At 54.4% G+C, this 57,671-nt stretch carries 38 protein-coding genes (1 of these 38 running past the window's edge); 31 read left to right on the forward strand and 7 right to left on the reverse strand.

Features of this window, described 5'->3' with window-relative positions; translation table 11 throughout:
- Window positions 1-272: 272 nt before the first annotated feature.
- The 14 genes from VH413_03930 (at window position 273) to VH413_03995 (ending at window position 18,476) form a co-directional block, all read left to right on the forward strand.
- A complete protein-coding gene (locus tag VH413_03930) occupies window positions 273-1,319 on the forward strand; it encodes a glycosyltransferase (protein ID HEX3797827.1) in 1,047 nt (348 codons plus the stop codon).
- Between the two features lie 1,463 nt (window positions 1,320-2,782).
- On the forward strand, window positions 2,783-3,877 hold the full coding sequence (locus VH413_03935) for a glycosyltransferase family 4 protein (protein ID HEX3797828.1): 1,095 nt from the start codon (window positions 2,783-2,785) through the stop codon (window positions 3,875-3,877).
- Between the two features lie 4 nt (window positions 3,878-3,881).
- Complete coding sequence (locus VH413_03940; GenBank protein HEX3797829.1) at window positions 3,882-4,790, forward strand: glycosyltransferase; 909 nt, start codon at window positions 3,882-3,884, stop codon at window positions 4,788-4,790.
- Window positions 4,791-4,800: 10 nt separating this feature from the next.
- Complete coding sequence (locus VH413_03945; GenBank protein ID HEX3797830.1) at window positions 4,801-5,475, forward strand: DUF1919 domain-containing protein; 675 nt, start codon at window positions 4,801-4,803, stop codon at window positions 5,473-5,475.
- Between the two features lie 194 nt (window positions 5,476-5,669).
- Entirely contained in the window at window positions 5,670-6,245 is a 576-nt protein-coding gene (locus tag VH413_03950; GenBank protein ID HEX3797831.1) for an SIS domain-containing protein, read from the forward strand.
- 159 nt (window positions 6,246-6,404) lie between these two features.
- On the forward strand, window positions 6,405-7,691 hold the full coding sequence (locus VH413_03955; protein HEX3797832.1) for a nucleotide sugar dehydrogenase: 1,287 nt from the start codon (window positions 6,405-6,407) through the stop codon (window positions 7,689-7,691).
- A gap of 44 nt (window positions 7,692-7,735) precedes the next feature.
- Window positions 7,736-9,046, forward strand: coding sequence for an outer membrane beta-barrel protein (locus VH413_03960; GenBank protein HEX3797833.1), 1,311 nt, complete (start codon window positions 7,736-7,738; stop codon window positions 9,044-9,046).
- Between the two features lie 52 nt (window positions 9,047-9,098).
- Window positions 9,099-10,055, forward strand: coding sequence for an exosortase/archaeosortase family protein (locus VH413_03965; protein HEX3797834.1), 957 nt, complete (start codon window positions 9,099-9,101; stop codon window positions 10,053-10,055).
- Window positions 10,056-10,066: 11 nt separating this feature from the next.
- Window positions 10,067-13,300, forward strand: a complete 3,234-nt coding sequence (locus tag VH413_03970) for a tetratricopeptide repeat protein (protein HEX3797835.1) — start codon at window positions 10,067-10,069, stop codon at window positions 13,298-13,300.
- A 76-nt stretch (window positions 13,301-13,376) separates the two neighbouring features.
- Window positions 13,377-14,486 (forward strand): DegT/DnrJ/EryC1/StrS family aminotransferase, encoded by a 1,110-nt coding sequence (locus VH413_03975; GenBank protein HEX3797836.1) that lies wholly within the window; start codon window positions 13,377-13,379, stop codon window positions 14,484-14,486.
- Window positions 14,487-14,499: 13 nt separating this feature from the next.
- Window positions 14,500-14,793 carry a hypothetical protein gene (locus VH413_03980; GenBank protein ID HEX3797837.1) on the forward strand — a complete coding sequence of 98 codons (294 nt, stop codon included), beginning with the start codon at window positions 14,500-14,502 and terminating at the stop codon, window positions 14,791-14,793.
- A 120-nt stretch (window positions 14,794-14,913) separates the two neighbouring features.
- On the forward strand, window positions 14,914-15,531 hold the full coding sequence (locus VH413_03985) for a hypothetical protein (GenBank protein ID HEX3797838.1): 618 nt from the start codon (window positions 14,914-14,916) through the stop codon (window positions 15,529-15,531).
- Window positions 15,532-16,470: 939 nt separating this feature from the next.
- Window positions 16,471-17,055 (forward strand): hypothetical protein, encoded by a 585-nt coding sequence (locus tag VH413_03990; protein HEX3797839.1) that lies wholly within the window; start codon window positions 16,471-16,473, stop codon window positions 17,053-17,055.
- Between the two features lie 146 nt (window positions 17,056-17,201).
- The gene (locus VH413_03995) at window positions 17,202-18,476 is read left to right on the forward strand and encodes a S1/P1 nuclease (protein ID HEX3797840.1); all 1,275 of its coding nucleotides are present in this window, start codon (window positions 17,202-17,204) and stop codon (window positions 18,474-18,476) included.
- A 133-nt stretch (window positions 18,477-18,609) separates the two neighbouring features.
- Here the strand turns inward: VH413_03995 and VH413_04000 are convergent, their stop codons facing one another.
- The 4 genes from VH413_04000 to rfbA all read right to left on the reverse strand — a co-directional run bounded on the left by VH413_04000 (window position 18,610) and on the right by rfbA (window position 23,280).
- A complete protein-coding gene (locus VH413_04000) occupies window positions 18,610-19,944 on the reverse strand; it encodes a choice-of-anchor tandem repeat GloVer-containing protein (GenBank protein ID HEX3797841.1) in 1,335 nt (444 codons plus the stop codon).
- A gap of 464 nt (window positions 19,945-20,408) precedes the next feature.
- Window positions 20,409-21,434 (reverse strand): dTDP-glucose 4,6-dehydratase, encoded by a 1,026-nt coding sequence (gene rfbB, locus VH413_04005; GenBank protein ID HEX3797842.1) that lies wholly within the window; start codon window positions 21,432-21,434, stop codon window positions 20,409-20,411.
- Between the two features lie 2 nt (window positions 21,435-21,436).
- Window positions 21,437-22,387 (reverse strand): sugar nucleotide-binding protein, encoded by a 951-nt coding sequence (locus tag VH413_04010; GenBank protein ID HEX3797843.1) that lies wholly within the window; start codon window positions 22,385-22,387, stop codon window positions 21,437-21,439.
- Window positions 22,388-22,401: 14 nt separating this feature from the next.
- Window positions 22,402-23,280: a glucose-1-phosphate thymidylyltransferase RfbA gene (gene rfbA / locus VH413_04015; GenBank protein HEX3797844.1), complete on the reverse strand. Its 879-nt coding sequence runs from the start codon at window positions 23,278-23,280 to the stop codon at window positions 22,402-22,404.
- 307 nt (window positions 23,281-23,587) lie between these two features.
- On the opposite strand from rfbA, the gene prsK reads away from it, so the two are divergent.
- Together prsK and prsR are read left to right on the forward strand one after the other, a co-directional pair.
- On the forward strand, window positions 23,588-25,705 hold the full coding sequence (gene prsK / locus VH413_04020) for an XrtA/PEP-CTERM system histidine kinase PrsK (GenBank protein HEX3797845.1): 2,118 nt from the start codon (window positions 23,588-23,590) through the stop codon (window positions 25,703-25,705).
- A complete protein-coding gene (gene prsR, locus VH413_04025; GenBank protein ID HEX3797846.1) occupies window positions 25,706-27,073 on the forward strand; it encodes a PEP-CTERM-box response regulator transcription factor in 1,368 nt (455 codons plus the stop codon).
- A 31-nt stretch (window positions 27,074-27,104) separates the two neighbouring features.
- Here the strand turns inward: prsR and VH413_04030 are convergent, their stop codons facing one another.
- Window positions 27,105-27,767, reverse strand: coding sequence for a hypothetical protein (locus tag VH413_04030; GenBank protein ID HEX3797847.1), 663 nt, complete (start codon window positions 27,765-27,767; stop codon window positions 27,105-27,107).
- A 371-nt stretch (window positions 27,768-28,138) separates the two neighbouring features.
- On the reverse strand, window positions 28,139-28,762 hold the full coding sequence (locus tag VH413_04035; GenBank protein ID HEX3797848.1) for a hypothetical protein: 624 nt from the start codon (window positions 28,760-28,762) through the stop codon (window positions 28,139-28,141).
- Window positions 28,763-29,087: 325 nt separating this feature from the next.
- On the opposite strand from VH413_04035, the gene VH413_04040 reads away from it, so the two are divergent.
- The 14 genes from VH413_04040 (at window position 29,088) to VH413_04105 (ending at window position 52,567) form a co-directional block, all read left to right on the forward strand.
- Entirely contained in the window at window positions 29,088-30,794 is a 1,707-nt protein-coding gene (locus VH413_04040) for an ATPase, T2SS/T4P/T4SS family (protein ID HEX3797849.1), read from the forward strand.
- Between the two features lie 99 nt (window positions 30,795-30,893).
- Window positions 30,894-32,006: a type IV pilus twitching motility protein PilT gene (locus VH413_04045; GenBank protein HEX3797850.1), complete on the forward strand. Its 1,113-nt coding sequence runs from the start codon at window positions 30,894-30,896 to the stop codon at window positions 32,004-32,006.
- Window positions 32,007-32,008: 2 nt separating this feature from the next.
- Window positions 32,009-33,709: a GspE/PulE family protein gene (locus tag VH413_04050; protein ID HEX3797851.1), complete on the forward strand. Its 1,701-nt coding sequence runs from the start codon at window positions 32,009-32,011 to the stop codon at window positions 33,707-33,709.
- A 20-nt stretch (window positions 33,710-33,729) separates the two neighbouring features.
- Window positions 33,730-35,049: a type II secretion system F family protein gene (locus VH413_04055; GenBank protein HEX3797852.1), complete on the forward strand. Its 1,320-nt coding sequence runs from the start codon at window positions 33,730-33,732 to the stop codon at window positions 35,047-35,049.
- A 202-nt stretch (window positions 35,050-35,251) separates the two neighbouring features.
- Window positions 35,252-35,512, forward strand: coding sequence for a UPF0175 family protein (locus tag VH413_04060; protein HEX3797853.1), 261 nt, complete (start codon window positions 35,252-35,254; stop codon window positions 35,510-35,512).
- Window positions 35,513-36,152: 640 nt separating this feature from the next.
- Window positions 36,153-36,440, forward strand: a complete 288-nt coding sequence (locus VH413_04065; GenBank protein HEX3797854.1) for a hypothetical protein — start codon at window positions 36,153-36,155, stop codon at window positions 36,438-36,440.
- Between the two features lie 4 nt (window positions 36,441-36,444).
- Complete coding sequence (locus VH413_04070; protein ID HEX3797855.1) at window positions 36,445-36,771, forward strand: CopG family antitoxin; 327 nt, start codon at window positions 36,445-36,447, stop codon at window positions 36,769-36,771.
- A 10-nt stretch (window positions 36,772-36,781) separates the two neighbouring features.
- Entirely contained in the window at window positions 36,782-37,480 is a 699-nt protein-coding gene (locus VH413_04075; protein HEX3797856.1) for a prepilin-type N-terminal cleavage/methylation domain-containing protein, read from the forward strand.
- A gap of 21 nt (window positions 37,481-37,501) precedes the next feature.
- The gene (locus VH413_04080) at window positions 37,502-38,572 is read left to right on the forward strand and encodes a prepilin-type N-terminal cleavage/methylation domain-containing protein (GenBank protein HEX3797857.1); all 1,071 of its coding nucleotides are present in this window, start codon (window positions 37,502-37,504) and stop codon (window positions 38,570-38,572) included.
- Window positions 38,573-38,585: 13 nt separating this feature from the next.
- Window positions 38,586-39,386 carry a prepilin-type N-terminal cleavage/methylation domain-containing protein gene (locus VH413_04085; protein ID HEX3797858.1) on the forward strand — a complete coding sequence of 267 codons (801 nt, stop codon included), beginning with the start codon at window positions 38,586-38,588 and terminating at the stop codon, window positions 39,384-39,386.
- Entirely contained in the window at window positions 39,383-40,267 is an 885-nt protein-coding gene (locus tag VH413_04090) for a type II secretion system protein (GenBank protein HEX3797859.1), read from the forward strand. The genes VH413_04085 and VH413_04090 overlap by 4 nt, the downstream gene beginning before the upstream one ends.
- Complete coding sequence (locus tag VH413_04095; GenBank protein HEX3797860.1) at window positions 40,264-41,139, forward strand: prepilin-type N-terminal cleavage/methylation domain-containing protein; 876 nt, start codon at window positions 40,264-40,266, stop codon at window positions 41,137-41,139. The genes VH413_04090 and VH413_04095 overlap by 4 nt, the downstream gene beginning before the upstream one ends.
- Window positions 41,136-44,978 carry a hypothetical protein gene (locus VH413_04100; GenBank protein ID HEX3797861.1) on the forward strand — a complete coding sequence of 1,281 codons (3,843 nt, stop codon included), beginning with the start codon at window positions 41,136-41,138 and terminating at the stop codon, window positions 44,976-44,978. Before VH413_04095 ends, VH413_04100 begins: the two co-directional genes overlap by 4 nt.
- A gap of 164 nt (window positions 44,979-45,142) precedes the next feature.
- Window positions 45,143-52,567, forward strand: coding sequence for a S8 family serine peptidase (locus tag VH413_04105; protein HEX3797862.1), 7,425 nt, complete (start codon window positions 45,143-45,145; stop codon window positions 52,565-52,567).
- Between the two features lie 427 nt (window positions 52,568-52,994).
- Here the strand turns inward: VH413_04105 and VH413_04110 are convergent, their stop codons facing one another.
- Window positions 52,995-57,095, reverse strand: coding sequence for an IPT/TIG domain-containing protein (locus tag VH413_04110; GenBank protein HEX3797863.1), 4,101 nt, complete (start codon window positions 57,093-57,095; stop codon window positions 52,995-52,997).
- Window positions 57,096-57,305: 210 nt separating this feature from the next.
- Between VH413_04110 and uvrA the strand changes: the two genes are divergently transcribed.
- Window positions 57,306-57,671 carry the 5' end (the start) of an excinuclease ABC subunit UvrA gene (gene uvrA / locus VH413_04115; protein ID HEX3797864.1) on the forward strand. It continues 2,565 nt past the right edge of the window, so 366 of the gene's 2,931 nt are visible here — the first part of the coding sequence; it begins with the start codon at window positions 57,306-57,308; its stop codon lies off the right edge, out of view.

Raw genomic sequence — 57,671 nt, forward strand, 5'->3', positions numbered from 1 at the left:
GAACGGGGGGAAATGATTGAGCGTGGGGTGAAGCGGGTGGGGATGTTTTCGTGGAAGAAAACGGTGGCGGATCATGTGGAGATTTATCGCAGGCTGAGGGGGAAATGATTTTGACGCAGAGGTGGAGGGAGAGAAGAAACCGATTTGACGCAGAGGCGCAGAGACGCAGAGGCGCAGAGGGGGGAAAGAAATTTGGGGTTGGGGGAATGGGGATTGGGGGCGGTGATTGATTTTTGTGGTGAGGGTTGGGTGGCTCGGCGAGATAATTAGTGATGAGTGGTGTTCCTAAAATTTCGATTTGTTTGCCGAGCCTGAATACGCGGCCGTATTTGATGGAGCGGTTTCAGTCTATTTTTGACCAGACGTTTCAGGATTGGGAGTTGATCGTTTGTGACAGTTTTTCGGATGATGGATCGTGGGAGTTGATTCAGGAATTGGCGGCGAAGGAGTCGCGCATGCGGATTTATCAGACGCCGCGCAAGGGTGTCTATGCGGGGTTCAACGATTGCATCGAGCGGGCGCGCGGCGATTATATTTATATCGCGACGAGCGATGACACGATGTCGCCGGAATGCCTGGAACGCATGGCGGCGGCGCTGGAGGCAAATCCGGATTGTGGCATTGCCCATTGCTGCCTGGATTTCATTGATCAGCAGAGCCGGAAAGTAGCGGGTGAGCATCAATGGGAACAGTGGTTCAGCACGCGGTTTTTTGGCGAGTGGAATAAGAAGAGCCATATCCGCCCGCGCGGCCACGACACGGTTCTGGCGATGGGATTGCGAAGTGTTTATTATTCGGTGACGCAGTTATTGATTCGGCGAAGCTTGTTTGCCGAGGCGGGTTTGTATGAAACGAAGTGGGGTCCGTTTGGCGATCTGGAATGGCAGATGCGAGCGGCGTTGGTAACGAAAACGGTGCATGTGCCGGAATATCTGGCGACGTGGAGGATTCACGAGAAACAGGCATCGCAAATGGACCAGCATATCAAGGCGGTGCGCAAGGGATGGTTTTTGGAAATTGCGGATTCGGTGATTCGATTTTCGCGAGTAAAGAATTTGCCCTTTGCGGGCGGGTTGCCAACGCGGTTGCGGCGATTTTATGGGATGGAATGGATCGGCGCGAAGGTGAGCGAAAGAAAAAATGTTTTTGGGAAACTGAATGTCCTATTTCAAACCCTGGGCGCGGACCCGACACTGACGATTTCGTTTCTTAAAGAGCGCATAGAAACGAAAATATTTCACAAGCAAAAGGACTATGAAAAGGAATTGCGGACGGAATTGAATCTGGCGGGGTTGAATGCGTTGCTGGCTGTGAAATGAGTTTGGAAAAAAATCCCGATCTGAGGGCTGCGCTGGGCCAGGCGGCTAAGGCGATGATAAGTGAGGTCCTGAAGGAGGCGAGCGGGATGAATGAATTCGCGGAGAGTCTTGGAGTTAAAAAGCGGGAGGCAAAACCGGCAATGGCGGCTTGCGTGTGAGGATTTTGCAGGGTAGGGGAATAAACGATTTTGACGCAGAGGCGCAGAGGGGAAGGAATTCGCGGGCATTGATGGAATATGGATTGGGTTAATGTTTTTGTTTGTTAGGTTTTGTTTCAAGGAACGGGCCTGCCTCGCTTTGCTCGGGATAGACTTTTTTTGAGGGGTGGCGTTTTCCCCCCGGCTGAAGCCGAGGGTTAATGAGAAGCGATGGGTTTTTTGTGGGGCGATAGTAGAGTGGTGGGAGGTTCTTTAACTTCTGCGGATTGGCGCAAAGGTTAAAGTTTTTGTTTGTTAGGTTTTGTTTCAAGGAACGGGCCTGCCTCGCTTTGCTCGGGATGGACTTTTTTTGAGGGGTGGCGTTTTCCCCCGGCTGAAGCCGGGGGGTAATGAGAAGCGATGGGTTTTTTGTGGGTGATGGTAAAGTTGGTACGGATTTTTTTTGGTTCCTGCGGGGCTTGGGGGTTGTGGTTTGGATGCGATGGTTTTTATTCGGGATGTGCCGACCCCTCTCTCCGGCTCTCTCCCCACGCGGTCGTGGGGCGAGAGGGACGGAGTGCGTCGGGTTGGCGGTTGCAGGTGACGAGGATGGCGCTGGTTGGGTCGTTGATTTCTGTCGTCCATGCGGGACTTGATTTGGAACGGATGTAAACCCAGCCATAAATGGCTGGGCTAAGTTCGGTCGTCCCTGCGGGACTTCGGCGTTGTGATTTGGACGCGATGGTTATTCGTGGTAAGACAGCCTCTCTCTCCGGCTCTCCACGCGCGGTCGTGGGGCGAGAGGGACGGAGTGCGTCGGGTTGGCGATTGCAGGCGACGAGGATGGCGTTGGTTGGGTCGTTGATTTCTTTCGTCCCTGCGGGACTTGATTTGGAATGGATGTAAACCCAGCCATAAATGGCTGGGCTAAGTTCGGTCGTCCCTGCGGGACTTCGGTGGATCAGCAATTCCGTCCTATCATACCATGATAGGTTCCGGCGTCCTTTCAGGACGCAAAGGGAATGGCTTTGGTGTTCCGGGGGTAGCGTCGCGCGTCGCGCGTCTCAACCGCCCGGCTAATATCCTTCAACCCTCCGGGTTGCAAGAAACTGAAATGTGCCTGATAGGCTAAGTGGGTTGCTGGCGGTGAAATGATTTTTTAAGTCTTTGATGAAACCACTACGAATTGCGCTCTGGAATAATCTTCCAAGCGGGGGCGGCAAGAGGGCTTTGTTTGAGTTCGCATCCAGATTGAAAAAACGGGGGCATTATTTGGAATCGTGGTGTCCTCCGACTGCGCATAGAAACTATCTTCCGCTGGGGGCGATGATGACGGAGCATGTGGTGGATTATGATCAGACGCCGTTTCAAGTGAGGTTTCCGTGGGAGCGATTTGGCAAGGGGGTTCGGATGGCGGGCAAGAAATTCGCGGCGATGGATCGGCATTGCCGGGAGTGCGCGGAGATGATGAATGCGGGTGGGTTCGATGTTTTGCTGGCGACCAATTGCTGGTATTTCGCGGTGCCGCCGATTTCACGGCACGTTCGGATTCCGAAAGTATTGTATCATCAGGAACCGCAACGGTGGTTGTATGAGGCACGACCCACGCTGCCGTGGATGGCGCCATCGGCGGTTGATCATCGGGTGTGGCCGCCGAAAAAATTGCGGCGATTGATTACGGACTACGGCAGCGTGGTCAGTAACCGGATTGCGGTGCGGGAGGAGTTGGAGAGTGTCCGGGCTTTTGACGTGGTGCTGGCGAATTCGTCGTTCAGCCGGGAGAGCATGATCCGCAGTTACGGAATCGAACCGCGATTGTGTTATCTGGGCGTGGATAGCGAGATGTTCAAGCCGACCGGGGTTAAACGAGAAAATTATGTCGTGGGCCTGGGCGCGTTTCAATGGCACAAGGGAATTGATACGGCGATCCAATCCATCGGAGCGGTGGCGGCGGAAATTCGGCCAAAGCTGGTGTGGATCGGGAATATGGCGGAGGCATCGTACGTGGGTGAGATGACACAACTGGCGAAGAAGCTGGCGGTGGAATTTGAGCCGCGGCAGTTGATCAATGACGACGCGCTGGTGGATACGCTCAATCGCGCGGCAGCGATGATTTATACGTCGCGGCTGGAACCGTTTGGGTTCGCGCCGTTGGAGGCGAACGCTTGCGGCACGCCGGTGGTGGCGATCGCGGAAGGCGGCGTGCGCGAGACGGTGCAGGATGGAATCAATGGTTTGCTGGTGGCGGATCGAGAGGTCAAAGCGCTCGGCGCGGCGGTGGAGCGGTTGTTGAGAGACGGGGAATTGGCGCGAAAACTCGGCGAGGCGGGGCGGCGGTTGGTGAGTGAGAAATGGACGTGGGACGCTTCGACGAATCATTTGGAAGAAATTTTGCGTGAGGTTCAAGCGGGGCGGAATTGAGACTATGAGTTGCCCCAAAATCAGTGTGATGGTGCCGGCGTATCGCCCAAACGAGGCGTATTTGCGGGAGACGTTAGAGTCTGTGTTGCAACAAGATGCGGTGGAAGAAATGCAGATTGAAGTGGTGGATGATTGTTCGCCGGAGGTGGATGTGGCGGGAATGGTGCGCGCGATTGCGGGCGATCGGGTGGGAATTTCGCGGACGGCGAAGAATTCTGGACTGGCTGGTTGTTGGAATGAGTGCATCGCGAGGGCGCGCGGCGAGTGGGTACATATTCTTCATCAGGATGATTTCGTGCTGCCGGAATTTTATGGGACGTTGACTGAGGCGGCGCAGGTTCATCCCGAAGTTAATTTGTTAGCGACGCGATCATTTTATGTCACGCCGGAAGGAGTGATTCAGGATGTGACACCGCGGGTGAAAAATTTGGAACAAGGCAGCCGGGTGGTGGATGATTTTTTTTATGCGACGCCGATTCAATGTCCGGGCATTATGGTGAAGGCATCTTTTTATAAATCGCACGGCGGCTTCCGAACCGACTTGCCTTATACTTTGGATAGCGAGATGTGGACGCGAGTGATCGGCACGGCAGGTGGTTTTTTGAGTTCAAAAGTTTTATCATGCTATCGCATCTCTGGCGAGAACCAGACCGCGCGCCTGGCAAGGACGGCGGACAACTTGCATGACCTTGAACGCTTGCACCAAATTTTCGCAAGGCTTTATCCCACGTTCGACCCGGACCGGGGAAGGAAACATATTTCCAGCATGGCGCTGCGGGAAGCGGAGCGTTTTGCCAGCATTGGCCTGCCGGATGTGGCGAAGGCGCAATTAGATTATTGGAAAAGAAATGCTCCGCTTTCGCATCGGGTGAGTCACGGCATAAGAGGGCTTGCTCGCCGGTTCTCAAAATAATCCGCTGCCCATGCGCATCAGCCCCGGAAGCCTGCGGAGATTCATCGCCCGAAAATGGACGCGCCGGCAGATGCGTGGAATCAACTTCACGGTGGTCTCGAATAATTGCTGGGGCGCGCATATTTATCAGCAACTCGACCGGCCTTACGCGACGCCGTTCGTGGGCTTGTTCCTGATGCCGGATTGTTATTTGCGATTGCTATCCGATTTTCGAAATCATCTCGCCAAACCAATCACGTGGAAGGCGGCGTCGAAATATGATGAGTTGAATCGGATGCGAAGTGAGAAGGGTTTGAGTTATCCGATCGGTGATTTGGGCGCGGACATCGAGATTCATTTTCTACATTACACGAACGCGGACGAGGCGTTGGTGAAATGGAATCGCCGCCGGGAGCGCATGACGGTGAATGATAATGAACTGTTGATCAAGTTTTGCGATCGCGATGGTTGCACGCCGGCGCAGATGGCGAAATTCGACGCGCTGAATTTCTCCAAAAAAGTTTGTTTCACCAGCCGTCCTTATCCGCAAATCAAATGCGGCGTGTGGGTGCGGGAAGAAAAAGGGCCGACCGTGGCGGACGGGCTGGTGCTCTCGCGGATGTCGTATAAATATTTTGACGCGGTAAAATGTATCCGCACGGGAGACGGGCGGGTGTTTGGAATGCCGGTGTTGCGGTGCATGTGATTGCGGCTGGCTGCGATTGACGGGCAGGGAGCGAAAAGCTAACATCGCGGCATGAAGAAAAGCACTGTTAGAACGGGTAAGGCCCGGTTTTCAATTTCCCGTTCCTCGTTGAAGTTGCGGCATGTCCAGTTCAGAGCGGTAGTTAAAAAAGTGATGATGGCGGGTGTCCTTTGAGCGTCGCCATGTCTTCGCCCATGAAGCAGTGGATTGACGGTTACATCACGTCTCAAAAAGCCGCGCACGATTCCATTCCGATGGATGCCGTCGCGCAACTCATCGAGACGTTGCGCATCGCGCTCGCGGAAGACCGGCAAATTTTTGTTTTTGGCAACGGCGGCAGCGCGGCCAACGCGGCGCATTTCGCGACTGACCTGGGCAAAGGCGCTTCGGACAAAGTCGGCAAGAAACGATTTCGCGTCATCTCGCTTTCCGACAATGTGAGTTGGACGACGGCGTTGGCAAATGATTACGCATACGAAGATATTTTCGCCGGGCAGTTGCAAAATTACGGGCGTCCGGGCGACCTGGCGATGGGCATCAGCGTGAGCGGCAATTCGCCGAACTGTGTAAAGGCGCTGACCTGGGCGAAAAGGAACGGTTTGAAAACGGTGGCGCTGGTCGGCGGCAAACGCGGGGGAATGGCCGAAGTGGCCGACCACGCACTGGTGATCAATGACACGCACTATGGGCGGGTCGAGGACGCGCAAATGTGCATCTGCCATTTATTGTGCTATGCGTTCATCGAGCATCCCGAATGGGCCAAAGTCTAAGGTCTTTGCGGACGGTTACTTTCGCATCAAACCGACTCAAGCCCGGACGAGAATTTGCCGATTTATGCAAGTGCGCGTGTGCCGTTTTACGCCGGTTGAATCTTGAATTTAAACTCGATTTTGCTCCCTGAAATCGGGAAACTTAGCAATACACAAATTATGAAAATCTGCGTTGTCGGGCTTGGCTACGTGGGGCTTCCGTTGTCCCTGCAATTCGCCCGCTCAGGTGTGGCGGTCCTCGGGTTGGACATTGACCAGGCAAAAGTTGAAGCGATCAACTCCGGGCGGAGTTACATTAAACACATCGCGTCCGAAACCATCGCCGAAATGGTGAAGGGCGAACACTTCGCCGCCTCAACGAATTTTGCGCGCGTCAAGGAAGCCAATGCGGTCATCATCTGCGTGCCCACGCCGCTGAACAAAAATCGCGAGCCGGACATTTCCTTTATTTTAGAGACGGGCAAATCCATTGCGCCGCATTTGGCAAACGGCACGCTCGTGGTGCTGGAATCCACGACTTACCCAGGTACGACCGATGAGGATTTGCGCGAAGTGCTCGAAGAAGGTTCGGGCCTGAAGGCGGGCACGGATTTTCATCTGGCATTTTCGCCCGAACGCGAAGATCCGGGCAATGCGGCGAGCAAGGTACAAATGATTCCCAAGGTCATTGGCGGTTACACGCCGCAATGTTTGGAGCGCGCGAAGGAACTTTATGGCAAGGCGATCCAGACGCTCGTGCCGGTTTCGTCCTGCCGCGTGGCCGAGGCGACCAAGCTGCTCGAAAATATTTTTCGCAGCGTGAACATCGCCTTGGTCAACGAACTCAAACTCGTTTACGGTGCGATGGGCATTGACGTTTGGGAAGTCATCAACGCCGCGAAAACCAAGCCGTTTGGTTTCATGCCGTTTTATCCCGGACCGGGATTGGGCGGGCATTGCATTCCGATTGATCCGTTTTATTTGACGTGGAAGGCGCGCGAGTACGGGCAGAACACGCGGTTCATCGAATTAGCTGGTGAGATCAATACCTCCATGCCACAGTACGTCATCAACCGCACCGCTGAAGCGCTGAATTCCCAGCGCAAACCGGTCAATGGCAGTTGCGTGTTGATTGTGGGCCTCGCGTATAAACCGAACGTGGACGATGACCGTGAATCGCCAAGTTACGTGTTGATGGATCTGTTGGGTGAACGCGGCGCGGATGTATCGTATTACGATCCTTATGTCGCCGTGATTCCAAAGACACGCGAGCATCCGCATTGGGCGGGGACGCGTTCGGTGGCGTGGAACAAAGAGACGATTTCAAGCTTTGACGCGGTGATTATTGCCACGCATCATCAGGCGATCAATTACCAGGAACTAGCGGATTGGGCGCAGTGCATCGTGGACACACGCAACGCCATGACGGCGGTGCAAGCGAAACCAGGACAGGTTTGGAAGGCATAGGCGGGTGCGCGCGGGGAGCGAGGGGCGCAGGCCGGCATAAAATTGTGAGACGACATAAGCGGACTATCATTGCCAGGCGAAAAAAACAGGCGCGAGCGATTTTGCTTTGCCTGATGGGTGGCGCGTCCGCCGCGAGGGCGCAATCCATGTTGGCCCCGGTCGCGCCGTCTTATTCCACCACCCCTCCGGCGGTTCTGGACACAGAATTCGGAGAATCGGGCACGGTCAAAACCTGGTTGGACAATGCGCTTCCCAGTCCCGCGGATCTTTTTAATTGGGGGCCCGTAGTTTTGCATCCGCACGTGGATTATTCAGTCACCTACGGCAGCGGACTGGAATCCCAACCGGGCGACCAGAACACGAGCGTGATTCAGCGATTCACACCGGGCGTATTGTTTAATATAGGAACCCACTGGACATTGGATTACGCGCCGACCTTCGTTTTTTATTCAAACAGCCAGTTACGTGATGCCGTAAATCAGTCGGTGACTCTGAATTGGGGGACATCATTCGACGACTGGAGATTGAATTTGTCTCAAAGCTATCAAAGTTCTTCCGACCCGCTGGTGCAAACCGGCACGCAAACCGCTACCGAAAATTATAACACGATCCTGGATGCCTCGTACGCTTTCAATAGCAAGATGTCGGTTGACTTGAATTTTAATCAATCCGTCAATTCCGCCGATCAGTTTTCGAGTTCGACCACTTGGAATACACTGGACTATCTCAATTACCAATTCTGGCCGCGCCTGACGGCGGGTGTAGGATTGGGTGTCGGTTATGATAGTGTCAGCAATGGCCCCAACATGTCGCATGAGACGGCCCAGGTCCGGGTGGATTGGCGGGTGGCCAATAAATTGAGTCTCAACGTGCATGGCGGCGGTGAAGACCGGCAGTTTATCCATAGCGACGAAGGAAACTTGATCAGCCCGACCTACGGCGCGGCCATTGTCTATACCCCCCTGGATTTTACGGCCATCAATTTGTCGCTGGATCGCAATGTTTCGCCCGCCATCACGACGGGTGCGCAAGCTTCGGATGCGACTACTCTTTCCCTTAGCTTGAACCAGCGATTGTTAAAACGCTTGCAGCTTTCGGTAATAGGAACTTACATTCGATCAGAATACATCAACTCTGTAAGCGGACCACTGGCGCTGAATTTTCCGCTATCAGCGGCGGTGTTCAATCAAAGCCGCACCGACACGTATTATTCATTGAATACGCAACTCAGCCTCACGCTTTTACGGCGGGTGGTGTTGTCCGGCACCTACCAATATAGCGAAAACATGTCCACGGTCGCCGGCTTCGGCTTTTCGAGCAGCCAGGTTGGAATTGACATCAGTTATAGATACTGATGGTCGGGGACGCCGGTTGCGTTGTTCGAGGAGCACGAAGTTCTACTCTTTTATGCACACAGAAAAAATAACTCGCCTGGAGGAGAAGTCGAATCCGGCGCCGATGGCATCCGGAGTGATGGGAAATCCGCCGTTCGCTCAGGAGCGCGGATATTTGCCGGCGCTGTTGATAGTGCTGGCCTGTTTTGCCATTCCCTTGTGGCGGTTGGTGATGTTCGCGTTGCACGACGATTTATATTCGTACGTTTTGCTGTTGCCGTTCGTGAGCTGGTATCTGGTGCGCACCAAGCCACCGCAAGCGCTGGCGGCGTCAAAACCATTGCGGCCGCTCGGCGTGATTTTAATATTAGCGGGCGCGGCGGTGGGAGTGGGTTACCTGATGAAGGGCGCCGGTTTCACGACGGCGTACGCGGAAGATTATTTGTTCGTGAACATCCTGGCGTTCTATCTGTGCTTTCTGGGCGTGAATTTTCTGTTCCTCGGGCGGGCGACTTTGCGCGCACTGGCTTTTCCCGTGGGGATGCTGGCGTTCATGATTCCAATGTCGCTGGCGATGCGCACCAGTTTGGAGACTTTCCTGCAATACGGCTCGGCTTACTGCGCTGATGGGATGTTCCGGCTGGCGGGCACCACGTTTTTTCGCGAGGGGCTGCTTTTTCATCTGCCGAGAATCAATATCCTGGTCGCGCCGGAATGCAGCGGCATTCATGCGAGCTGGATTTTGCTGATCACCAGCTTGCTGGCGGGTTATCTGTTTCTGGACACGATGTGGCGGCGAACGCTGTTGGCGGTATTGGTGTTGCCGCTGGCGCTGGTGAGAAATGGCTTCCGCGTTTTCACCTTGGGAGAACTTAGCATCCACATCAGTCCGGCGGTGATGGACTCGCCCATCCACCATCAGGGCGGGCCCCTATTTTTTGGAATCTTCATAGTGCCATTTTTTCTATTGCTGATATGGCTCAGGCGTTCGGAGCGTCCGCGCGCAAAAACCGAAACGCAAAAAAATTGATTGAGAAAAGCATGAAAAAATTATCCCGATTCATTGTTCCATGCCTGTTGCTGTTCGTGCTGGCGGCGGCGGGTTGCTCCAAAAGGTCGCGCGAAGCGAAGTTTCTCCAGCGTGCGGACAAATATTTTGCCGCGGGTGATTACGACAGCGCGGAACTGGAGTACATCAACGCCCTGCGGATCAATCATCAATCCGCCCGGGCTTACGGGCGGCTGGGCATCATCTCGTTCGAGCAGGGCCGCTTGCAGCGGAGCTATTCGCTTTTGCTCAAGGCCTGCCAGTTGGAGACGAACAACATTGATTTCCGCCTGGAACTGGGATTGTTCGATCTTTCAGCCGGGCGGCGTGAGAAAGCCCGTGAAGAAGCGATGTTCGTGTTGAGTCATCGCCCGGATGATCCGCAAGCGCCGGGTTTGCTCGCCGATGCGGCCGAGACGTCTCGACAGATGGACCAGGTAAAGGCTTTTCTGCAAAAGCTAAACGTGCCGCCGGCCAGAAGCGCCCCGATCGAGACGGCCATCGGTGAAATGGATTTGCGCGAGCGCAATCAGACCGAGGCGCTGGCCGCGCTCCAAAGGGCCAAGACTGCCGATCCAAAATACGAGCCGATGTACGATGCGCTGGCGAACTATTATTGGTCGGAGAAAGATCTCAAACGCGCTGATGAGGCCTTCAAGGCGAGCATTGAAACCGCGCCGCCGCGGTCCGTGCGCCGGTTGAAATACGCGCAGTTCAAGATTCAGAACGGCGATATTCCCGGTGCACGGCTGATACTGGAAGAGAGCATCAAGAAAGCGCCGGATTATATGCCGGCCATGACGACCCTCGCGGGCGTGGACGTGGCGGAGAAAAAATTCGATTCCGCCAACGAATGGCTCGGCAAGGTGTTGGCGCGCGATCCGGACAATTACGAAGCGCTGCTCATGAGTGGCCGCCTGGGGTTGATGGTCAACGAACCGGACAAAGCGGTGGCGCAGTTTGAAAAAATGGCGCGCGCTTATCCGAAAACACCGCAGGTCATGTATCAGCTTGGCCTCGCGTACAATGCCGCCGGTGATACGACCAAAGCGTTCGCCACGCTGAACCAGATCGTCAATCAAAACACCAATTTTTACCAGGCCATCCTCGCGCTCGCGCAAATGAAAGTGGCCAAGGGTGATTTGAATTCCGCCGTCGTCTCGCTGCAACAAATCCTTCAGCAAAAACCAAAGATGCCGGAAGCCCAGCTCATGCTGGCTGATACTTACCGTTTGCAAGGCGATCTCGAAGCCTCGGCAAAAGTCTATCGCCAGGTGGAGCAGGAATTTCCGGACAACGCGCAGACGCCCGTGCTGCTGGGCGTGGTCCTGATGCGGCAGCAGAAATGGCCGGAAGCGCGCCAGGAATTCAACCGGTCGCTTGCCCTCGCGCCGGATTATTTTTCGGCGCTGGAAGGGCTGACCGATCTCGACCTCCAGGAACGAAAATTCTCTGACGCGCGGGACCGGGTAGAGCGGGAGATGCAGAAGAACCCGAAAGATCCGCAGCCCACTTTGCTGCTGGCGAAAATCAATGTGCTCGACAACAAAGTGCCCGAAGCCGTGGCCGCCCTGCAAAAGGCGATTGATGCGCATCCTGAATTCCTCCAGGGCTCGTTCACGCTGGCGGAAGTGTACGCGGATTCCGGACAGAACCAGAAGGCGATGGATACCATCCGCGGAATTGTGTCCAAGCATCCCGATCAGATCGGTTCGTGGCTGTTACTGGGCATGATCGGCGACAAAATCAAGGACTACAAAGTGTCCGTGGAAGGATACCAAAAAGTCATCGAACTGGATCCCAAACGCAGCGTGGCCCTTAACAACCTGGCCGTGCTTTATTCTGAGCATGGCGAATTGGACAAGGGCTATGACATGGCCCGCCGCGCCCGCGAATTGCTGCCGTATGAAGGTTCCACGGCCGACACTCTGGGCTGGATCGTTTACAAAAAAGGTGATTACGCGCAGGCGGCGACACTGCTGCGCGAAAGTGTCACGCAACAGCCCAACGCCCCGGATGTGCAACTCCATTTCGGCTTGGCGAGCTACATGACTGGTGATGAAGAAAACGCGCGCCCCGCTTTGCAATACGCCGTGAAAGTTCTGACCCAGGCGAAGCTGCAGATCGAAGGCCAGGACGTCGCCCAACAACGGCTGGCGACGCTGGCGATTGACCCGCGAACCGCCGGGCCCGAGGCAAAAGCGGCCTTGGAAAAACAAGTGGCCGCGCAACCGGACGACCCGGTGGCGTTAAACAAGCTGGCGTTCATGTACGTTCGTGATGGCGCCGCGGACAAGGCTGTCAGCGCATACGAATCAGTCCTCAAGGCGAACCCAAAAAATGTGCCGGCAATGGTCCAGTTGAGCCGTCTCTACGCCGCGCAGCCTAACCAGACAGACAAGGCTCTGGCGCTCGCCAAGGAAGCTTACAAACAGTCGCCCACGATGTCCGGCGTCGCGCAAACCTTCGGTCACATGTCATTGGTTTCGGGCGATTACAAACTCGCATTGAACTTGTTGACGGACGCCGACCGCCAGAAACCGGGCGATCCGGATTTGCTTTACGACCTCGCGCAGGCGGCGTACGGCGAAGGCCGCGTGGTGGACGCGCAATCGTATTTGCAGACGGCGTTACAGAGCGGTTCCAATTTTGCGCGCGCTGCGGAAGCAAAACATTTTCTTGATTTGGTGATGCTTTCGTCTGACCCCGCACGAGCCACGGCGGGCGCGTCCACGGTGGATGAGACTTTGAAGAGCAATCCCAAGAGCGGTCCGGCCTTGATGGCGATGGGCCTGATTGATGAACAGAAATCCGATTTCAGCGGCGCGATCGAGAATTATGACAAGGTGCTGGATCTTTATCCCGATTTTTCGCCGGCGCGGCGGCGGCTGGCGATCCTTTACGCGAACCAGCCCGGCGTGGATGACAAAAAGGGTTATGACGTGGCGGTGAAAGCGTATCTCGCGTATCCCGACGATGCGGATGTCTCGCGGGCGCTGGGGATTTTATTGTATCGCCAGGGTGAGTTCACGAAATCTTCGCAACGGCTTAAGGACGTGCTGGCGAAGAAAAATAATGACGCGCTGGTGAATTATTATCTCGGCATGGACCAGTATCAACTCAAGCAGCGCGCGGAGAGCAAAAAGAATTTGCAGCGAGCGGTGGAATTGAAACTGCCCGAGAAACAGGCCGCGGAAGCCCAGCGCGTGCTGGTGGAATTGAAGTGATTTCGCGGCGTGGCAAGTTTACCATTTCGCGACCGTCCGTTGGGCGGTCGCGTTGTCCAATTCAAGAAAACAAAAAATGAACCAACCTATTCCTTATTTTGATTTGCCGGCTCAACTGCGTCCGTTACGCAAGGAACTTGATGCCGTGATCGCCAAAACCCTGGATAATTGCAGCTTTTGTCTGGGACCCGACGTTGCGCAGTTCGAACGCGATTTTGCCGTGTATTGCGGGGCGCAGCACGCCGTCGGCTTCAACAGCGGCACGTCCGCGTTGCACGTTGCGATGCTGCTGCTCAACATCAGGCCGGGCGATGAAGTGATCACCACGCCGTTTACTTTCGTGGCGACGAGTTGGGCGATTTCCTACGTCGGCGCAAAACCGGTTTACGTGGATATCGAAGACCAGACGTTCAATCTCGATCCCAAGCTGGTCGAAAAAGCGATCACGCCGCGGACCAAGGCGATCGTGCCGGTGCATCTTTACGGCCAGCCGTGCGATCTGGATCCCTTGCTGGAAATTTGCCGCAAACACAAGTTGCCGCTGGTGGAAGACGCCGCGCAAGCTCACGGCGCGAAGTATCGCGGAAAAGTCGTCGGCACATTTGGCGCCATGTCCGAATTCAGTTTTTATCCCGGCAAAAACCTCGGTGCTGCCGGCGAGGGCGGGGCGCTCGTGACCAACGATGCCGCCTACGCCGCGCGCGCGAAGTCGTTGCGCGAACATGGTTCCACGCAACGCTATTACCACGACGAAGTGGGCTTCAACTATCGCATGGAAGGCATCCAGGGCGCGGTGCTCGGTGTAAAACTCAAGCATCTCGACAAATGGACCCACGAACGCCGGCGCGTGGCGCACCGCTATCACGAATTGTTGAAAGACACGCCGCTGCAATTACCGCTCGAAGCGGACTATGCCGAAAGCGTTTATCACGTTTACGCCGTGCGCCACCCGCGCCGGGACGATTTGAAGAAGCATCTCGATGAGAATCAGGTCGGTTGCGGTCTGCATTACCCGCTGCCGCTGCATCTCCAGAAGTGCTATAGCAATTTGGGCTATAAAGCGGGCGATTTCCCGGTGTCCGAGAAGGCCGCGCGCGAATGTCTGAGTCTTCCTATGTTCCCGGACCTGACCGAAGAGCAAATTCAGCGGGTCGTAAGCGTCATAAAGACGTTTTTTAAGGGTTAAGAGCGGCGATTTTTTGACAAAAAACCTTCAAACAGGCTTGGCCGAAATAACGGCCAAGCCTGTTTTGATTTTAATTTTAAATAGCTATCAATCAATAACTAATAAGACTTCTGTGCCTTCTCGAAACCTGGATCAAAAAGCGTCGGTAAGCCGTTGGACGAGGGGAATTCCTTACAAGTCAAAATCCATGCGTAACTATCCTGAATATAGTAATTTAAGCGGTTGGGGTGCGATTTTGAAGTTAGGAACGTCGGTTTTCTTTACGGTTTTGGAGCTTAGAAATGAGTCTGTCCAGAAATCAATATAATTTATAACGTGTTTAGTTAAAGCATATTATAAAAATAGTATTCCCTTGAAAAATACTTGGTATGGCATGTGCTGAATGTCCAGTGTCGAAGAGAATATAATAATTCAAAAAACAAAAACTATGAAGCAATGGATTAAACTTACTGTTCCGGCGGTTGCGATGGCACTGGCTGGATTTACTGCGAGCGCGAACGACATCACTGGCACGGTCAATATCGGCGGTTCCGTGGATTTCAATTCTACGGATTTGACGATGGCGACGATGGCCTCGTTTCCCACCGCAGGCCTTGTGGTCTCCGGAACCGATTCTTTTGCAACTGCCTTTGGCGCTTCGGTTACTTTTAAATCGTTCACGTTCCTTCCGCTGCCTCAGCCGGCCACTCCGATTGACAGCATCTGGTCTTTCACCTCGGGTGGTTTGACCTATGCCTTCAATCTCGTGAGCATCGCCGACGCCGGTGTGACTGGTCCTATGGGCGGCCCTGTGACTGCTGGCCAAGCTGAATTCCTTCAGATTGACGGCAGCGGCACCTTGGACATCACCGGACCTGGCAGCACGTTTGACGAGACTCCCGCTAGCTGGAGCTTCTCCGTCACCCAAGCTGCTGGTGCTGCCCAGACCACGTTCACGTTCGCATTCTCGGACTCGAACAACTCCCTGCCTGACGGCGGCATGACGGTTATGATGCTCGGCGCGGCTTTGACCGGCCTCGGCTTCATCAAGCGCAAGCTCGCCTAATTAGGCGCGATATTCTCTTCGAAATTTAAGGGCAGGAATAATATTCCTGCCCTTTTTCTTTTTTTCTTCTTCCTTCGCAATACCCGGGGCCTCATTGTCTAAATTAATTCCATTGTCAGGTCGAGAAGCCGGCTTTGACCAGGGTAAAGTTGCCAACTCAGGTTAGCTTCTCCGTGAAGCCTCTGCCGTTCTGTAGCGTTTCCACAAATGGTGAGGTGGGGCGAGTTTCCTCAGAGCAACATCATCTCGGAATCTCAACGAGATTCTGGCCCAAAGCCCAAGGGTACGCCGTTCATCGGCGCGCTGCATCACCAACTCTCCGGGATAGCCTCTTTCGATGCCAGCTGATCGGATCACGCTTTTGCCAGCTCGAAGTTCCACCATTAAAAATTTCGTCTCAAGCCAGAGGGGATGCGTTACGTGAAGCGGGAGCGGCTGCCTAATCAGCAAAGTTTTTTCACACCAGCCGGGATAATAATATATGCTCGACAAAATTCCTTGTGGAGGCAAATCATTCTGTTTGGAGAATCCTCCAATTTTTTATACCTGCGGACGTTCATTTATAATCGTCGGACTTTTTTACATTTAAGTTACGGATTTACATCCGTGATGAATTCATAAATGAGAATTAAGTTTGTGTTATGGATGGCGTAATTTATTATGTATTAATCATTTACGTATGCTTATAATTCATCTGCTTACGTCCGTAACCTTCGCCATCCAAATTCGCATTGTTAATCAGAGAACGGCGTCGGTTTTCTTTACAATTCCAACTTTTTTATCAAGGCTGAGAAAAATATTTATTGACTTATAATTCATTTATTTGTAATAAGTTACGTATCCACGAATAAGGTGCAGGAGGGGTGGTATGGCTAATGCTGAAAGTAATTTGTTGCCAAAGCCTTTAGCTATAACAGGCAACAGAAAACGAACATGAGTATGAAAAAGAGCATCACAGCGGTCGCTGCAAGTCTTATCGCCCTCGCCACCGCGAGCGCTGATCCCATCTCGGGCAGTATTGCCTTTACCGGGGGAGTCACTTTGGATACCCAAGATGCGGGTACTGCCATCAAGGTCATGCAATGGACGAGTGCGACGGGTCCGGGCATGCCTACCGTATTGAGTGACACAGGAAGCTTCGCGGCATTCGTGGCGCCTGGAACGGCTGCCGCTTTTAACCCGGCGTGGCTGTTTGATACCACTTCGCAAGTCAATAATTTTTGGTCGGTAGGCGGATTTGTTTTCAATCTTGTTTCGTCCCAGATCACTTCCCAAAAGGTCGGCGTGGGCGTGACGGTTTCCGGCATGGGTTTCATCACTGGACCTGCGGGTTCGGGTTTGGATTCTACTCCGGGCACGTGGACCTTTTCCGCGACGGATCCGGCCACGGGCATGTTCGATGAAAATACTCCTATCTTCACTTTTCAAGGGTTGACTCCGGCCCCGGACGGCGGCATGACGTTGGTACTCCTTGGCGCTTCGCTTTCTGGCCTCGCATTGGCCAAACGCAAAATCAAAGCCTGATCCGGTACAATATTTTTTAATCAATCAAGGGCAAGGATTTTTCCTTGCCCCTTTTTTTGGCGTGAATCAGGAAGTTCCTTTGCGGTTTTAAGCAGTTTCGAGGGTAGCAAGAAGTTCATCTGAATTTTCATTGCAAAAACCGCACCATGAGTTACGCCTATTTGGTGAAAAATATTTTTGTTATTCTTCTTATCCTTTTGGGATTGAGCTTATCGCCCCTGCCGGCTTTTGCCTGGGGTTCTGCGGGCCACATGATGATCGCGGCCGAGGCTTACCGGAATCTTTCGCCTGAGTTGAAGGCGCAAGTGTTTGAGGTTTTGAAAAGCCATCCTGATTTCGCGAAATGGACCAACGCTTATCATCCCAATGCCAATGTGGAACTGGCCGCGTATGTCTTTATGCGCAGCAGCACCTGGCCGGATGAAATTCGCCGCGACGGAAGCAAATATGACCATCCCGACTGGCACTTCATGGATTATCCGTTGCGGCCTCCGCTGTTCCCGCTCGAGCCGGATGCCAAAACCAATGACGACGTGCTCTACGGCATTGCGTACTGTGAAGCGATCGTGAGCAACCCCAACGCGGACAAGGAATCGCGCGCCGCTTATTTATCCTACTTGATCCATTTGATCGGAGACTTGCACCAGCCGCTGCACTGCGCTTCGTTTTTTGGCGAGGCCTATCCCGAAGGCGACCGTGGCGGAAACGATTTTTATGTAAAACCGTCCATCAAGGGAGTTCGCCTGCACGGAATTTGGGACAGCTTGCTGGGAAGTGCAATGAGTTCACAGATCCAGTGGAAATACGCCATCACCATCGCAACGGAATTTCCGCGGTCCGGACTGCCTGAACTGGCGGCGCACACGACTCCAAAATCGTGGAGCCTGGAAAGCCGTGAACTTGCCATCGAGAAAGGTTATTTGCGCGGCAAATTAAAAGGCAGCACGAATGCCGAAACCGCGCCGAGCCTGCCCGAGGGTTACACGGCGGCGGCCAAGATTGTAGCCGAACGGCAAGCGGCCCTGGCCGGTTACCGGCTGGCAGATGAGATCCAAAAATATCTCAAACTGGATCACCCCGTTCCATTGCTGCCGGCAAATACAGTTCCGGCTTCGCTCGCGCACGTGGGGAAAATTGGGACTGCGGAGGCCAGCCATTACTACGACGAAACGATGGTGGTTACGGGCAAGGTCGTTGATGTCAGCATTCGAGCCAATGTTGCCCTGCTAAATCTGGACAAGCCTTATCCCGATTCGCCATTTACGGTGGCGATATTCGCGGAGAGCATGGATCAATTTGGCGATTTGAATCGTTTCAAAAATCACGATGTGGAACTCAGCGGCACGATCACGGAATATCACGGCAAACCAGAAATGATTTTGGATTCTCCATCTGAAATCAAAATCACGGATGGGAAATGAAGTCGATGATTTCTAAGGCGATCAACGGCAGGGCGAGCGTAATCGCGAGCCTCATTTAAATTCCCGCATTAATCTTCAATCGCGACCAACAAATTAATTGGGGCTCGCGAGTACGCTCGCCCCTCCCGTTGGCTCAGGGCTTGATTCCGATCACTCGATAATAGAGTCCGCCGGTCGTGCCCAGAGTTCCCGTGACCGTCGTAGTAGTGTTCGACGCGAGCACGGCCGAACCAAAATTCGTCCAGTCAGAAACTCCCGGAGCGGAGTTGGACTGTAATTGATAAGTAATTCCCGGCAGCGAATTCCAACTGAAAGAGAGCGTCGAGTTATTGGCTGCCAGACTAATGGTGATTGGCGGTACGGAACCATCTACCAAAGCGAGCTTGAAGATCGTGCCCGGACTGTTGGTGCCGACGCCGGAAGTGGTTGTTCCAAAGAGATCGCTGCTTGGAGTGACGACCAGAGCGCTGCGAGGAACGGCGCCAGCGGCGCCATTGCTGTCACCAAAGGAAACGACCTGGCTAAGCACGAAGTTAGTGGTGAGATGATAGAGCGTGCCCATATTATTATTCGTGCCGCCGTTCAGGGTTGTGCCGTAAAAGCTGCCATCGGCCGCCTGGGTCAGCGGGCCGTAAGGCGTCGCGATGATATTCGTGTCACTCGTGCCGTTGAAAGCGGCCAGCGTTGTGAAACCAGTGCCATTCGTGCTAATGCGGAAAATACTGCCGAAACCATTCGAGCTGCCTTGTGAAGTCGTTCCGTAGAGATTGTTATCGGTCCCTTGGATGACGCCGCTGTAAGGACTGCCGCCAAAGTTGGCACCATCGAATATGAAAAGATTTGTGATTACGCCGTTGGTCGTGATGCGGAAGATCGTGCCATTCTGGTTCGACCCGCCAAAGTAAGTCGTGCCATAAAGACTGCCGTCCTTGCCGAAAGTCAGCATGCCGTAGGGGCTCGAACCGTTCGTACTGTTGAATGAGAGAATCGTTTTGAATGCGCCATTGGTGGTCAGTTGATAAACCGTGCCATTATTTCCATTCGTGCCGCCGATAGATGTCGTCCCGTAAAAGCTGCCGTCCACCGGGCTTTGCACAAGCCCGCTTTGAGGCAGGGAACCATTGGTGCCATTAAAAGTAACCAGGGTGGTCATCACAGTGTTGGTCGTTATCTTAAAAATTGTGCCATCGGAGTTGGATCCGCCTTGAGAAGTGACGCCATAAAAGACTCCGTCCGCACCCTCCGAAAACCCGACTGGCAATGAACCATTGGTGCCGTTGAATGAAAACAAGCTGTGAAACCTGCCGGTTTTATTTAACTCGAAGATTGTGCCCAGACTCCCATTCGTGCCGCCAAAAAGCGTGGTCCCATATAAATTGCCGTCCGACGCGAGGAACATCGAATTGGGATATGATCCATTCGTGCCGTTAAAAACAAAAGCCGTTGAGAAAGAGGATGCGGTAGCCACCGGAGTCGCAGCCAGCGCAAGCATCAAGCCAGCAACAGCAAAAACGCGGCGAATAAGCGGAAGCGACCTAAAGCCCGCTATGAAAGTTAAAACGGCCCGACTGCGGCTGAGACTGGTTATATTATTCATTATTAGATATTTGCGCGTCTGCAATTTTTGGACCGCATCCGAGGACAATACCACGCGCGCAGGATATTTTCCATCGGCTGAATCAGCAGCATCCATGCCCTTCGCACTTTTGGAACGGGTTTTCGGGCACGGTTGCAAAGCGGACTCTCGGGAAAAAATAATGACGCAACTCGTTATAATAAAACAAATTGCGTTTTTAAAAGTTCAGTCTCGTTTTTAAGAAATTCTCCCTTCCGCAATCAACCCGACGCGTTGGCGGGACAAGTACGGACAACAAAAACCGTCTCAAAATCACCCTCTTGCCGTGCTTTTGAGGCGAAGCCTTGCGGCGCGGCTCAAGCCTTTTTTCGAACCTCGTTCACCCACGGCTGGTTTGCCAGATACCATTGCACCGTCTCGCGGATGCCCGTTTCAAACGTATGCGCCGGAACCCAGCCGAGTTCGTTTTTGATTTTGGCCGCATCAATAGCATAGCGACGGTCGTGCCCAAGGCGGTCTTTGACGAAAGTAATAAGCTGTCGGGAATTGCCGCCGCTCTGTGGTGACAACTCGTCAATCAAATCGCAAATCAAATGCACGATGTGAATGTTCGCCCATTCATTATGCCCGCCGATATTATAAGTTTCGCCATTTTTGCCGCCAGTAAGCACTTGCCAAAGCGCCTCGGCATGGTCGCGCACATAAAGCCAGTCGCGGATGTTCATGCCATCGCCGTAAACGGGAATCGCCTTGCGCGCGAGCACGCTCTGAATGACGACGGGAATCAGCTTCTCAGGAAATTGCAGCGGCCCATAATTATTCGAGCAATTCGTGATCACGACCGGCAGGCCATAAGTGTGATGATACGCGCGCACGAGCAAATCGCTGGAGGCTTTGCTGGCAGAGTAGGGGGAGTTGGGCGCGTAAGGCGTGGTCTCCGTAAAAAATCCCGTCGCACCAAGGCTGCCGTAAACTTCATCCGTCGAAACGTGATGAAAACGATTTCCGGCGGGCGCTTTGCTGGAATCCTTAAGCCACGCTGCGCGGCACGCCTCGAGCAAATGAAACGTGCCGACGATATTCGTGTGCACAAAATCACCAGGGCCGGTGATGGAACGATCCACGTGCGATTCCGCCGCGAGGTGCATGACGTTCGTCACCGAATATTTTTCGACGACCTGCAACACGGCCGGCTTGTCGCGCAAATCTATTTTCTCGAAAACGTATTTTGGATGGCGCGAAACTTTTTCAAGGTTCGCGAGGTGCCCCGCATAAGTCAGGCAATCCAAATTGATCAGCCGCGTGATTTCCGGCCGCTCGATGATGTGATGAATGAGGTTGGAGCCGATGAAACCCGCGCCGCCAGTGATTAAAAGATTCATGATTAATTTTCGCGCCGCCAATTCATCAGGGAATCATCGAGCGCCTCATCCACCGGGCGAATCTTTACGCCCGCGCCCAGAAGTTTCGCGGCATCCATCACGCAATTCGAGCGCGGGGTTTTGGCGGCGACGCGATAAAACTCCTCATCGCTTTCCCAAAATTCAAAATGCCGCGCCGGTTTCAAAATGCGCTCCACTTTTTCCACGACCTGGCGCGTGGTGACAAAGCCAGGATTGGTCACATTATAAATGCCAAAGGGCGCGCGCAGTTTCCACAAATCCAGGCACGCCTTCACGAAATCGGCGCGATGCGAAATGGAATTCACATTGTCATAGACTTTCGGGTAACGCTGGACTTTCGAGAGATAATTGCGCGCATTATCCACTTCATCGAAGGGAATGCGCAGGCGCCATACATAGCCTTGCCCGATGCCATGAATCGCTTCTTCACCGAGCGCTTTTGTACCGCTGTAAAAACTGCATGGCGGACGGCGAAAAGAAAAGTTCGGTTCGTCTGTTTCCGTGAAACCCAGAATCGCCGAAGGATTTTTTGCGGCCAGATCTTTTAGTTCCGGACGCGTCAAATCTTTTTCCACAGTGAGATGGCCATTGCGATTCACCTTTGCGCCCGCAAAAATGCAGCCTGACGAAACATGTCCCCACGGTGTATTGGTGGCCTCGCAAGCGTGTGCGATGGTTGCGGGGAGGAGCGTATTTCCCTGAAGCGTGTCGGCCTGCGCGGTTTCACAGGCATCCACGTTAGGTTTGCCGGTATAGCCGGCGGCATTCACGAGGAACGCCGGGCGCGCCGAGCGCAAATATTCCAGCAGCACATCAAAGCGCGTGTAATCAACGTCGCGGCGCGAAAGCGCGGTGAAGGCTTGATTCCGTTGCCGCAACTCGCGGGCAAACGCTTCGCCGATGTAACCCGTCGCACCTAAAAGCAAAATCATAAAATCAAAATCGTCTAATTCTTCAAACGCTTCGCCTCGGCGACCAACTCGATCAAATAATCGCGATATTCGCAATTTGGAATTTTGGCATTCAGTTTATCCAATTCCTCAAGCGAAATAAAATTTTTGCGAAATGCCGCTTCCTCTGGGCAACCGATTTTTATGCCCTGCCGCTTTTCAATCGTTTGCACATACGCCGAGGCTTCGTGCAAGCTGCTGCTCGTGCCCGCGTCCAGCCACGCGAACCCGCGGTCCAGCCGCGACACGCGCAATTTCCCGCGCCGCAAATATTCCACGTTCACCGCCGTAATCTCCAATTCACCTCGCGCCGAGGGCTTCAATGCTTTGGCGATGGCCACGACGTCGTTATCATATACGTAAAGTCCCGGAACCGCATAATTGCTGCGTGGCTTCTGTGGCTTTTCCTCAATGGAAATCGCCTTGCCCGCGGCATCGAATTCCACCACGCCGTAGCGTTCGGGGTCGTGGACATGATAACCGAAAATCGTCGCACCGCTGCGGAACTCCGTGAATGCGCGATGAAAACCATCGCCGCCGTAAAAAATATTATCGCCCAGGATCAGCGTCACATCATCCTTGCCGATGAAGGATTCCGCAATGAGAAATGCCTGCGCGATGCCTTCCGGTTTGGACTGCTCGCGATATTCAATCGTGAGCCCCCAGTTTTTGCCATCGCCGAGCAGTTGCCGGAAGCGCGGCAAATCATGAGGCGTCGAAATGAGGCAGAACTCGCGCACGCCGCCCTCAATCAGCGTTGTGAGCGGATAATAAACCATCGGTTTGTCATAAACCGGCTGGAGTTGTTTGCTCGCCACCAGGGTCAAAGGAAACAAGCGCGAACCTGCGCCGCCTGCGAGGATGATGCCTTTCATGTCCGCGAAAGCTAAACCGCGTTGGCAAAAATGAAAAGAAAAAGTTGAATTTGACCCTCGCAAAATATAGCCCTTCGCAAAAACAGCCCGCCATAAAGATACAAATAACATAAAAAGTTGAAGAAAAGTGCATCCTTAACTGAATCGAAAATCGTTCTTCGTTAAATAAGTGAATAGGATCGGCAAAATGCCGGTGCGTTTGGAAAGAAAGTGCCGTTTTTGCGTGATTTTTCTATGGTTTTAAGTTACAGGTTGGGCTCGACGCCATTTGTGTTCAAATTGGTGGAAAGGTAACGCATATATATATATGACCGACGCGAGCAACGCCGCGATCCTGGCCCTTATCGCCGCCTTCATTGGCGGGGCTATGGCATTGGGCGCGGCCAGCCAGGCCCGGCGCTCGTTGAGCCACTGGACGTTTGTCGTCGGCATGCTTTTGCTCGCCGGCGAAAGCGGGTTCAGTTGCCTCGGTCTATTCGCCGGGCAAAACGGCAATCTTGCGGGAGTAGTCCATTGGCAAATCTGGCAGGACTTTTTCACCTCACTTCTGCCGGGCGTTTGGTTGTTCTTCAGCCTTATCTATGCGCGCGGCAATTCCCGCGAATTTTTAAAGTATTGGAGATATACCCTGATTGCGGCGCTGGTTCTCCCCGCCGGCCTGGCTGTTGGTCTTCGCGAAGGATTGTTGGTGGCCGTACAGGTGAAAGAGAAGTTGACGCTGGGCTGGTCAAATGCCGGCATGCTGCTGCATCTTTGTGTGCTGCTCAGTTCCGTGCTGGTCCTGATGAATCTGGAGCGTACCTTCCGCGCGACCGTCGGCATGATGCGCTGGCGAATCAAGTTCATGGTGCTTGGCCTCGGCGCGCTTTTTCTCGCGCGGATTTACACCAGCAGCCAGATACTTTTATTTCATCATCTGGATCCCTCACTCGACGGCGTGAATGCCGGCGCGTTGCTGGTCGGCTGTTTTTTGATCCTGCGCTCGCTGATGCGCTCCGGCCATTTCGACGTCAATGTTTATCCCTCGCATTCGGTCATCCACAATTCACTGATTCTTTTGCTTGGCGGTGTGTATCTGCTGGTGGTCGGATTGCTGGCCAACATCGCGCGCCTCTTCGGCGGCAATACTTCCGTGACACTTTCCGCATTCGTGCTGCTGGTCGGGTTGGTATTGCTGACGGTGGTGTTGTTGTCCGACCGGGTGCGGCTTTACTCCAAGCGTTTTGTCAGCCGCCATTTTCAACGGCCGATGTACGATTACCGCACGGTGTGGCGGCGCTTCACTGAATGCACGACGTCGCGAATGGACCAGATGGAACTGTGCCGCGCGACGGTGAAATTGGTGGCTGAAATTTTTCAACTGCTTTCCGTCAGCATCTGGCTCGTAGATGAAAAAAAGACAGACCTAATTTTCGCCGCTTCGACTTCACTTTCGGACAGCCACGGCGCGGAATTAACACCGCCGAGCATCGCGGCACTGGAAATCCTGACTGCGCTTCGAGACCATCCTGAGCCAATAGATATCAATGTTTCAAAAGAGACTTGGGCGGCGACCTTGCGGAACTGCCATCCCGATGAATTTCACAAGGGTGGGGGACGCATCTGCGTGCCAATGATCGTGGGCGGTGATGTGCTGGGCTTCATGACGCTCGGCGATCGCATCGGCGGGTTGCCGTTCATTCATCAGGACCTGGATTTGCTCAAATGCGTAGGCGATCAGGTCGCCGCGAGCCTGCGCAATCTGCAACTCTCTGGAAAATTATTGCAGGTGAAAGAACTGGAAGCGTTTCAAACCATGTCCGCTTTTTTCGTGCATGATTTGAAAAATACCGCTTCGACCCTTGGCCTGATGCTCAAGAATCTGCCGATTCATTTCAACGACCCGGCGTTTCGTGAAGACGCCTTGCGCGGCGTCGCCAAGACCGTCACGCATATTAATAATCTCATTAGCCGGTTAAGCCTCCTGCGGCACGGTTTGGAAATTCGCCGCGCCGAAGCCGATTTGAATGACGTCGTCAACAAGGCTCTCGCCGCGCACAAGGGCACAATCGAAGTGGAAGTGCTCAAAGACTTCCAGCCGCTGCCAAAAATTTCGATTGATCCCGAGCAGGTGAACAAGGTCATCACCAATCTCGTGCTCAACGCGACCGAGGCGGTCTCGAAGCAGGGCCAGGTGCGCATCCAGACCAGCCGTGTAAACGGTTGGGCGGTGCTCGCCGTGGCCGACAATGGCTGCGGCATGAGCCCGGAGTTTTTGAATCGCTCGCTCTTTCGTCCGTTTCAGACTACGAAGAAAGCCGGACTTGGTATTGGCATGTTTCAGAGCAAAATGATTATCGAAGCCCACGGTGGGCGGATCGAAGTGGAAAGCCAGCCCGGCAAAGGCACCACCTTTCGTGTGCTGCTGCCCATGAATTTAAAATAAATGAACCCAAAATTACTGATTGTTGACGACGACGAGGAAATCCGCACGCAGATGAAATGGGCGCTGGCGCAGGATTACGAAATCCTGCTGGCCCAGGACCGGCCGAGCGCGCTTGAGCAATTCCGCGCCGCGCATCCGGCAGTCGTGCTGCTTGATCTCGGCCTGCCTCCGCATCCCGGCAATCCCGAGGAAGGGCTCGCCACATTGTCCGAGTTGCTCGCGGCGGACGTGTCCACGAAGGTGGTCATCGTCAGCGGACAGGGTGAAAAAGAAAATGCGTTGCGGGCGATTGGTTCGGGTGCGTACGATTTTTTGGGCAAGCCGGTGGACGTCGAGGAATTGAAATTATTGCTTCGCCGCTGCTTTCACGTCGCGCATCTCGAAAAAGAGTATCGCGCCATGCAGCGCCTGATGCAGGGTTCGGGATTCGAGGGGATGATCGGCAACAGCACGCGGATGCAGAATGCTTTTGACTCGATCCGCAAAGTCGCCACGGCGGACGCGCCGGTGCTCATCCTCGGCGAGAGCGGCACGGGCAAGGAACTCGCGGCTCAGGCCATACATCGCAAGAGCAATCGCAAGGACGGCCCGTTCATCGCGATTAATTGCAGCGCGATTCCCGAAACGCTGCTCGAGAGCGAATTGTTCGGTCACGAGAAGGGCGCGTTCACCGGCGCAACCGGTCAAGTGAAGGGGCGCATTGAGACCGCGAATGGGGGCACGTTGTTCCTCGACGAAATTGGGGAAATCCCATTGCCGATCCAGGTGAAGCTGTTGCGCTTTCTTCAGCAGAAAACCATCGAGCGCGTTGGCGGCCGTGCCGAGATCACGATTGATGCGCGCGTCGTCGCGGCGACGAATGCGGATTTAAAAAAAGGCATGACCGACGGCACGTTTCGTGAGGATTTGTTTTATCGCCTCGCGGTCATCCAGATCGTGCTGCCGCCGTTGCGTTCGCGCGAAACGGACATTCAGCTTCTTGCGCAATCGTTCCTCCAGCGGTTCGCCGCGGTGAACAACAAGTCCGGCCTCGTGTTCGGGCAGGAAGCCCTGCGCGCGATCAACCAGCACAAGTGGCCGGGCAACGTGCGCGAATTGGAAAACCGCGTCCGCCGCGCTGTGATCATGGCTGAGGGCAAACGTCTCACCGTCGCTGATCTGGAATTGTCTGATGTGCTGACTGCGCCGCAGGCGTCCACGCTCAAGGATGCGCGCGAAGGTTTGGAACGAAATATGATCCAACAATCCTTGCGCAAACACGGCGGCAAGATCACGCCAGTGGCCGCCGAGTTGGGCATCAGCCGTCCGACGCTTTACGAGTTGATGGATAAACTGGGGATTGTGCGCGAGGCGAAAGAGGCTTCATAAATCCCAAGTGCTAGGCCAAGGCGCGTAATTATTATGACCGTTTGCGCAACTGGTGAAATAAGAGTGTAAATGCAGCGATGGCACCGAGCGCAGTTGTGGATGGCTCAGGTGTGAATGTTATGCCTTGGAACATTCCGGGGCCTACGAGCGACGGTGGAGATGGAGGAGGGTTATTGCCAATACCATTTGGATTGGCAGCGGTAATGCTAAAAACAGGTGCTGATGAAAGCAAAGTGGAAAATTGAAGGGCATTGGCTAACGTGGTTGCGGCGTTGTTCCAAGCCACAATATCAATCCATGCGTTCGCGCCCCCAGTAATACCGGTCAGTGAAATGATGTCGGGAGTTGCGGAAAACCCGCCGGGTATAGTTGAAATTGGCACGACACTTGTGCCTTGCCAATTACCCCCGGCGAATAAAACAGAAATGGGGGCAAGGCCACCAGTATTTGGTTGATAAAACAGTTCTACTTCGTAACCGGAATTTACCGGAACGGGTGATCCTGGGGTGAGTTGGATAAGACTTGAGCTGTCGTTATTATAATCAATGCGTCCCTGAGAATGAGCTTCCACACAAAACAACAGTGTTACTGCAATAAAGATTAGTGTTCTTATCCGCTCTTTCATTTTATTTGTTGGTGATTCCGCCTCTCCACAACAAAGGACTCGATTCCTTTTTTGTGTGCTGGAGGACATAAACAATTTTGAATTTCAAAGTCAATAATTAATAAAGTGCGATCCGCCAGGTTCGAATTTTCGGACCGCCAAAAATTATCCGCTTGCCGCCTACGATCTGGAATTGTCCGATGTGCTGACTGCGCCACAGGCGTCCACGCTCAAGGATGCGCGCGAAGGTTTGGAACGGAATATGATCCAACAATCCTTGCGCAAACACGGCGGTAAAATTACGCCAGTGGCGGCCGAGTAGGGCATCAGCCGCCCGACGCTTTATGAATTGATGGATAAATTGGGAATCGTGCGCGAGGCGAAGGAAGCATCGTAGGTCAAAGAATGTCTGTCTGCGGCGTAAAACAAACCTGCGGCATTGATTAATAGGCAGAGGCTGATTATTTGGTGGCTTTGCGAGTCATTCCAAAGAGAGCCACTGCACAAAGTCCCCCAAGTGCGAGTGTAGAGGGTTCAGGCGTGACGAACACCATGCCCTGAAAGCCCAAAACCAGACCGGTGAATTTATCCGGCCCGGAAGTAAGAGGGGGAACGGTTGGCGGTTCGGCCACTGGGTTTCCAGTGAGGATATTAAATACGGAAGAGAAAGCAAAAAGAGTTGAGGAAGCTTCTGCATTTGCAAGAGACTGCTGCCCGTTGTTCCACCCAACGATTTCAATCCACGCGTTGGCGCCCGGTGCCACGCCTGTCAAAGATTGAACTCCCCCCAAAAAGATTCCTGGGATCGGTGTGCCGACGTCGAGGACCTTGGTTCCCTGCCATGCTCCCAACGAAAGTGAGCCATCAATGGGGGTTGGGGCAGCGCCGCCATTGTTGGGTTGATAAAACATTTCCACCTCAAATCCGCCACCAGTGGGGGCAGGAACCAAACCCCTGCCCTGAGTGACTTGGACATAGGAATTTTCAGTATTGCCATAGGCAACATACCCTGAGGTGCCTTGGGCATGAAGATTAAGGGCAATTAGAAGACTGAGACTGGCTAATACGAAACTTTGTGTTTTCACGATTCATCCTTTCTTTAATTCGATAGGAAGACCCTCCATAAAAAGGAACTCTCCATGGTTTGTTCGAATGGACGCACATTAGCGAAATCCATTTACGAGGTCAATATTTTTTATGTTGTAATTTTTTTTGATGAAAGGGTCAAGGGATGTTTGCGACCGGTTTTCAACGACATTGTAATTTGTCCATTGCCCCCCTTGGTGGAAGTTGATTTAATCCGCGCGCAACTTTTTTTGGAATTTCGCGCGGCCACATTTGACGTTTGGAGGATTGGTCGCTACTGTGGAAGTAATTCCAGAAATCATGTCCGGACGTTGAAAGGCGATTGTGGCTGAGAAAGACGATTATTTAGTTGATATCCTGACGGACCTTGGGTTCGTCTCCCCCGACCAGGTGGCAACCCTTCGCGCCGAGGCGGCTTCCGCCGGCGTGGGTGTGGTGGACTTGATGCTGGCGAATAAACTTGTTCGCCCGGCGGACGTTGCCCAGGCCAAGGCCGCGCATTTCGGCGCTGAAGTCGTCAACCTCGCCGATCTCAAGCTTACCGATGATGTCATCGGCCTGATTCGCCGCGACATCGCCAAGAAATATCGCGCCGTTCCCATCGCGCAGCACGGCAGTACTATTACCGTCGCGGTCAGCGATCCTTCTGATCTGGATACGCTGGACACGCTGCATCATCTTTTACGCGCCGACATCGAATTGCGCGTGACCAGTGAGGAAGACCTTGAGAACGCGCTCAATAAATATTACGGCGGCAAGGCCCAGATATTGGATCCGCGCATGCAGCAAACGATTCAGGAAATCACTGAGTCGGAAGTCGCCGTGGCCGTTGAAAATGACACGGGCGCGGTGGTCGAGGCGGATGCCCCGCTTATCAAGCTCGTGAACAGCTTGATCGTGGAGGCTTTCAAATTGCGCGCTTCGGATATTCACCTGGAACCGATGTCGCGGACATTCCGTGTGCGCTACCGCATTGACGGTGTGCTCAAGGAAATGAAGAGCCCACCCAAACGACTCCAGCCTTCGATCATCAGCCGCCTTAAAATCCAGTCGAACATGTCCATCGCCGAACGGCGCATCCCGCAGGACGGCCGTATCCAATCGAATGTCGGCGCCAAGACGATTGATTTGCGCGTGTCGTGCCTGCCTACGAACCACGGCGAAAGCATCGTCATGCGTATTCTGGACAAGGAAGGCCTGAAACTCGGCTTGCCGGATTTGGGATTTTTCACTGACGACCAGCAGACGTTCGAGAAACTCATTGCGTTGCCCGACGGCATCCTGCTCGTGACCGGTCCGACCGGTTCCGGCAAGACCACCACGCTTTATTCCTGCCTACACTTCATCAATCGTCCCGACCGCAAGATCATCACGGTCGAAGATCCGGTGGAATATGTGCTCGCGGGCATTAATCAAGTGCAGGTCAATGAATCGGTCGGATTGTCATTCTCAATGGCATTGCGTTCCATCCTGCGTCAGGCGCCGAACGTGATCATGCTGGGAGAAATTCGCGATCTTGAAACGGCGACCATCGCCATCAACGCCTCGCTGACCGGTCATTTGGTGTTCTCCACGCTTCACACCAACGACGCCCCCAGCGCCGTGACGCGTTTGATTGACATCGGCGTGAAACCTTTCTTGGTCGCATCCTCGACGCGCGCGCTCATGGCGCAACGCCTCGTCCGTAAAATTTGCAAACGCTGTACCGCGCCCTATACTCCGTCGGAAACCGAATTGCGTTCCGTGGGCATTGACCCGAACAACATCCCGGCGGGCGCCACCTTCATGATGGGCAAGGGTTGTGATAACTGCAACGGCTCCGGCTATCGCGGCCGTTTCGGCGTGTTCGAGATATTCGTCATTGATGACGAAGCCCGCAAATTGATTTACGATCGTGTGCCGTCCTCGGTGTTGCGCGTTCGCGCGCGGGAAATGGGCATGCGGACGTTGCGCGAAGACGGCATCCGCAAAGTCCTGGCTGGCATGACCACGGCGGAGGAAGTCGTTCGCTCCACCACGGCGGATGATTGAAAGATTTAAGCGGTACAAGGAATGACAATTAAGCTTTATTAACTCCCGCCGTGCGTCTAAAACTCTCGCCCAGCATGCAGAACCCATAATCGAAAGCATATGTCGTATTCAATGTCCGACCTTTTGCAGTTGGTGGTGTCCGAAGGCTCCTCCGACTTGCACGTCCGTGTAGGCGTTCCGCCGGTCATCCGTGTCCACGGTATTTTGCATCGTGTGGAAGGGCCCATTCTTCAACCCGAGGATACCGAGGAATTGATGCGCAGCATCACATCGGAAGACCATATCCAGCACGTGCGCGAGCGCGGCGGCGCGGACTTCGGTTTTGCTTTCGGCGAACTCGCCCGTTTCCGTGTCAGCGTGTTCAAAGAAAAGGGCAACTTTGGCATGGTCTTGCGCCAGATTCCGACCAAGCTGTTGCGGCTCGAAGACATCGGCCTGCCGCCTTCCGTGCGCGAACTGCTTTACAAACCGCGCGGTCTTTGCCTGGTCACCGGCCCGACCGGTTCCGGCAAAAGTACCACGCTTGCTTCGATGATCAATATCATCAATGAAGAACGCGACGAGGCGCACATCATCACCATCGAGGACCCGATCGAGTTTTATCACAAGCACAAGAAGGCGATCGTCACCCAGCGCGAAATCGGTGTGGATGTACCGAGTTTTGCCGAAGCCTTGCGCCGCGCATTGCGCCAGGATCCCGACATCATTCTGGTCGGTGAAATGCGCGACCTTGAAACCATTGACGCCGCCGTGACCGCAGCTGAAACGGGTCACTTGGTGTTCGGCACGCTGCATACCACCGGCGCGGCCAAGACGATTGACCGTCTCGTCAACGCGTTTCCGACGAACCAGCAGGAACAAATCCGCATCCAGCTTTCCACAGTGTTGCAGGCGGTGATCTCGCAGTTGCTGATTCCGCGCATTGACAAGCCGGGCCGCGTGGCGGTGTTCGAGATCATGATCAATACGCCCTCCGTCGCCGCGCTGATCCGCGACAATAAAACTTTCCGTTTGAATTCCGACATCCAAACCGGCGCGAAGTACGGCATGGTGACGCTCGACGGCTTTCTCATCGAAAAATATCTGGCCGGCATGATCGCACGCGAGGAAGTCATCACCAAGGCGCAGGATCCGCTGACTATCCAGCAAAAATTGCAGGAACTCGAACTGGCGCAAGCCATGAACATCGAACCCGAAAAACCTAAATCCTGATTATGGCTGATCCTATTTCCAATCCGCTGCTCGAACTGGTCCGCGAAAAGGGACTGGTTGACGACTTGCAGTACGAGGAAGTGTCGGAAGAGATGCAGCGCAGCGCGAAGTCGCCCATCCAGATTCTCCAAGACTTCGGCATTCTCGATCTTGATTCCATTTTGCAGATGGTGGCTGAATATCTCGGCACTGAAGTCGTGACCTTGCGCGACCGCGAATTCCCGCCGGAATTGCTCGCGGCGATCCCCGGCAACACCGCGCGGATGTACGGCTGCCTGCCAGTCGAGTTAAACGGCAATTCGCTTCAAGTCGCTTTTGTTGATCCGCTGAACCCCGAGCGCGCTTCCGAACTCGGCTTCGTCATCCGCAAGGAAATCGTGCCGGTGGTCGCCGAACCTTCGCAAGTGGAGAAAGCCATCGAAAGGCTTTACGGCGCCGAGACCGAGAGCGTATCCGACATGTTAAAGGAACTCGGCAGCGACAAGGAGATCGCTGAGGAAGCCAAGCAGGCGGGCAGTGACTCCTCCATCCTGATTGATATCGCGAATGAAGTGCCCATCGTGCGCTTCGTGAATCTGATTTTGTTCCAGGCCGTGCAGGACCGCGCGAGCGATATTCACTTCGAGCCGTTTGAAGATGAGTTCAAGATTCGTTATCGCGTGGACGGCGCGCTTTACGAAATGGCCCCGCCGCCCAAGCATCTCGCGCTGCCCGTCGTGTCCCGCATCAAGGTCATGGCGAACCTGAATATCTCCGAGCGCCGCGTGCCGCAGGACGGCCGCATCAGTTTGACCATGGGCAACAAGGGCATTGATCTGCGTGTTTCCACTCTCCCGACACAGTTTGGCGAATCGGTCGTGTTACGCGTGCTGGATCGTTCGGCGGTGAACCTGGAAATCGAATCGCTCGGCTTTCCGAAATACCTGCACGAATACGTTACTGAGGTCATCCAGCGGCCCAACGGTATTTTCATCGTGACCGGCCCGACCGGTTGCGGCAAGACCACCACGCTTTATTCCTGCCTGCGCCGGGTCAATACGATTGACTCCAAATTGCTCACCGCCGAAGACCCGGTTGAGTATGACATCGAGGGCATCATGCAGGTCGCCATCAATGAAGGCGCCGGCATGACGTTCAGCAAGGCGCTGCGGTCGTTCCTGCGCCAGGACCCGGACGTGATCATGGTCGGGGAAATGCGCGATTTGGAAACGGCACAAATCGCGATCCAGGCATCGCTGACGGGTCACTTGGTCATGAGCACGCTGCATACAAACGATGCCCCCGGGGCCGTCACCCGTCTGGTGGATATGGGCGTGGAACCGTTTTTGATTTCCTCCACGCTCATGGGTGTGCTCGCGCAACGCCTCATCCGTACCACTTGCAAAAAATGCCGCACGCCGTTCGAGCCAACCGAGAGCCAGCTTTCGCTGCTCAATCTTTCACCGCATGACATCGGCGACAAAGTGTTTTACTACGGGCGCGGCTGCTCGGTTTGCAATGACACTGGCTACAAGGGCCGCCGCGGAATTTTTGAATTGCTGAATTTGAATGACGTGATCCGCAATTTGATCAATGAACGCGCGCCCACCGTCGTGCTGCGGCAAAAGGCGGTCGAGTTGGGAATGATTACCTTGCGCGAGGATGGTCTGCGTGCTATTTTTGACGGAGATACAACCATCGAAGAAGTGGTGAAATACACTTAGTCACAAAGCCGGGATTCGTTATGCCTAAATACAGTTACGTCGCCATGGATTCACGGGGCAAGGAGACCAAGGGAACCCTGGAAGTCGCCAATCAAAACGAGGCCATTTCACGCGTGAAGGAAATGGGTTTTTTCCCCACCAAAATCGTCGAAGCCGACAAGGAAAAAGTTGATAAGAAAGCCGCCGGTAAAGGCAAGCCCGCTGCGAAGCCCGGGGTCAAGGGCAAGAAAAAGGGGATGGACATCAACATCAAGATCCCCTTCCTTAGCGGCCGTGTTAAGTCCAAAGTCCTCACTACTTTCACCCGCCAGCTTGCGACGCTGGTGGACGCCGGTCTGCCGTTGTTGCGCGGCTTGCGCGTTTTGGAAAAGCAGGAAAAGAACGTCGTGCTGAAGGGGATCATCGCGCAACTCGCGGCTTCCATTGAAGGCGGCAGTACCTTCTCCGAAGGTTTGGCGCAGCATCCCAAGGTTTTCAATCGCCTTTACATCAACATGGTGAAGGCCGGTGAGTTGGGCGGCGTGCTGGAAGTCGTACTCAATCGTCTTTCCGAGTTCATGGAAAAGGCGCAGAAGATCAAAGGAAAAGTCATCGCCGCCATGTTTTATCCGGTGGCCGTGCTCATCGTCGCGGTCATCATCATGGCCGTGCTGATGGTGTATGTCATCCCGCAATTCAAGAGCGTGTTTGAGGGCATGTTGAACGGCCAGCAGTTGCCGGCCTTCACCCGTTTTGTCCTGGCAATTTCCGATACCATCAAAGACCACTTCCTTTATACCATCGCGCTCCTGGTGGTGGTGGTCATCTTATTTATGGTTTCCATCCGCACGAAGCTTGGCCGGCGCATCTTTGACAAGGTGAAACTGAAGATGCCCGTGTTCGGCCCGGTGATTAGCAAGGTCGCCATCTCGCGTTTCACGCGCACGCTCGGCACGCTCGTGAGTAGTGGTGTGCCGATTTTGCAGGCGCTGACCATCGTCAAGGAAACTTCCGGCAATGTCATCGTCGGCGCGGCGGTCGGCGCGGTGCATGAAAGCGTCAAGGAAGGCGAAACCATCACGGCGCCCTTGGAAGCTTCCAACGTATTTCCCCCGATGGTGATCAGTATGGTGGACGTCGGCGAGCAGACGGGCGCCTTGCCGGAAATGTTGCTGAAGATCGCGGATAATTACGACGAAGAAGTGGATAATGCCGTCGCGGCCATGACCTCACTCCTGGAACCGATCATGATCGTGTTCCTGGCCATAGTTGTCGGTAGTATCGTTATCGCGATGTTCCTGCCACTGATCGCCCTCATGAATGGTGTGGATGCCGTCGGTCCGAAGGGCGACAAGGATTAAGTTAGGTTTGGAATTTTCAAGGCGCGTCTGAGGAAATCAGGCGCGCCTTTTTTGGTTTTGAATCTCTTTGGATCACATTTTTTATTCCGTTTGCCTGGTTTAGAGTGAAGCAAAGATACCGATACTTTCCTTGCTGGATCGGCAGGAAATATGATATGTTAGCAGTCAACTGCTGCAGAAGGCAGTCAGAAAAATCCTATTTATGGAAGTAACCGTCGAGTTGCCGGATGACATTGCCCTGACTCTTGGAAACGTCGGCGAAATACCGCGCAAGATGTTGGAAGCATTCGCCGCTGAGGCATATCGGGAGCAACGGCTTTCCCGGCATCAGTTAAGTCGGCTTTTGGGACAAGACTACTGGCAGACAGAAGAATTTCTTACCCGTCACGAAGCGAAACGTCCGTTTACGCTTGCAGATTTGCAAGTTGACCGCGATTCACTCGCATCACTTCCGGAGAAATGATTCTCGTCGTCGCAGATACCGGTCCTATCTGTTACTTGATTCTCATTGAAGCCATTGAATTTCTTCCCCGACTCTATGACCGTGTCATCATACCGAGCGCCGTGTTCGCAGAATTGACTCATCCCAAGGCCCCATTGGCAGTCAAAAACTGGGCTGACGCATTGCCTTCATGGGCCGAGGTTCGAACCGCCGCCCACGCCGAATTGGACCACCTCCTTGATCCGGCGAAGCCGAGGCAATCATTCTGGCGGAGCAACTTCAGGCGGCTTCGCTTTTGTTGGATGAAATGGAAGCCCGGCGGGAGGCGCTGCGGCGTGGCTTGCCGGTCGCTGGAACTATTGGCGTATTGGAAAAAGCGGCCGAACGGAATCTCGTCAGCCTTCCAGAAGCATTTTCACGGCTTGCTCACACTAATTTTCATATCGCTCCCGAAGTTCTCCAACAAGCTTTACAGCGGGCCGCCGCAAAACAGAGGAGGTAATAGGACTTTCGGCACATCCCACATTACACCCGGCCAAACAAAATCTTGCACTAATCCACTTTTCCATTTGACAAGCGTCATTCTCACGCGTAAATACATTGTAATTACATTGTGTGGGCGACTAAACCCGAGGAATTTTAGATAATTGATTTTTTGTTTATGGAATTTGACTGGAACAATCCACCGTTCAAGGCCGATGGCTCTCCGACCAGTCAGGAGATTGAGGAATCGTTTGAAGATCCCTTTGCCATCAAGTTACTGCCCGATTCGCCCCGGTTTTCCGTCCAGGCGCGGTTTTTCAATTTGGGAATGTCCGCTGGCGGCAATGCCGTGTTCAGTGTTTATCGAACGAATGGCAAGCACGTTCGCGTCATCCATGCTCGGGGCATGGAGCCGGAGGAGCGTTTTTTTTATCAACGGAAACTGAACCAGACTTTGGCGCATTAAACCAATGGCATCGCAAATCCAAGTCGCGGGCGGAGTGGTGGCCAAGCCATCCAGCATCAATTCCTTTTCCAACTGGGAAGAAGTGCCTATTTTCGACAGCGAGGTTGCCGAGGCGGATTTCTGGGCGGAAAATCGGCCGGACATGCGCCTGATGGAATCGGCGGTGGCGGGGAGCGGCGAGGCTTCCGAATCCGTCACCATCACTTTGCGGATTGACCCGCGCATGCTCGCGCGCATCAAACGCCTCGCCCGCTCGCGCTATCTCAATTACCAGAGCATGATGAAGCAATGGCTCAGTGAACGCATGGAAAACGAACTCCGCGAACGATAAATTTAAAAGCATGAATCCTTTTTCAAATCGCCGCCCACCCGATCACCACCGTTCCCGTGCTGCGTTCACGCTGGTGGAATTGCTGGTGGTCATTGCGATCATCGGCATCCTGGCGGCGCTCATCATTGGCGGCGCAGGCATCGCTTCCATCAAGGCCCGCACCTATCGCGTGCAAGCCGAGCGCGATGCCCTCATCACCGCCATCGAGCAATACAAAGCCCATCAGGGATATTATCCGCCGGATAACACCAACAACCCCGCCATCAACGCGCTCTACTACGAATTGACCGGCACGCTCACCACCAACAACAACGCTCTCTTTAAAGCCGTTACTGGAGAGCAACTCGCTTCGGGAACCGTCCAGACTGTCTTCGGCATGCAAGGGTTTATGAACGCCTCCGCTGATCCCACCGAGCCGCCAAAAAACTTTTTCGGCGCCATCGGCAAGGGCGCGCGCACCGCTTCTTTTTATGTCAGTGGAAATGCGGGGCCGACCTTTACGCTATTTGGAATCAGTGTACCTCCGGGGTTGCCGGCAGGCTTTCCCTACGTGCTAGCCAGCGGCGGCGTGCCTTCCCTTTGGCATTACGTGTCCAGCAATCCCACCAACAACCCCAGCGAATTCGACCTCTGGATGGATGTCGCGTGGGCCGGCAAGACCAACCGCATCAGCAACTGGAGCAAAGACCCGCAAGTCGTCACCCATTAACCGCACGGCACTCATACCATTATGATACTCCCATTTAAAGCCACCCAATCATTGCCCGTCCGCTGGTCCGACCGCGCGTGGACGCCTCGCATCTCCAACCCTCGCCGCCTCGCCGGCGCGACCCAAAATATTTCCCTCTCCCTCGCAAACAGCGCCTCGGAAAGTTCCGCCAACCTGCGCCGCCCAAATTTTCATTCCGCACTCCGCCCCTCGCACCCCGCCTTCAAAATCACCCCTATGATCAAGCTCGTTCCCCGTTCTCCGCGCCACAATCGCGCGCAATCGCGCGCATTCACCCTCATCGAACTGCTCGTCGTCATCGCCATCATCGCGATCCTGGCCGGGCTCATTCTCCCGGCGATCAGCGCCGCCAAGGCCCGGGCCAAAGTCGCCCAGGCCAAGACCGAAATCTCCGGCATCGTCTCCGCCATCAATCAATACGAGGTAACCTACAGCCGCTTGCCGACCTCGACCCCAGCCAGCGTAGCCGCCACTCAAGCTGGAGCGGCCTCCCCGATAACCGGCGATTTTACTTTCGGAACACTTTTGAATGGAAGTGCTGTTCAGGGTGGAAAACCGGGCGTCACCCTTCCCAGCATCTCCAGCCAATACATTTCCGGTTACACCGCGCCCAATTCCGACGTCATGGCCATTCTTATGGACATAACAAATTTTCCCGGCACGACCACGCCCACCGTCAACACCAACCACATCAAGAATCCCCAAAAGACTTCCTTCTTGAATGTTAAAATGAATAGCGACAACACCCATGCCGGTCTGGGCAGTGATTTGGTCTATCGCGATCCCTGGGGCAACCCCTACATCATCACCCTCGACTTGAATTACGACAATCAATGCCTCGATGCCCTCTATTGCAAGGCGGATGTTTCTTCCACCGGCACCGGTACGCTTGGCTTCAATGGAACCGTCAACCAGACCGACGGCGGCAGCGGCGACCATTACACCGTAAACGCCACTTCAATGGTCTGGTCCATGGGCCCCGATGGCTTGGCGGGCAATAAGGATAATATGGGTATCCCCATCAAAGCCAACGCCGGCGTCAACAAAGACAACGTCCTCAGTTGGCAATAAATCGAAAGCTCCCATGCACCGCCGTTCGCCAGAGCCGTTGAATCCGCTTCCCCCGCGCACCGGCGCGCATGCGTGCCAAGCCTTCACCCTCATCGAAATGCTCGTGGTCATCGCGATCATCGGCATCCTTGCGACCATTGGTCTGCCCGCCATCAAAGGCATGACCAAGTCCAACGCCACCATCGCCGCCAACCGCCAGTTGCTCGACGACTTCACTTACGCCCGCCAGCGCGCCATCGCCGACCATACCAGCGTTTACGTCGTGTTCGATCCGCCGACCATTCTCAACTTCACGCCGACCAAGCTCACCTCGCAAGCCTCGGCCATGCACACCTACACCAATCTTTTGGGCGGCCAATACACCACCTACGCGCTCCTCTCCCTGCGTTCCGTCGGCGATCAACCGGGGCAAACCTCGCCCCATTACCTCACCGCGTGGCGCTCGCTTCCCCAAGGCATATTTATCGCCGCCAGCAAATTTTCCGGCACCACCAATGCCGTGAATTTTTACACCAACGCTTTTCGTTACGCGCAATTTCCCTTTCCCACCATAGATACCAATTCCACCCTCACCACCTTTCTGCTGCCCTACGTCGGATTCGATTATCAGGGCCAGTTGATCTCCCAGGTGGATGAAGCCATACCCCTTTCGCGCGGCAGTATTTTGTATCCGCGCGATGCCGACGGAAATTTTATCAGCAGCGCGCCCGACGTCCTCGAAACGCCGCCGGGAAATTCCATCACCACCTCCAACGTCATTCACATAGACTGGCTCACCGGCCGGGCTCACATCGAACGCCAGGAAGTCCAGTGAAAATACTCCTCCATACATCCCGCCGCGCCCGCCGTGCCTTCACGATGGTCGAGATCGCCATTTGCCTTGCCATCATCGGCTTCGCCCTCGTCGCCATCATCGGCATATTGCCCATCGGCATGTCCGTGCAAAAAGACAACCGCGAAGAAACCGTCATCAATTTCGACGCCCAATATCTGCTCAACGCCATCCGCAGCGGCGCGCTCGGGCAGGATGAACTGACCAATTACATTATCAGCATCACCAACATTTATACTGATTACAATGCCAACATGATTTTCCAAGGCCGGGGAACAAACTGGTACTCGCAGAGCGGCGTTGGTGGTTCTTACTATGCGGTTGTTCCCGTGTCACCTGCTACAAAACCTGGAGTCCCGGTCCTGACCAATGGCCTGAACATCATCGGCTTGTTATCCACTCCCAAGTGGACGCAGGACTCCAAGGGATTTTTCCGCAGTAATTATGTCCAGGCGGATTTTCGCGCCATCACCGGTTCGCCGATGGACCAGGGCACGAGCCAGACCTCCAAAGACTTCGCGTTCACCTATCGCATATTCCCCGAAATCGTTCCCTTCGGTGTCGCGGATGGCTCACTCACGAATTGGAACACCAATAATATCACCCTCGCGGACAAGACCGCCCGATTCACGTACGCCACCTACGTCACCAATCTTCAACCTAACCTGAACGAAATCCGCCTGCGCTTCCGCTGGCCGATTCTGCCCAATGGCCAGACCGGGCCGGGCAATCAGATATTTCGCTCTGTGGTGGGCGGCGCGATTCGTTCCACGAATTTCTACGCGCCCATGTATTACTTCCAACCGCAAACCTTCGTCAGCGGACAGTCGGTTTACGCAGGAGGCAAACCTTTTCTCCCATGAAGCATTTCTGGCATCATTCCGCATCAAGCTTTTTTCGACGCGCCTTCTCGCTGATCGAAATCATGGTCACCGTGGCGCTCCTCTCGGTCATCATCCTTGGCCTCGTCGCCATGTTTGACCAGACCCGGCGCGCTTTTACTTCCAGCATCACGCAAGTGGATGTCCTGGAATCCGGACGCGATGCCACCGCTCTCATCGCGCAACAGATGGAACAAATGGCCGCCAGCAGTATTTCCACCGGCGTGAATTTTTTCGTCGAAACCCCTTCCACCGCGCCGCCCATGACCCAGGCGTTGGTGGATCCATCCGACGTCAGGACGAATATCCTGCAGGATGTGTTTTTCCTCACGCGCCTCAACCAAACCTGGACCGGTGTGGGCTATAAGGTATTTAACTCAGGCGGAACCACCGGCGGCAGTCTTGGGACGCTCTACCGTTATGCCGGTGTTAATATTCCCGCGACGAACGGTTTTTTGATTGGGCAGCAATGGACGAATTTCAACCTCGGCGCGCCCGGCACGAATTTTACTCGCATCGTGGATGGCGTCGTTGATTTTACCATCCGGGCTTATGACACGAACGGAAATTTATATCCGTTCATCACCACGTTTCCCTCAATCTCCACGAATTATTTGTTTCCCCTGCAAAGCTCATGGTACTACCGGTTCACCAGCAATTCCCTGCCGGCTTATGTCGAAGTAGAGCTTGGCGTCTTGGAAGACCGGACTCTCGCACGTTATCAAGCCATTGCCGGCCCCGCGAACATCAATTTAACTGCCGCCAATAATTATCTCGCCGACCACCCCGGCCAGGTTCACGTTTTCCGCCAACGCATCCCCATTCGTAACGTCAGTTCCGCTGCCTATCAATGAAACGCCAATCCCAACAAGGTGTCGCGCTGGTCATCACCCTGATCCTCCTCTCGGTGATCACCTTCATGGCCGTCACCTTCCTCGTCGTCAGCCGCAAAGAAGCCGCGCAGGTAAATACTCTGACCCAGCAGAGCAATTCAAAATTCGCCTCCGAAGCCGCCGTCGAAGAAGCCAAAGCCCAGATCATCGCGCAAATGCTTGCGACTGGGAACGGACTCAACTTCGGTCTGCTCGTCTCGACCAACTATCAGATGACCAATTTTTTCCATGGCGTTGGTTTGGCTTCCATTACGAACGTCAGCTACACGGGCCTTGCGGCGGGAGATGTGCCGCAACTGATGAACAACCTACAAATTCTCCCGCGCGTCCCGGTATTTATCGCTACCAATAAAGGCTCCGCCAATCTCGACTTCCGCTTCTACCTCGACCTGAATCGCAACGGACGTTACGACACGAATGGCGTGGTTGAAAATTTTGACAGCAACGGACTGCCGATTCTGGATGCTAGCCAGCACCCGACCTTTAGCACCCAAGTCGGCGATCCCGAATGGATCGGCATCCTCGCTCATCCCGATCAGCGGCATTCCAGCAGCAACCAATTCGTGGCTCGCTATTGCTTTATCGCTCTGCCCATCGGGAATTCTCTCGATGTGAATTATAGCCACAACCAGTCGCAACAAATCGCAAATATGTCCGCGGAAACGGACGAAGGCTATTTGCGCAATCAGGGATTCGGCTCTTGGGAAATCAATCTCGCCGGTTTCCTGAACGCGTTGAACACAAATTCGTGGCCAACCGCCAATTTCAAATACGCGCCACTCAACACGACTCCACCCTGGAGCCTTGGTTTTCAAAGCGGTGGTGAGGCGTTTAACGACGCCGCTTCCATAGTGCAATACCGCTATAACAACAGCTACAGCAGTCTGTTGAGATTTACTGACATGTTCAGTTCATTGACCGCCGCGCCGTCGTTTGGAAACGATTTTATTGATGGCTTCTGCAATGGGCCGCTGATGACTAACACATTCGCGCTCACGAATGATCGCGATTTTAATTCGATATCCGCGCAACGGACGTGGAGCGGTTCGAGCCCGGCCCACCCTATTTTCACGACGCAGGATTTCTTTGCCGTGCCCGGTGCAAATGGTCAGCCAGTCAGTTCCTTTACCAACCATCTGCGCGCGCCCGGTCTCAGCCGCGGCACATACGATCGTTACACCTATTATCGTATGCTCGCGCAAATGAGTTTTGGTTCCGCGCCCGAATCCTCGGCGACCTATAATACAAATACGGTTTTGCCTTCGCCTGGTTTCCTGCCCGCTTATCCCGGTTATTATCCTTATACCAATCGCCTCAATCTGAACTACAATAACATCGGGGCTTTAAACGCGACGAATTTCCAACCGTGGGACGCCCTTACATTTTTTTCTAATACCGCCAATCGTCTACTGGCAAATGCGGGCTATACCTTCACCGTCACCAACATCCCGCTCTATCCGATTAACGAATACACTCCCGCCGTCCATCGCCTCTTGCAGGTCGCTGCGAACATTTATGATGCGACGACGAATCGTTTTACCAATAACGCTGAAGGCACATTATTTTATCCATCGGTATTTCGCCCCGTTTTCAACAAAGGGGTCGGAACGTCAAATATTTTCATCAGTGGTTATGTGGAAGAAGCTCCGATAAATTTTGTTGCTCCTAAATTTACTGGCTCATACAGCTCAACTCCGCTTTCCCTTCCCGAACAGGCCAATCAATTCGTACCCACCTTGGCTGGTGGTAACACCACGAGTAATTTATATGGAGTTCCGTGGATAATTGGCGCGAAAAAAGGCCTGCCCAACTTCAATGAATTTTCGATGGCGTCTGTTTCGCAAATTACCCGTAAATTGGAAGTGATTAATATGAATGCCGGCTCTTCGCCGCCCAAATTCCAAACGAATGTTCAATATACCATCGGCGTTTCAAACTTGATGGGGGTGGAAGCTTGGAATTCTTATACGAATTTTTATGGTCGCAGTGTGGATCTGATTGGTTCCGTGGTTGTTCAGGCTTCTGTCAGTAATTTCGATGGATTGACGTTAAGGCCGCTTGCTCTGGTTACGACTAATGTCGGCTGGCTTTATACTCTAAGCCCTGGTGCCTGGCCGGGAGCTGTTGTGAGTTCATCAAGTCCACACGTTTTTAATAACAGTTCCTTTCAGATTCCATTGATGACGAATATTATCATGTTGACAAATTCGGTTTATCATCAATTTCCGACTCCACATTTGTCACCAGGAACTAACTTTGATGTGCCTGCTATAGTTTTTCAGCCGCACTTCATATATAATTGCACCAATTATTTACGCTTTATTGTTCAGGATCATACAACGGGGAGAATTCTGGATTATGTGACTCTAAATGGAATGAATTACACTCGGGATCTTACCGCCGAACTTCCGGGGCCGCTCGGGGCGAACTATGGAGGACCAGGAGGCGTTTGGTTAACAAACATACAGAGTCGCACTGTGCCACAAGGCATGCAGAATCAAATAACTATATCAAGCGGGCTGACTCCGACGGGTCCTCCTTTCACATCTGCAAATTGGATTAATGATACTCTGCAAGGAAACTCTCAGCAAAGTGCTACCGGTGGCTTTGCGGCATTTTTGAACGGACAGGGCGGCATCACTAATTCCATGCAGGCGCCCTATACCCCGACGCGTAAAGTAGCCTTAATCTATCATTTCCAAGTTAATGATCCGCTGGTCCATTATACTTTGAGCGATATTTCTCCGCAACCATTCCAAAATACCATTTCTACCAATTACCCAACTCTTGCTGCGGGCGCGACCATTGCCACTAACTATCTCGATAATATCGGGCTTCCTAACCAGAACTATCGCCCTTGGGGTGATGTAGGAACCCCTAATGGCACTCGGACCGACCCAATGGCTAAAACCGACGCGAATTATAATTTCAAAGATTCTCAGGTTACCGGTTCGGATGCGTGGCAATTTCCCACAAATAAATTCCCAAATATTGGATGGCTTGGCCGCGTGCATCGCGGCACGCCTTGGCAGACGCTCTATCTCAAGTCTGTGGATTCGTCGGTGATGAATATCACGAACTGGCAAATGTGGACCGGAAATGTGGCCGTCAATCAGTTCGCTGCCGCGCTTCCTGTGAATTCTGCTGACGCCCTTCTCACGACGCCAACAAATGATTGGAGCATCCTTGATCTGTTCACCACTGCGCCGAATGATAATGCGAGCCGTGGTCAATTATCCGTGAACCAGACGAACTTCGCGGCGTGGGCGGGAATTCTTGATGGCGTTATCGTGGTTTCCAATGGCCCCAGCGGACAAATTCCAATGATGATTGATCCGCGGGCCAATAATTTGGCACTCCAACAAATCTTGAACGGGATTTATTCCGCGCGCACAAATACTGCCATGTTCCCGGCACAAGTATTTACCAGCGTCGGTCAGGTTTTATCCGCGCCGCAACTCACGGTCGCTTCGCCTTATCTAAACACCACGGGTAATACGACAGCCGCCACTTATCCCAACGACGCCGAAATGGAACGCATCCCGCAGCAGATTATGTCCCTGTTGCGCGTCGGATCGCCACGATACGTCATCTTCGCTTACGGCCAGTCGTTGAAACCCGCGGACCATTCCATCATACAAAGCAGCGGCCCGTTCTTCGGCATGTGTACCAATTACACCATCACCGGCGAGGTCGCCACGCGCACCGTATTGCGCATTGATAACCCCCCCGTTCCCGGCCGCACAGTCGGTTCGCCGCAAGCGGTCGTCGAGGCATTCAACGTCATTCCGCCCGAATAAAGCGCACGATTTTCAGAATGGACAGGAAACCAAAAATCTTTGGAGAAAAGTTAAAATAGCGATATAATAACTGCACGATCAGCGGCATCCGAGGCGAACCTGGCGGTTCGTTTGTTCGAATAATCGCCATGCTTCGAGGTCGTGGAAGAAAGCCTAAATTACTTATGCAGCGGAAGTCTTTGTTCTGGTACGCGGTATGTCTGCTTTGCCTCGGAGGCGCGGTATATTCCTGGCATCTCGGCGACCAATGGCAGGCCGAAAAAAATGCCGCCCATCAAGCCGCCGAGCCATCCGGCAACGCCCACAAATCCACCACCCCGCACGCCTTCGCCCCGGCAGTTGCCACCACCAACGCCGCCGTTCTCGCACCCGCGCTTTCGCCCGCCGCCATCGCCGCCGCCAAAAAGAAAAACCCCTATCCCTATCGCCTGACCAACTCCACCGAATCCGTCCAGCAGTTGATCCACAACGACAAAGCCATCCTGCTCGGCAACGCCATGTTCGACACCGGCAAAGCGCTCGACCTCGCCTCCATTCCCGATCGCCTGCGCGCCCCCGCCAACGGCGGCAGCTACATCGTCCAGGCGCGCGGAGCCTTGGACGATAATTTCCGCGAAACCCTGCGCAACGCAAACGCCACGATCGTTTCCTACATCCCCAACAACGCCTATCTCGTCCGCGTCTCCGATTCCGGCGCGCAACAACTTTCCGCCAACCCCCAAACCCAAAGCGTCCTCGCGTATCAGCCCTACTACAAACTCGACCCGTCCCTCCTGCAACTCGCGATGACCGATACCTCCGCGACCCCGCCCAACGGCGTTAAACTCACCGTCTTCCCCGACGCCATTCAAGCCACCCGCACCGCCCTCGACCAAATGGGCGCCATCGTCGTCGGCCAAGACCAATCGCCCTTCGGCCCCGTCCTCGCCGTCGAACCCGCGCAAGGAACCCTGTCCGCAGTAGCCAGCCTCCCCGGCGTCCAAGTCGTCGCCGCCCTGCATCGCCGCGTCCACGCAAACGATCTGGTCCGCCCGACCCTCGGCGCCGCAACCGATAATTTCACCACCACCAATTACCTCGGCCTAAGCGGCAACGGCGTCCTCCTCAACATCAATGACGACGGCGTGGACGCCACCCATCCCGATCTCACCGGTCGCCTCACCAGCGATAATCCGGGGAATCTCGTGGACACCTCCGGCCACGGCACGCACGTCGCCGGCACAATCATGGGCAGCGGCACCGAATCCACCACCGTCTCACCCGTCCCGCCCGGTTCCGCCACCAACAACGCCCCCAACGCAAGTCCATTAGTTTTCCGCGGCCTCGCCCCCAGCGCCGACGCCTTCGTCATCTCATTCCTCGAACCCGATTCGTACATGCAGGAAACCGCCGCCCGCACCAACGCCTTCATCTCCAACAACAGTTGGAACTACACCGGTGACGCCGGCTACGACATCGCCGCCGCCAGCTACGACGCCGCCGTCCGCGACGCCTTGCCCGAAGTCACCGGTTCGCAGCCCATCCTCTACGTCTTCTCCGCCGGCAACGACGGCGGCGCGGCCACCGACGGAACCGCTGGTGATGCCGACACCATCCTTTCTCCCGCGACCGCCAAAAACGTGATCACCGTCGGCGCCGTCGAGCAGTTGCGCAACATCACCAATGACGCCGTGGTGGATGGCATGACGAATTTCCCGTTCCAGGCAGACACCGACAGCAGCGATCAAGTCGCGGATTTTTCGAGCCGCGGCAACGTCGGCGTGTCGGTCGAAGGCACGGCGGGCCGTTTCAAACCCGACCTCGTCGCCCCCGGCACTTACGTGATCTCCGACCGCTCGCAGCAATGGGATCAGCAAGCCTATTACAATCCCACCAACGACACCCAAACTTTTCTGCCCAACCGCAACGTCACCACCAACCTATTGGATTTGCTGCCGCCCATTTTCATCGAGGACAACGACGTGCGCATCGAGGTCATCATCTCGACCAACCGCTTTTCGCCGAACCCGATGCCGCCCATTCCCATCTACGCCGTCATCAACAGCACCGTCGTCAATCCCACCACGAATGATTTCGTCGGGACCAACGCCGTAGTATTTCCCACCAACGGCCTTGCGCTCGTGCCCTTCGATTCCTTGCGCGTCGGCATCGGCAACCTGACCAATCCACCCATCAATTATGATGTGACTATCCATGTCTTCTCGACGAACGACACCGGATTCTTCATCGCCTTGAGCAACTTGAATAATTCGTTCGGCTCGAACAGCCCGGTTTATTATCGCTACGAATCCGGCACCAGCATGGCGGCGGCGGGCGTGTCCGGCATGCTCGCGTGCATGCAGGAATTCTTCAACACGCATTCTTTGAGTTACAGCCCGGCATTGATGAAGGCGCTATTGATCAACGGCGCGAATCCGCTCGACGATTACGATTTGCAAGTGAACACCGGCCTGAACTCGCAAGGCTGGGGCGTGCCGAGCCTGACAAATACCTTGCCACCCCCCTTCGCGAACTTCACCGCCGCGAACCGGAACACCATGCCCGTCTTGTTCATTGACCAGAACCTTACAAACGTCATCGCGACCGGCCAGAGCAATTCCTATAACATCACGGTCACGCCCGACGGGCAGAACCAGGATTTGCGCATCACTTTGGTTTGGACCGACCCGCCCGGCAACCCCGTCGCCGGCACGAAACTGGTGAATGACCTCGACCTGATCGTGCGCGACAGCCAAAGCAATTATTATTACGGCAACGATATTCCCGCCGGCAGTATTTATAATGAATTAGGCGACACCAACTCGCCGATTGCCGATTCGGTGAACAACGTCGAGAACGTGTTCCTGCAAGAACCGGTGGATACGAACTTCACCATCACCGTGCTCGGCCGCCGCGTGAATGTAAATGCCGTGACCGCCAACAACACCAGCGTCGTGCAGGATTATGCGCTCGTGATTTCCAGCGTGGCCACCCCGGGCCAGCCGCTGGTGGCCAGCCCCTTCACCAACTTCGTTGCGGTGGCGACGCCCGTGACCATTCCCACCGCCGATGAGGTGACGAACGTGATCATCGCCACCAATGGTGTGCCGCTCTTCAACCAGCGCGTCGGCGCCAATTCGCAATTCTCCGGCAGCACCAACGGCACGCTCGCGCAATGGAATTTTTATGTCTATACCAACACCGCCATAACGGACCCGACCTTGACCAATGCCGCGTCATTCACAAATCTGGCCTTCGTCACATTCTCACCACCAAGCCTCGGCGTGCCGCGCATGGAAGCCTCCGGCGAATTGGTTTCGCCCGATCCTGGAGTCACGCGCTATGCGGGCGCCGATGTGGATTTGTATGTCTCAACCAACTCGGGATTGACGAACCTCAATCCGGCGGCGCTGGCGACCGCGCTCGTTTCCACGTCGCGCACGGGAACGGAAAAAGTTTTGATCACCGATGCGCCCTCCCGGGTTTATTACATCGGCGTGAAGTCCGAAGACCAGCAGGGCGCGCAATTTGATCTGCTCGCCACCGCGGTCAATGAGCCTTTCGATCAAACCGATGGCAATGGCAATACCATCGTGACCATGCTCACGCCGTTCCCGGTCGTTATCCCGCCGGGCGGACCCTCCAACCCGAATCACGCGCTCATCCTCGGCGTCACCACTTCCACGCAGTTGATCCGAAAAGTTCTGGTGACGAATGAAGTGACGCACCAGGAATTCGGCGACTTGATCGGCACGCTCACGCATGAGGATGCCAAACCTGTGAGCGCCGTCCTGAACAACCATTCGTTCTTTCTCAACACGACCGACCAGACCAACACGTTTGTGTATGACGACAGCGGCGAAAACGAAATACCCGGTTCGCGGACCAGTGACGGCCCGGGCACGTTGCGCAACTTCACCGGCGATACCGCGTCGGATGGCATCTGGCGTTTTGTGATGGTCAACGACAGTTCCCTCACGGACACCGGCGCGGTGTTGAATTTCGTCATCACGCTCGAACCGCAGCCGCCGCTCAATGGCTTCACCATCAAGATTCCGGCTGAATCGTTCTTTTACGATTTCGTGGATGTGCCCGCGGACGCCACGAACCTGACCATCACCGTCGCGCAGCAGGGCACGAGCGACTCTGTGGACTTGTATGTTCGTGAAGGAGATTTCCCGACGCAATCCATTTTCGATTTCTTCACGGCGATCAATTCTCCCGGCGGCTCGCTGACGATCAGTAAATTCTCCAATCCACCGCTCAATGCGGACCGATATTTCTTCGGCATCTTCAACCCGAACCCTGAACCGGTTACCCTGGTGGTCACCGTTCAGCTAGGGATTTCACTGGCGGCTGCGGGGCCGGCCACTTTCACGTCTCGAGGCAACGAACCGCTTCTGGATGATGCCGTCACTTACTCGACGAATTTCGTAAATGCCAATAGCGACGTGGTCAGCACGGAAGTCGGTGTGCGCATCGAACATCCCCGGGAATCGGACCTCGTGCTGACCTTGATCAGCCCGCAGGGCACGCGCGTGTTGCTGGCGGAAAATCGCGGCGGCCTCGACACCAACGGTTATGGATCGGGTATGAATGTTACGAATGTTTTCCCCGTCACCGCCAATGGCGATAACTCGGCCTCGACCAATACCATTGGCCTGACCAACGACGCCGGCACATTGTTGATCAACTATGACTTCTTCCAACTGGCGGATGACCTGCGGGTCTTCTATGACGGAAACCAGATTTACGACTCCGGCTTGATTGCTGGCAGCGGAAATATTTCCGTGGATTTTGGTCCGGGCAATTCCACCAACATCGAGATCATCATGAACCAGCCGGGCACGAACCCGGACACGAACGGTGACAAATGGACTTACACCGCCTCGATCGTGACGAAGAACGTGACCTACGCCGTCTTCAGCGAAGACACGAACCTGGCCACGATACCGATCAAGTTCGCCCTGCCGCCTTTTGGCAACGCGTCCGCCGGCATCGGCGGTTCCAATGTGTTGACAAGCAGTTTTGAAGGCGTCGCCGCCGGGCCGTACCTCGATCAGTCAACCGTGGATGGCTGGACGGTTCATAGCAATCAAGTTCCTCTGGCAGCCAGCAATGCAGTGCGGGTCGTCACCGTGCCTCAGTTTGCAGCTTCTGAAAACAATACGATCTCCGGAAGCAATGTGGTTGCTTTGCACGCCGGATCCATCAGTCGCGTACTGCCTACGATTGCCGGCCGCAATTACACGCTGACTTTTGAAAATCACGGGCGTCCATCATTGGCTCCTGTTAGTTGGTACAAGGCTGAAGGAAATGGCTTCGACAGCGCTACGGGCAATAATCAGGGTATGTTGGAAAACGGCGCTATTGCAACTGCGGCTGGCGAAGTGGGTGAGGCATTCAGCTTTAATGGAACCAGTCAATTCTTGCTGGTTCCCGATTCGCACACTCTCGAGTTCACGGGCCCCATGACATTGGAAGCTTGGATATTTCCAACCGACATCAGTAGCTCCCATTCCATTATGTCCAAGTTTGATGCTATTGACATGAGTCAAACGGCATATATCCTGCAAATGGAAGCCGGAGGCTTGGTGTTCTTTTCACTGAATCCAGTTGGTAATGACCAAACCCAAGCCTATGGGTTGGCCGAATCATCTATTGGAGTGCCGATCAATCAATGGTCACACGTGGCCGGAACCTATGATGGAACCAATCTGGATGTCTATATAAACGGCCTTCTGGAAGGCACCGTGCCTTACTCAGCCGGCATCTTCCCCGGGTCAGATAACTTGGGAATCGGCGCTAATCTGGGCGGTGAAACGGTTCCGAATTTAAACGGTGGAAATGTTAACCTCTTCAAGGGCTTGATAGACGAAGCGTCACTCTATGGCGCTGATCTTTCGGTCGTTGAAATTCAAGATATCTATGCCGCGGGCAGCGCCGGCAAATGCCTGTCGGATGGCTGCATCGTCAGCGCGACCGTTATGCTGGGCAGCGCGCCGCATGAAATATCGGGCATTGATAAATGGGAGATCAATAGCTTCACCTTCACCGCGCCGAGCAATAATATGGTGTTGACCATCACCCCGGACACCAACTTCGACGGCTCCATCGAGGACGGCATGCTTTTGGATTCGTTCAAGCTGGTGCAGAATCCGACGGCCAATCCCACAAATTATTTCCTGCCGGAGGAATCCCTCGACAAGCTCAAGGGCGAGTCGGCATTTGGTAACTGGCGTTTGGAAGTCCTGGATAACCGTGCTGGCGCGACCAATCCTGCGCCTTCGCTCGTAAGCTGGCAGTTGAGCTTGCAAGTCTCCGACAAGCTGCCGGAATCCATCCCGCTTCAACATGCGTTGCCGCAGACCAACACCGTGGGTGGCAAAGGCATCGTCTATTACTCTGTGGCCGTGCCGTTGTGGGCGAAGTTTGCCACCAACCAATTTAGTGTCGTCAGTGGTGGGCCGCTTAATCTGTATTATAGCTCGCTTGCGCCGCCCACGGGCACGAACGTCGGAGACGTGACCCTCTTCTCCAGCGTGAACGGCAGCAACGTCGTGACGCTTTCCACCACCAACGGTTCGCCGCTATTGCAACCGGGCCAGACGTATTACCTCGGTGTGCAAAATCCCAATGCCGCCCCGGCCTCCTTCATCATCGAAGTGGATTTCGACATCACCACCTTGAGCAATGCCGTGCCGGTGGCCAGCATGATCGCGCCGACGGACGTCCCGCAATACTTCCAGTTCGACGTGCTCAGCAACTCCATCGTGGCGGCCTTCCAGGTCCTCAATCCTGTCGGCAACCTCGAAATGCTCGTCAAGAAAGGTCCGCCATTGCCGGTCAATACCGACTTCGATTACGCGGCCACCGCCTCGCCGTATCTCGTCACGGTGATCAGCAATTCGCTGCCCGTGCCCGTCGGCCCCGGCCGCTGGTATATCGGCATCTTCAACACCGGCACGGGCCCCGCTACCTACAGCGTCGAAGCCTCGCAATCCGGCCCGCCGACGATCATCACCTTGACCAACGACGAGCGCTTCACCAACGTCGCGTCGCCTGGGCCCGCCTTGTCCACGTTCTATCAATTCTCCATCACCAATACCAACTCGGCGGCGCTGTTTGAATTGTATGGCCTCAGTGGCAACGTGGATCTCACGCTGCAACGCGGAGCCTTGCCCTACACCACGCCGTTTTTCGCCTTCAGCGGCAACGCCGGCCGGACGAACGAACAGATCGTCATCCGCACGAATGAGCTTGGCACGAACATCAACGGCACTTGGTTCCTCGGCGTGCCTAATGACACCGCCGGCAACGTGACCTACACCATCCACGCCGTCGTGACCGGAACCAATGGCATCCTGCCCTCACAAGTGCCCATCACGCCCACCATTATGGTGCCACCTGTCGGCTCCCCATTGGGCCCGACCCTTACCATCCCGACCGTGCAAGGCGAGATGTACGAAATCGATTCCGCGCCAACGCCCATTGGCCCGTGGATGGAGATTGCCATCATCACCGCCAGCGGTGAAACCACCATCTTCACCGCCCCGCCACCCACCGGCAGCAGCACCTTCTATCGCGTGATCCAAATACCATCACCGTGACGCGGCGGTAGTTTGATTCACATGGGCGCAGCTTGGTTTCTGTCGCGTCTCAGTTTCTTGCAACCCGGAGAGTTGCTGGATATTAGCCGGGCGGTTGAGGCGCGCGTAGCCACGATACCCCCGGAACACCGAGCCCATTATTCTTTGCGTCCTGAAAGAACGCCGGAACTTGTTATGGCGTGGTAAGGCGGAACTGCCGCTCCGTCGAGTCCCGCAGAGACAACCGATAATCCGGCGCATGGTACGGCGGAGCTGCTCCGCCATCCGAAGTCCCGCAGGGACGACCGACCTTAGCCCAGCCATTTATGGCTGGGTTTGCATCCGTTCCAAACCAAGTCCCGCAGGGACGAAAGAAATTCTGCAACCACTCTGCCATCGCCCATAAAAATCAATTATAACCTCCAAAGCCTGCCAGCATCGTGACCAGCTACGGCAACCTTACCCGATAATAACGATTCAAAGTGGCAGCGCTATTAGTAGTCGAAAACGAAGCCGTTCCATTCGCCGCCACCTTGTTCGTTGCGACCGATGTCCACGTCACCGGCTGCGCGAGGTTCGTCGCCGTCTGAAGAATATAAGTGGCTCCCACCGCGCCATTGAGTTGCAGTTGCAATACACCCGGACCCGCGACCAACGCACTCAACGGAGAAAGTCCCACCGGCAAATTCACGCTATTCGTCGTGCTGCCATACGGGCTTGTGACGATCAGGTCATAAACTCCCGCGTTGGTGATCGTAAGATTGGTGAGCACCAATGTGGACGAAGTGAAAATTTCGCGGATGCGATTATTTCCCTTGTCCGCGAAATAAATGCTGTCCTTCGAATCCACGATCAAACCGCTGGGCGAACTGAGAACCGCATTCGTAGGCGAACCACCATCCCCCGAGAAACTTCCCGCGCCCTTGCCTCCGACAGTCGTGATGATCCCATTCGTATTCACCACGCGGATGCGCCCATTACCCGTATCCGCGATAAAAATATTGCCAAAGCTATCCAAGGCCACCCCCGTCGGAGATGAAAGCACGGCATTCGTAGCCTGTCCACCGTCACCGGAGAACGCTCCGGAACCTTTTCCCGCGATCGTCGTGACAATTCCATTGGTATCCACCACGCGAATGCGGCCATTCGCGGTATCAGCAATAAAAAGATTGCCATGTGCATCCACCGCCAGGGCGCCCGGCGAAGACAAGCCAGCATTGGTCGCCGCGCCGCCGTCGCCGGAAAAAGTTCTGCTCTTCGCCATGCTTCCCGCGATAGTTGTGATGATCCCATTCGCATCCACCTTGCGAATCGTGCCGTGAGTCGTATCCGCTATGAGCAGATTCCCTGACGCGTCCAACGCCACGGCCTGTGGCCCTGAAAGTCCCGCTTTAACGGCAGGCCCGCCGTCGCCAAGCGTGGCAGTATTGGTTCCAGCAAAGGTTGTAATGATGCCATTGGTATCCACCTTGCGGACGCGATTATTGGCGGTGTCAGCAATGTAAATATTTCCGATCGCATCAACCGTCACCCCACTCGGCTGCGACAAATTAGCGATCACCGCCGGACCACCGTCTCCGCCGAAGGTAATAAAGGAATTGTTGGTTCCGGCCACCGTCGTGATGATTCCATCGGTCCCAATTTTGCGAATGCGACTGTCTTGCGTATCCGCGATATAGAAATTGCCTGCTAAATCTGAGGCCAATCCCATTGGGGCACTCAAAGCGGAATTGGTCGCCGCGACGCCATCGGTCACAGTCGCGGAACCATTCCCCGCGATAGTTTTAATAAAATTATTGGGCACATTCGTTCCATGTATTTGCCATTGATAAATAAACGGCCCAGGACCTGAAACCGTCGCGGTAAGGGTCAGGCTATTGCTCAATATGCCCACCGGATTAGCCGGAGTCAGCGTAACCACCGGTGGAAAACTAAGAACAACGAAAGCGACCGTTGAAGTCACGGTATTATAATCAATCGAATCCACCGGTGTGAAAACAGCCGACAATATATTCGTGCCGGGCGAAAGCACCACCCCAGCCCCCGGATTGTAGCTGAATGAACCAGCCACATCCGCAGACGCGTCGAGTTGGTTCGTATCAAGCGCAGCCCCATATTCAACCGTCGCAGGCGTGGGCCACGTGATGTTGGGCGTCAACTTGTTTGCGGGCAGGAATGTCGCGAGACGAATAGTATTATTGTCACTATCCGCGACGTACAAATTCCCGTTCGCATCAATGGCAACAGCGTTGACATCAGAGAAAAGTGTCTCGTTATTGAGGCCGTCCGCGCTGCCATAAGCGCCGGGCAAACCACCAATCGTCATCGAAACCCAATTCGTACCCACCGGCGACAACTTCCGGATCGTATAATTTCCGCTATCGGTAATATACAAGTTCGTTTGCATATCCACCGCGATCCCCATCGGATGGAAAAAGAGCGCCGCATTATTCGTCCCGTCCACAATGCCCGAAATTCCCGGCTGTCCCGCAATCGTGGTGGAAATCCAGGCACTGTTGCTCAGCGTGAGTTCGCGAATCGTATTATTATCAGTGTCCGCGATGTAAAGATTGGTGCGCGTATCCGCCGCGATTCCCGTAGGAAAACTGAAACGAATATTCGCGCTGACGCCGTCGTTCGTGCCCGTAGTCAGCATGGCCGGACCGGCGATGGTACTTGGCGAATAAGAGCCATTGAACAAGGCGAGCTTGACGATGGCGGTTCCTTCGGTGTCCGAAATATACACATTGCTGCTCGTATCCAATGCAATTCCCTGTGGAGTATCCAGGGACGATGGCGGGTTGCCTGTTAAAGTCAAATTGCCCCCAATCGTTTTGGCGACGTAATTAGTGCCAGTCAAAGTCAGCTTGCGCACCGAAGTTTCGTCCGCAACATAAACATTCGACGCCGCATCCGCGGCCACCGTCCAGGGAAGAACAAACGTCGTAGATTGATTGGTGCCGTTGGCCGCGATTCCGCGGAATGGTTTTCCGGCAATCGTGCTGGAGTTCCAATTCGTACCGTCAAAAGACAACTTGCGCACAGTGCTTGCAAGGCTGTCCGCCACATAAATATTTGTGCCGCCGTCCACGGCAATCCCCGTCGGTCGGTCAAATTGAACGCTGCCATTCGCTCCATCCGCGATGCCGATTGAACCAGCCTGCCCGGCAATCGTGCTCGAAATCCAATTCGTGCCCGCCGGTGTCAATTCGCGGATCGTGCAGTTGAGCGTGTCCGCAATGACAAGATTGTTTTGGGCATCCAGAATGATTCCCTGCGGACGAAAGAACAACGCGTTGGTATTCGTTCCATCCGTGCTTCCAACAATGCGGGGAACGCCCGCTATCGTGCTCGAAATCCAATTCGTTCCGACCGGCGAAAGCTCGCGGATGGCATCATTGAATTCATCCGCGACAAAAAGATTGGTCTGCGCATCCACCGTAATTCCATAAGGCACGGATAATTGGATGCTGCCATTCGTCCCGTCATTACTGCCAGAAGAAGTGCCCGTGAGAAGATTTTTTATCCAATTCGTGCCGCTCGGCACAAGCTGATAGATGCCATCTGTCGAAGAATCGGCCACATAAATATCCCCACTGTTATCCAGCCCAATGCCAAGCAAACTGGAGAACCCAGTGGCCAGCGTGGTGCATATAAAGTTAGTGCCGTCCGTGGTGAGCTTTCGCACTGCCCTGCCGTCAGAGATATAAATATTCCCCATCGCGTCGCTGGTCAGTCCACCAATGGATTGAAACCGTATCATGCCATTCGTCCCATCCACCGAACCGAACGAAATCAGTGAACCCGCGACGGTGCTCACTACCCAATTCGTTCCCGACAGGGTCAACTTGCGCAGCACAAGATTATGATTATCTCCCACATAAATATTCCCGGAAGGGTCAACCGCAATCGCATCCGGCTCAAAAAATAATGCGCCACTGCCAATGCCGTCGTTCGTGCCGATGACTCCGGGCAGGCCCGCAATGGTGCTCGAAACCCAATTCGTGCCGTTGCGCATCAACTCACGAATAGTCGAGTCGAAAGTGTTAGCGATATAAATATTTCCCTGCGCATCTTTGGCGATTCCTGATGGCCGGTTAAAATGAGCGCCATTATTGGTTCCGTCCACCGAACCGGCTATTGCCGTGCCGGCAATCGTGGTCCAAATGTAGCTGGGTTCAATGTGATAAGTATATCCCTGAAGCAGCATTGAGCTTTTGCCGTCAACATTGCTGACCGTAACGCTCACCGGGCCAAAATATGCCGGAGGAGTAATGACCGTGAGTGCGTTGCTGTTCACGCTGACGGACAAGGCAGCGCTGCTGCCAAAACTTACCGTCGTGCCCGGCTGAAAACCAGTTCCAGTGATGGTGACAATGGCCCCGCCGTTCGTTGGCCCAAAGTTCGGAACGATTTGGCTAATCATCGGCGGCGGCACTGGATCGGCTGCGGCGTTCAATGCGAGCGATAGGATTGCCAGAAGCGAAAGAACCTGCAAAAAGCGAATTTGAAGTCTCCCTGCGTTTCCACCTTGAATGAATAATTTCATAAATATGCGGCGCGGACTGATTCCTGTATTCAAAGATGCGTTTCGCCACAGCCGTTCATTTGCGCGAGACGTTTCCCTGTATTATGTCGGATAATTTTTCGTAAATCAGAATGGCCTTGTCAATAATTTCCGGTTTTTTCGCATTGCCCTTTGCATCCGCCGCGCTCTCGGTTAGATTTAGCGATTGTTCAATCAACAAATTTGGCTGAAATGGCACAAGGTTTCATAAAAATCGGCGGCGCGCGGGAGCACAATCTCAAGAACCTCACCCTCACGATTCCGCGCGATCAGCTCGTGGTGATCACCGGCTTGAGCGGCTCAGGAAAATCTTCGCTCGCCTTCGACACGATTTATGCGGAAGGCCAGCGCAAATACGTCGAATCGCTTTCGGCTTACGCCCGCCAGTTCCTCGACCAAATGCAAAAACCCGAGGTGGATTTCATCGAGGGTTTGTCACCGGCGATTGCCATCGAACAACGCAGTTCCGGCACGAGCCCGCGCTCGATCATCGCCACCACCACGGAGATTTACGATTATCTTCGTCTCCTGTTCGCGCACATCGGCCAGGCGCATTGC

Source organism: Verrucomicrobiia bacterium, from assembly GCA_036268055.1.
In the GTDB taxonomy this organism is placed as follows: domain Bacteria; phylum Verrucomicrobiota; class Verrucomicrobiia; order Limisphaerales; family Pedosphaeraceae; genus DATAUW01.

Bases quoted from the DNA above. Each gene is read 5' to 3' on its own strand.
- VH413_03930 (HEX3797827.1), top strand. From the start codon at position 273: ATGAGTGGTGTTCCTAAAATTTCGATTTGTTTGCCGAGCCTGAATACG.
- VH413_03935 (HEX3797828.1), top strand. From the start codon at position 2,783: ATGATGACGGAGCATGTGGTGGATTATGATCAGACGCCGTTTCAAGTG.
- VH413_03940 (HEX3797829.1), top strand. From the start codon at position 3,882: ATGAGTTGCCCCAAAATCAGTGTGATGGTGCCGGCGTATCGCCCAAAC.
- VH413_03945 (HEX3797830.1), top strand. From the start codon at position 4,801: ATGCGCATCAGCCCCGGAAGCCTGCGGAGATTCATCGCCCGAAAATGG.
- VH413_03950 (HEX3797831.1), top strand. From the start codon at position 5,670: ATGAAGCAGTGGATTGACGGTTACATCACGTCTCAAAAAGCCGCGCAC.
- VH413_03955 (HEX3797832.1), top strand. From the start codon at position 6,405: ATGAAAATCTGCGTTGTCGGGCTTGGCTACGTGGGGCTTCCGTTGTCC.
- VH413_03965 (HEX3797834.1), top strand. From the start codon at position 9,099: ATGCACACAGAAAAAATAACTCGCCTGGAGGAGAAGTCGAATCCGGCG.
- VH413_03970 (HEX3797835.1), top strand. From the start codon at position 10,067: ATGAAAAAATTATCCCGATTCATTGTTCCATGCCTGTTGCTGTTCGTG.
- VH413_03975 (HEX3797836.1), top strand. From the start codon at position 13,377: ATGAACCAACCTATTCCTTATTTTGATTTGCCGGCTCAACTGCGTCCG.
- VH413_03985 (HEX3797838.1), top strand. From the start codon at position 14,914: ATGAAGCAATGGATTAAACTTACTGTTCCGGCGGTTGCGATGGCACTG.
- VH413_03990 (HEX3797839.1), top strand. From the start codon at position 16,471: ATGAAAAAGAGCATCACAGCGGTCGCTGCAAGTCTTATCGCCCTCGCC.
- VH413_03995 (HEX3797840.1), top strand. From the start codon at position 17,202: ATGAGTTACGCCTATTTGGTGAAAAATATTTTTGTTATTCTTCTTATC.
- rfbB (HEX3797842.1), bottom strand. From the start codon at position 21,434: ATGAATCTTTTAATCACTGGCGGCGCGGGTTTCATCGGCTCCAACCTC.
- VH413_04010 (HEX3797843.1), bottom strand. From the start codon at position 22,387: ATGATTTTGCTTTTAGGTGCGACGGGTTACATCGGCGAAGCGTTTGCC.
- rfbA (HEX3797844.1), bottom strand. From the start codon at position 23,280: ATGAAAGGCATCATCCTCGCAGGCGGCGCAGGTTCGCGCTTGTTTCCT.
- prsK (HEX3797845.1), top strand. From the start codon at position 23,588: ATGACCGACGCGAGCAACGCCGCGATCCTGGCCCTTATCGCCGCCTTC.
- prsR (HEX3797846.1), top strand. From the start codon at position 25,706: ATGAACCCAAAATTACTGATTGTTGACGACGACGAGGAAATCCGCACG.
- VH413_04030 (HEX3797847.1), bottom strand. From the start codon at position 27,767: ATGTCCTCCAGCACACAAAAAAGGAATCGAGTCCTTTGTTGTGGAGAG.
- VH413_04045 (HEX3797850.1), top strand. From the start codon at position 30,894: ATGTCGTATTCAATGTCCGACCTTTTGCAGTTGGTGGTGTCCGAAGGC.
- VH413_04050 (HEX3797851.1), top strand. From the start codon at position 32,009: ATGGCTGATCCTATTTCCAATCCGCTGCTCGAACTGGTCCGCGAAAAG.
- VH413_04055 (HEX3797852.1), top strand. From the start codon at position 33,730: ATGCCTAAATACAGTTACGTCGCCATGGATTCACGGGGCAAGGAGACC.
- VH413_04060 (HEX3797853.1), top strand. From the start codon at position 35,252: ATGGAAGTAACCGTCGAGTTGCCGGATGACATTGCCCTGACTCTTGGA.
- VH413_04065 (HEX3797854.1), top strand. From the start codon at position 36,153: ATGGAATTTGACTGGAACAATCCACCGTTCAAGGCCGATGGCTCTCCG.
- VH413_04070 (HEX3797855.1), top strand. From the start codon at position 36,445: ATGGCATCGCAAATCCAAGTCGCGGGCGGAGTGGTGGCCAAGCCATCC.
- VH413_04075 (HEX3797856.1), top strand. From the start codon at position 36,782: ATGAATCCTTTTTCAAATCGCCGCCCACCCGATCACCACCGTTCCCGT.
- VH413_04080 (HEX3797857.1), top strand. From the start codon at position 37,502: ATGATACTCCCATTTAAAGCCACCCAATCATTGCCCGTCCGCTGGTCC.
- VH413_04085 (HEX3797858.1), top strand. From the start codon at position 38,586: ATGCACCGCCGTTCGCCAGAGCCGTTGAATCCGCTTCCCCCGCGCACC.
- VH413_04095 (HEX3797860.1), top strand. From the start codon at position 40,264: ATGAAGCATTTCTGGCATCATTCCGCATCAAGCTTTTTTCGACGCGCC.
- VH413_04100 (HEX3797861.1), top strand. From the start codon at position 41,136: ATGAAACGCCAATCCCAACAAGGTGTCGCGCTGGTCATCACCCTGATC.
- VH413_04105 (HEX3797862.1), top strand. From the start codon at position 45,143: ATGCAGCGGAAGTCTTTGTTCTGGTACGCGGTATGTCTGCTTTGCCTC.
- VH413_04110 (HEX3797863.1), bottom strand. From the start codon at position 57,095: ATGAAATTATTCATTCAAGGTGGAAACGCAGGGAGACTTCAAATTCGC.